45 protein-coding genes, 1 tRNA gene and 1 other RNA gene are annotated in these 57,671 nt (G+C 38.8%); 20 read left to right on the plus strand and 27 right to left on the minus strand.

Annotation, left to right across the window (positions count from 1 at the left end; translation table 11 throughout):
• Window positions 1-2 precede the first annotated feature (2 nt).
• The 16 genes from coaW to mazG form a co-directional block, all read right to left on the minus strand.
• Window positions 3-863: a type II pantothenate kinase gene (gene coaW / locus WKT13_RS10880; RefSeq protein WP_340323895.1), complete on the minus strand. Its 861-nt coding sequence runs from the start codon at window positions 861-863 to the stop codon at window positions 3-5.
• Window positions 864-906: 43 nt separating this feature from the next.
• Window positions 907-1,572 (minus strand): B3/B4 domain-containing protein, encoded by a 666-nt coding sequence (locus WKT13_RS10885; RefSeq protein WP_298617372.1) that lies wholly within the window; start codon window positions 1,570-1,572, stop codon window positions 907-909.
• Between the two features lie 22 nt (window positions 1,573-1,594).
• Complete coding sequence (gene ligA / locus WKT13_RS10890) at window positions 1,595-3,592, minus strand: NAD-dependent DNA ligase LigA (RefSeq protein ID WP_340323896.1); 1,998 nt, start codon at window positions 3,590-3,592, stop codon at window positions 1,595-1,597.
• Between the two features lie 4 nt (window positions 3,593-3,596).
• A complete protein-coding gene (locus tag WKT13_RS10895) occupies window positions 3,597-4,868 on the minus strand; it encodes a hemolysin family protein (RefSeq protein ID WP_298617376.1) in 1,272 nt (423 codons plus the stop codon).
• A gap of 29 nt (window positions 4,869-4,897) precedes the next feature.
• Window positions 4,898-5,923 carry an iron ABC transporter permease gene (locus WKT13_RS10900; protein WP_340323897.1) on the minus strand — a complete coding sequence of 342 codons (1,026 nt, stop codon included), beginning with the start codon at window positions 5,921-5,923 and terminating at the stop codon, window positions 4,898-4,900.
• Window positions 5,924-6,060: 137 nt separating this feature from the next.
• A complete protein-coding gene (gene dapA / locus WKT13_RS10905) occupies window positions 6,061-6,948 on the minus strand; it encodes a 4-hydroxy-tetrahydrodipicolinate synthase (protein WP_340323898.1) in 888 nt (295 codons plus the stop codon).
• A 682-nt stretch (window positions 6,949-7,630) separates the two neighbouring features.
• On the minus strand, window positions 7,631-8,548 hold the full coding sequence (locus tag WKT13_RS10910; RefSeq protein WP_340323899.1) for a DMT family transporter: 918 nt from the start codon (window positions 8,546-8,548) through the stop codon (window positions 7,631-7,633).
• Window positions 8,549-8,576: 28 nt separating this feature from the next.
• Window positions 8,577-9,311, minus strand: a complete 735-nt coding sequence (truA, locus tag WKT13_RS10915) for a tRNA pseudouridine(38-40) synthase TruA (RefSeq protein ID WP_340323900.1) — start codon at window positions 9,309-9,311, stop codon at window positions 8,577-8,579.
• Entirely contained in the window at window positions 9,308-9,748 is a 441-nt protein-coding gene (locus WKT13_RS10920) for a hypothetical protein (protein ID WP_298617387.1), read from the minus strand. Before WKT13_RS10920 ends, truA begins: the two co-directional genes overlap by 4 nt.
• 13 nt (window positions 9,749-9,761) lie before the next feature.
• Window positions 9,762-10,124 (minus strand): hypothetical protein, encoded by a 363-nt coding sequence (locus WKT13_RS10925; RefSeq protein ID WP_340323901.1) that lies wholly within the window; start codon window positions 10,122-10,124, stop codon window positions 9,762-9,764.
• 44 nt (window positions 10,125-10,168) lie between these two features.
• Complete coding sequence (locus WKT13_RS10930) at window positions 10,169-10,711, minus strand: RNA polymerase sigma factor (RefSeq protein ID WP_340323902.1); 543 nt, start codon at window positions 10,709-10,711, stop codon at window positions 10,169-10,171.
• Between the two features lies 1 nt (window position 10,712).
• The gene (locus WKT13_RS10935) at window positions 10,713-12,098 is read right to left on the minus strand and encodes a L,D-transpeptidase family protein (RefSeq protein ID WP_340323903.1); all 1,386 of its coding nucleotides are present in this window, start codon (window positions 12,096-12,098) and stop codon (window positions 10,713-10,715) included.
• Window positions 12,099-12,274: 176 nt separating this feature from the next.
• Window positions 12,275-12,583: a T9SS type A sorting domain-containing protein gene (locus WKT13_RS10940; protein ID WP_340323904.1), complete on the minus strand. Its 309-nt coding sequence runs from the start codon at window positions 12,581-12,583 to the stop codon at window positions 12,275-12,277.
• A gap of 94 nt (window positions 12,584-12,677) precedes the next feature.
• A complete protein-coding gene (locus WKT13_RS10945; RefSeq protein WP_340323905.1) occupies window positions 12,678-13,592 on the minus strand; it encodes a ribonuclease Z in 915 nt (304 codons plus the stop codon).
• A gap of 18 nt (window positions 13,593-13,610) precedes the next feature.
• Window positions 13,611-14,168, minus strand: coding sequence for a lipocalin family protein (locus WKT13_RS10950; protein WP_340323966.1), 558 nt, complete (start codon window positions 14,166-14,168; stop codon window positions 13,611-13,613).
• A 74-nt stretch (window positions 14,169-14,242) separates the two neighbouring features.
• The gene (gene mazG / locus WKT13_RS10955; RefSeq protein WP_340323906.1) at window positions 14,243-15,097 is read right to left on the minus strand and encodes a nucleoside triphosphate pyrophosphohydrolase; all 855 of its coding nucleotides are present in this window, start codon (window positions 15,095-15,097) and stop codon (window positions 14,243-14,245) included.
• A 92-nt stretch (window positions 15,098-15,189) separates the two neighbouring features.
• Here mazG and WKT13_RS10960 point away from each other — a divergent pair, with 92 nt between their 5' ends.
• Window positions 15,190-17,823: a valine--tRNA ligase gene (locus WKT13_RS10960; protein WP_340323907.1), complete on the plus strand. Its 2,634-nt coding sequence runs from the start codon at window positions 15,190-15,192 to the stop codon at window positions 17,821-17,823.
• 735 nt (window positions 17,824-18,558) lie between these two features.
• Here the strand turns inward: WKT13_RS10960 and WKT13_RS10965 are convergent.
• Window positions 18,559-19,854 (minus strand): DUF3078 domain-containing protein, encoded by a 1,296-nt coding sequence (locus tag WKT13_RS10965; protein WP_340323908.1) that lies wholly within the window; start codon window positions 19,852-19,854, stop codon window positions 18,559-18,561.
• A gap of 127 nt (window positions 19,855-19,981) precedes the next feature.
• Between WKT13_RS10965 and WKT13_RS10970 the strand changes: the two genes are divergently transcribed.
• The 4 genes from WKT13_RS10970 (at window position 19,982) to WKT13_RS10985 (ending at window position 27,475) form a co-directional block, all read left to right on the plus strand.
• Complete coding sequence (locus WKT13_RS10970) at window positions 19,982-21,589, plus strand: CTP synthase (RefSeq protein WP_298617408.1); 1,608 nt, start codon at window positions 19,982-19,984, stop codon at window positions 21,587-21,589.
• A 38-nt stretch (window positions 21,590-21,627) separates the two neighbouring features.
• Window positions 21,628-23,523: a membrane protein insertase YidC gene (gene yidC / locus WKT13_RS10975; RefSeq protein ID WP_340323909.1), complete on the plus strand. Its 1,896-nt coding sequence runs from the start codon at window positions 21,628-21,630 to the stop codon at window positions 23,521-23,523.
• A gap of 89 nt (window positions 23,524-23,612) precedes the next feature.
• On the plus strand, window positions 23,613-25,769 hold the full coding sequence (locus WKT13_RS10980) for a S9 family peptidase (RefSeq protein WP_340323910.1): 2,157 nt from the start codon (window positions 23,613-23,615) through the stop codon (window positions 25,767-25,769).
• A 47-nt stretch (window positions 25,770-25,816) separates the two neighbouring features.
• Window positions 25,817-27,475, plus strand: a complete 1,659-nt coding sequence (locus WKT13_RS10985; RefSeq protein WP_298617413.1) for an MFS transporter — start codon at window positions 25,817-25,819, stop codon at window positions 27,473-27,475.
• A gap of 757 nt (window positions 27,476-28,232) precedes the next feature.
• On the opposite strand, the gene WKT13_RS10990 is transcribed toward WKT13_RS10985, so the two are convergent.
• Complete coding sequence (locus WKT13_RS10990) at window positions 28,233-29,339, minus strand: hypothetical protein (protein ID WP_340323911.1); 1,107 nt, start codon at window positions 29,337-29,339, stop codon at window positions 28,233-28,235.
• Between the two features lie 706 nt (window positions 29,340-30,045).
• On the opposite strand from WKT13_RS10990, the gene WKT13_RS10995 reads away from it, so the two are divergent.
• Complete coding sequence (locus WKT13_RS10995; RefSeq protein WP_340323912.1) at window positions 30,046-31,233, plus strand: ATP-binding protein; 1,188 nt, start codon at window positions 30,046-30,048, stop codon at window positions 31,231-31,233.
• Between the two features lie 35 nt (window positions 31,234-31,268).
• Window positions 31,269-34,847: a pyruvate:ferredoxin (flavodoxin) oxidoreductase gene (gene nifJ / locus WKT13_RS11000; RefSeq protein WP_340323913.1), complete on the plus strand. Its 3,579-nt coding sequence runs from the start codon at window positions 31,269-31,271 to the stop codon at window positions 34,845-34,847.
• A 542-nt stretch (window positions 34,848-35,389) separates the two neighbouring features.
• Here the strand turns inward: nifJ and WKT13_RS11005 are convergent.
• Entirely contained in the window at window positions 35,390-35,698 is a 309-nt protein-coding gene (locus WKT13_RS11005; RefSeq protein ID WP_340323914.1) for a hypothetical protein, read from the minus strand.
• Between the two features lie 77 nt (window positions 35,699-35,775).
• Between WKT13_RS11005 and WKT13_RS11010 the strand changes: the two genes are divergently transcribed.
• Window positions 35,776-38,319 carry an endonuclease MutS2 gene (locus WKT13_RS11010; RefSeq protein WP_340323915.1) on the plus strand — a complete coding sequence of 848 codons (2,544 nt, stop codon included), beginning with the start codon at window positions 35,776-35,778 and terminating at the stop codon, window positions 38,317-38,319.
• Window positions 38,320-38,331: 12 nt separating this feature from the next.
• Here the strand turns inward: WKT13_RS11010 and WKT13_RS11015 are convergent, their stop codons facing one another.
• The 6 genes from WKT13_RS11015 to ffs form a co-directional block, all read right to left on the minus strand.
• Complete coding sequence (locus WKT13_RS11015) at window positions 38,332-39,090, minus strand: YaaA family protein (RefSeq protein ID WP_298617424.1); 759 nt, start codon at window positions 39,088-39,090, stop codon at window positions 38,332-38,334.
• Window positions 39,091-39,102: 12 nt separating this feature from the next.
• Window positions 39,103-40,584: a DHHW family protein gene (locus WKT13_RS11020; RefSeq protein WP_340323916.1), complete on the minus strand. Its 1,482-nt coding sequence runs from the start codon at window positions 40,582-40,584 to the stop codon at window positions 39,103-39,105.
• 81 nt (window positions 40,585-40,665) lie between these two features.
• Window positions 40,666-41,730: a DHHW family protein gene (locus tag WKT13_RS11025; RefSeq protein ID WP_340323917.1), complete on the minus strand. Its 1,065-nt coding sequence runs from the start codon at window positions 41,728-41,730 to the stop codon at window positions 40,666-40,668.
• Between the two features lie 26 nt (window positions 41,731-41,756).
• On the minus strand, window positions 41,757-43,142 hold the full coding sequence (locus WKT13_RS11030) for an MBOAT family O-acyltransferase (protein WP_340323918.1): 1,386 nt from the start codon (window positions 43,140-43,142) through the stop codon (window positions 41,757-41,759).
• Window positions 43,143-44,418: 1,276 nt separating this feature from the next.
• Window positions 44,419-44,492, minus strand: a tRNA-Thr gene (locus WKT13_RS11035).
• 1 nt (window position 44,493) lies between these two features.
• Window positions 44,494-44,592: signal recognition particle sRNA small type (gene ffs / locus WKT13_RS11040), an RNA gene on the minus strand.
• 288 nt (window positions 44,593-44,880) lie between these two features.
• Here ffs and WKT13_RS11045 point away from each other — a divergent pair.
• The 10 genes from WKT13_RS11045 (at window position 44,881) to WKT13_RS11090 (ending at window position 54,136) form a co-directional block, all read left to right on the plus strand.
• Window positions 44,881-45,420 (plus strand): DUF4199 domain-containing protein, encoded by a 540-nt coding sequence (locus WKT13_RS11045; RefSeq protein ID WP_340323919.1) that lies wholly within the window; start codon window positions 44,881-44,883, stop codon window positions 45,418-45,420.
• Between the two features lie 32 nt (window positions 45,421-45,452).
• Window positions 45,453-46,415 carry a glycosyltransferase family 2 protein gene (locus WKT13_RS11050; protein ID WP_340323920.1) on the plus strand — a complete coding sequence of 321 codons (963 nt, stop codon included), beginning with the start codon at window positions 45,453-45,455 and terminating at the stop codon, window positions 46,413-46,415.
• Window positions 46,403-46,909 carry a DUF6452 family protein gene (locus WKT13_RS11055; RefSeq protein ID WP_340323921.1) on the plus strand — a complete coding sequence of 169 codons (507 nt, stop codon included), beginning with the start codon at window positions 46,403-46,405 and terminating at the stop codon, window positions 46,907-46,909. The genes WKT13_RS11050 and WKT13_RS11055 overlap by 13 nt, the downstream gene beginning before the upstream one ends.
• Window positions 46,839-47,537: a DUF6048 family protein gene (locus WKT13_RS11060; RefSeq protein WP_340323922.1), complete on the plus strand. Its 699-nt coding sequence runs from the start codon at window positions 46,839-46,841 to the stop codon at window positions 47,535-47,537. The genes WKT13_RS11055 and WKT13_RS11060 overlap by 71 nt, the downstream gene beginning before the upstream one ends.
• 2 nt (window positions 47,538-47,539) lie before the next feature.
• Window positions 47,540-48,580 (plus strand): FAD:protein FMN transferase, encoded by a 1,041-nt coding sequence (locus tag WKT13_RS11065; protein ID WP_340323923.1) that lies wholly within the window; start codon window positions 47,540-47,542, stop codon window positions 48,578-48,580.
• Window positions 48,581-48,588: 8 nt separating this feature from the next.
• Window positions 48,589-49,263, plus strand: a complete 675-nt coding sequence (locus WKT13_RS11070; RefSeq protein ID WP_340323924.1) for a Crp/Fnr family transcriptional regulator — start codon at window positions 48,589-48,591, stop codon at window positions 49,261-49,263.
• A gap of 130 nt (window positions 49,264-49,393) precedes the next feature.
• Window positions 49,394-51,490, plus strand: coding sequence for a M3 family metallopeptidase (locus WKT13_RS11075; protein ID WP_340323925.1), 2,097 nt, complete (start codon window positions 49,394-49,396; stop codon window positions 51,488-51,490).
• Window positions 51,456-51,902 (plus strand): deoxycytidylate deaminase, encoded by a 447-nt coding sequence (locus WKT13_RS11080; protein ID WP_340323926.1) that lies wholly within the window; start codon window positions 51,456-51,458, stop codon window positions 51,900-51,902. The genes WKT13_RS11075 and WKT13_RS11080 overlap by 35 nt, the downstream gene beginning before the upstream one ends.
• Window positions 51,889-53,610 (plus strand): S41 family peptidase, encoded by a 1,722-nt coding sequence (locus WKT13_RS11085; protein ID WP_340323927.1) that lies wholly within the window; start codon window positions 51,889-51,891, stop codon window positions 53,608-53,610. Before WKT13_RS11080 ends, WKT13_RS11085 begins: the two co-directional genes overlap by 14 nt.
• A complete protein-coding gene (locus tag WKT13_RS11090; protein WP_340323928.1) occupies window positions 53,603-54,136 on the plus strand; it encodes a 5-formyltetrahydrofolate cyclo-ligase in 534 nt (177 codons plus the stop codon). Before WKT13_RS11085 ends, WKT13_RS11090 begins: the two co-directional genes overlap by 8 nt.
• 19 nt (window positions 54,137-54,155) lie before the next feature.
• Here the strand turns inward: WKT13_RS11090 and WKT13_RS11095 are convergent, their stop codons facing one another.
• Complete coding sequence (locus WKT13_RS11095; protein WP_298617452.1) at window positions 54,156-54,446, minus strand: DUF721 domain-containing protein; 291 nt, start codon at window positions 54,444-54,446, stop codon at window positions 54,156-54,158.
• The gene (recF, locus tag WKT13_RS11100; protein WP_340323929.1) at window positions 54,439-55,545 is read right to left on the minus strand and encodes a DNA replication/repair protein RecF; all 1,107 of its coding nucleotides are present in this window, start codon (window positions 55,543-55,545) and stop codon (window positions 54,439-54,441) included. The genes WKT13_RS11095 and recF overlap by 8 nt, the downstream gene beginning before the upstream one ends.
• Before the next feature lie 179 nt (window positions 55,546-55,724).
• Between recF and WKT13_RS11105 the strand changes: the two genes are divergently transcribed.
• Entirely contained in the window at window positions 55,725-56,426 is a 702-nt protein-coding gene (locus WKT13_RS11105; protein ID WP_298617455.1) for a tetratricopeptide repeat protein, read from the plus strand.
• Window positions 56,427-56,900, plus strand: coding sequence for a 6,7-dimethyl-8-ribityllumazine synthase (ribH, locus tag WKT13_RS11110; protein WP_298617457.1), 474 nt, complete (start codon window positions 56,427-56,429; stop codon window positions 56,898-56,900).
• The last annotated feature ends 771 nt before the right edge of the window (window positions 56,901-57,671 follow it).

The following is a 57,671-nucleotide window of genomic DNA, read 5'->3' on the forward strand; positions in this document are numbered from 1 at the left end:
GCCTATATATTTTTATACAAACTCAAATCAATATTTTTTTCGTCATTCATATAATTCAAAGCTGCACCTATTGCCGTACAAAATTCAGAATATTTTGGAATTCTAAAATTTACGCCATACAATTTTTCTGTAGCAGGAAATACTAATTTACATTGTGGCAGCAATGTAAGATTGCCTATCATAACAAATTCTTTTATTCCACTTCCCAAAGAAGATAATATTGATGCGCTACATATTGATTGTAGAACCATCCAGATTAGCCCAAGAGCAAGGTCCTCTCGCGAAGCATCACTTTTTGCATTACCAAACAAAGATGCTATAGCATTCATTGGTAACCCGGGTAAAGGATTCAGACTGATATCTCCAATTAAAACGTTAATATGTGACAAATCACCATGTTCAGCAAGTGCAGCAACCTGCTTGATATCATCTGTATTCAGCAATAATCTTGACAAGCCCTGTAATGTACCACCTCCAATGCCAATTCCTCCAACATGCACAATTTCTTCATGATCACATTTGACAATCGAAGTTCCTGTACCCATACTTACAACCATCATACGTTCCAAATCTGTCTCATAGCGTGCCCCCAAACCATTGGCAATAAACTCTTCCGACTTGCCTGTGGGTAATCCATAAACAGCCTTGTCTATATATGCAGCCCCAACTCCAGTAAGCATGACCTTCTCCACATCATCCAACTGTATCTTATTGTCATAAAGATATTTTCCAAAAGCTCCATAAAGGGATGTTATCGGATCTGTAGCCCTAATACGAATCGGAGACAAGACTAGTCCCTCTTCATTTATTCCAATTATCTTTGTTGTACTTATACCAACATCAATTCCAATTACTATTTTCATATCCTCTTTGCATATTTTTATATGTCAACGACATAATACAAATTCATCTATATATATAATAATTTGCATTACTTGCTTCACAATATTGTTCAAGCTGTCTAATTATTAAATCAGAAGTTTCCGATACGCTATTTTCATTCCCATCATAGCCGTTAACAAGAACCATCAGATGTTTGGTCTCAAGTCCAACTTTGGTTCTCTCATTATCACTTGTAGGTGTACCTACCCCACCTTTACTATCACGATATACTGGTAATCCTGCAATATTTATCATGCCACGACCAATTCCTTCATAAGGCTCACCATCATGTCCTATACCTAACACCAGAGTATCACCATAAAATTTGTCTGAATCAAATGCCCCTAAACTATAACCAGACATCATACTTGCCATATTTGTAAGATCAACAAGGGTGTCTCTCTGATACAAATTCTTGCCTTGAAGAACTCTACGCGCAAGAGCTTCTGCCGCGGGTCGATATCTTGAGGGGTCTTTTCCACATATTTTATAAACTTCACGAGTAGCAGCTATTGCAGGTACAGACTTGAGCGTTTCTGTCGTATAACGTCTTTTAATAATATGACACATTTCATCTATCTCTAGCCACAAAGCATTACTATAAGGTGTATTTTTGACAGTAGCTTCAATACAGGATCCGACAAAAACAGGACATATATTCTTTATTTCCTTCGATACAATTATCTTCATACACAACCTTATAATAAATTATTCATTCTAACATTTTAAGGAAAGTTTCCTCATCTATAATCCTGACTCCAAGCTTTTCCGCCTTCTGTAATTTTGCAGGTCCCATTTTATCACCAGCAAGAACAAAAGTAGTCTTGGCACTTATCGATGAAACATTTTTACCTCCATTCCTTTCAATTATCATCTTATACTCATCACGTGTATGAGTTGCAAAAACACCACTAATAACAATACTCATTCCATTAAGTTTGTCTGTCGTGTTTTCTTCCGAACTTTCCTCAATACTCATACGTAATCCGTAATGTTTCAGACGCTCTACAATCTTTCTATTTTCATGCGAAGCAAAATAATCGATAACACTACGTGCCATTACATCACCTATTCCGTCAACAGCCTTGAGTTCCTCCTCTGTAGCTCCCATTAGAGCATCCATATTCTTAAAATAGCGAGCCAGCAATTTAGCATTAGTTTCACCGACAAATCTAATACCTAAAGCGAAAACAACTCTTTCGAATGGAACAGACTTTGAAGCCTCTATGCCATTCACTATTTTTTTTGCAGAACGCTCACGATTACCATCTCCATTAATATCTTCTACGGTTATATCATATAAGTCGGCGAAATTTCTAATCAACCCTCTTCGATAATACTCATCCACAGTTTCCGGACCTATAGAATCAATATTCATTGCTTTACGTGCAATAAAATGTTCTATTCTCCCCTTTATCTGAGGTGGGCACCCTGAATCGTTTGGACAATAATAGGCCGCCTCTCCATTATACCTTATAAGTTCTGTGCCACATTCTGGACAATGTGTGATAAAAGTGGCCGGCAAGATATGTGCATCACGCTTATCATATGCAACACCAACAATTTTTGGGATTATCTCCCCACCCTTTTCCACATACACATAATCTCCTATATGCAGATCCATTTTTTTTATGAAGTCTTCATTATTCAATGTTGCACGTTTTACAGACGTTCCTGATATCTGCACCTCATCAAGACAAGCCACAGGAGTAATCTGCCCAGTACGCCCTACTTGGTATTTTATATCAGTAAGCTTTGTACAAGCACGTTCTGCTTTAAATTTATATGCTATCGCCCATCTTGGACTTTTCGCCGTATATCCCAACAAACGTTGTTGTCGTTGAGAATTAACCTTCAATACGATACCATCTGTTGCAACAGGCAGATTTTTGCGCTCTACATCCCAATATTTTATATAATCATATATTTCATCCAAAGAACTTACCTTACGCATGGCATCACTTATCTTAAATCCCCATTCCGCAGCTTTTTGCATATTCTCAAAATGACCATCACACGGAAGATTTTCTCCAAGTAAATAATAAAGATAACTATCAAGATGCCGACTTGCAACCAGTTTAGAACTTAAACTCTTCAATGTACCACTTGCAGCATTCCGAGGATTAGCAAACAAAGGTTCCTCTGCCAGTTCACGCTCTTTATTCAGATGATCAAATACATTCCATGGCATAAGAACCTCACCACGTATCTCAAATTCTCTCGGGTAATCTCCTGGTTGTAGTACAAGCGGAATACTACGTATCGTACGGACATTCGTTGTAACATCATCACCATGTACACCGTCACCACGGGTCACCCCCCTTATAAGCTTTCCGTCAATGTATATAAGAGATATAGATAAACCGTCAAACTTTATCTCACAACACACATTAAAATTCTCTCCATCTAATCCACGACAGACACTATCATACCATGACGCTACATCTTGTTCATTGTAAGTGTTCGACAACGACAGCATTGGATATTTGTGTTCAACCTGCTCAAAATTGCCATTCAAATCGCTTCCAACACGTTGCGTAGGTGAATTGGCATCATATAATTCTGGATGACGCTGTTCAAGCTTCTGGAGTTCATTCATTAGCGAATCAAACTCAAGATCTGTTATAATAGGATCGTTGTAAATATAATACCTAATATTATATTCATGCAACAATCGTCTTAATTCTTCTATACGTTCTTTCTCATCCATACAATTAATTCTTTTTAACTAGGAATTTATCTATACGAGCGCCATCCATATCTACTATCTCAAAACTGAACATTTTCCAGTCAAAATGCTCTCCACAGGTAGGAATATGTTCCAATGTGTTTATGCACAACCCGGCAACTGTTTTATAATCCTCATTCTCGTACAATTCCTCTTCATTGAAATATTTAAGAAAATCAAACATTGGACACTGTCCGTCAACAAGCCAGCCATCACCATTAGAGCGTGGAACAATCTGTTGTTCAAAATCATGTTCGCTCGGCATATTACCAACAAGACCTTCAAGGATATCTTTCAAAGTAACAATACCCACACACGAACCAAATTCGTCGCATACAAGTGCAAAACCAGTATGTTGTAATTTCATTAACTCCAATGCCTTATATACGTCCATATTTTCATATATAAACGTCGGCTCTGCAACAATAGTATCGAGATTGAAATCCGGTTTATCAAGAGTAAAAAAGAGATTTTTCAAAGAAACAACCCCCTTAACATGATCCAAATCCCCATCTGCTACAGGATATACGGCAAACATATCTTCTGCTATTATATCCTTCACCTGTTTGGCAGTCATAGTATTATTCAACCAAACCATATCATTTCTAGGCGTCATGATAGCATCCACTTCAAGGTCTCCTAATAAAAACACTCTTTGTACAATATCATGCTCTACAGGTTGTACCTCTCCATCTTCCGTACCCTCTTTTACTATAGATTTTATCTCCTCTTCCGTAACTTTAGACTCTTTATTCTTAAGCCCTAAAATATGAAAAAGAAATGCGGTACTTCCAGAAAGTAAGCACACAAAAGGTGATGCGATCCGTGAAAGCATATACATAGGACGTGCTACAAACTTTGCTACATTTTCTGCCATACAAAGCCCAACACGCTTAGGTAAGAGCTCTCCAAAAATCAATGTTAGATAAGTAACAAGAATGACGATCATTGTCTGAGCTACGGCAGGAGCATAACCGGGCGACATTCCCATCGATATAAACCAATCCTTAACTATCAGAGCAATTTGATTTCCTGAATATATACCAGTCAAAATGCCAATAAGGGTTATCCCTATCTGAATTGTAGAAAGAAATCTATCCGGTTGCTCAGCAAGCTTTAATGCTGTCTCTGCAGAACGGCTACCTTTTTTAGAATCAGCCCCTAGTTTTGACTTACGAGCTGATATCAGAGCGATCTCTGACATTGCAAAAATTCCGTTCAAAACAATCAATCCAATAATAATAAAAATTTCACTCATATATTATTTCACTTTATACGTATATGTTTTTAATGTAAATTGAACTTTGCTTTACGCATTATGACATATATTACAACTGGTGCTCCTATAAGGGGAGTTACAGCATTAATAGGTATTATCCCTTTATTCCCAGGTAGATTACACATAAAATTACAAGCAAGTGCTACCATGCTTCCCATCAACACAGTAGCAGGAAGAAGCAATCTATAATCATTAGTACGCATAAGCATGCGAGAAATATGCGGAACAGACAACCCAATAAAAGCTATCGGGCCGCAGAATGCCGTTGAAACAGCAACAAGTAATCCTGTAATGAACAATACGGCATTACGCAATCTTACTACATTGACACCAAGATTTTCTGCATATGCATCTCCAAGAAGAAACACATTAAGAGGTTTAATCAATAATGCGGATGCAACTACTGATAGTACGACTATTATAGAGAATAATGGTAAATATACAGATGATACACTACTGAAATTTCCCATTCCCCATACGACATACGACTTGACTCCTTCATCGGTAGCAAAAAAATTAAGCATGGTTATGGCAGACGATGCAATATAACCTATCATTATACCGATGATAATAAGTAGTATGCTATTTCTCACTTTTGTTGCTACGAACAGAATAAGAAAAGTCATGAACATAGCCCCCAAAAATGCGGCCGAGAATATTGCAACAAAACCAGCAAGACAGAATACAGAACTCATCATGCTTCCACCCCAAAGAAGCATAACAAGTGCAACACCTAATCCTGCCCCACTACTAATTCCGAAAACAGAAGGGTCTGCCAAAGGATTACGGAAAACCGTCTGAAGCAACAACCCGCTCAAAGAAAGAGATGCTCCACACAATACGGCAGTAATAGCCTGAGGTAGACGAGAATCAAGGACAATAAACCGCCAACTAGACTTCACAGTTTCTTGCCCCATTATTATCTTAAAAACTTCCTTTGACGGAATACTCACAGACCCAATAAAAAGGTTGAGAACAATAACAGCAATCACTCCGCCTACCAACAAAAGAATCAATAGACCGCCTGCTTTCATATCCGTTCAAGATAAAATTTTGAAAGGACAGGAACAACCACAATTGGAATATCATCTTTCATCTGTATGCATACATTAATTTCACATATATCGGCACTAATAATACCCAATCCGGACAAATATTATCCGTAAATGGTTCAGATTTTCAATACCTTCAGTATATTCGTTATCTTTTGTAATGTGGTAAGACGTGTCGGCACAAGTGGCAACCTGAGGATATTTTCAATAAATCCCATCTCATGAAGAAGTGCCTTTACTCCTGCAGGATTACCGTCTACGAAAAGCAAAGAATACAGTTCTGTAAAACTGTGATGTATCTTTCTAGCTGGCTCATATTCACCTTTAAACTCAAGCCTTATCATTCTCGAGAACTCCTTTGGTAAAGCATTGCCAATTACAGATATAGCACCAGCTGCTCCGCTTGCCACCATCGAAAAAGTGAGAGCATCATCGCCACTCAAAACATTAAAATCGGCAGGCTTATTTTTTATAATCTCATCTACCTGTTCAAGACTACCAGAGGCTTCTTTTATAGCGACTATATTTTTACTATCATTTGCAAGTCTTACTGTCGTTTCAGGTTTCAAATTCACTCCTGTACGTCCAGGAACATTATAAAGAACCACAGGCAACGGACTTGCCTCCGCAACAGCCATAAAATGGCGATAAAGGCCTTCCTGAGAAGGTTTATTATAATATGGACACACACTCAAAATCCCATCGATGCCAGTAAGATCCGTGGTATACAAATCTTCAACCACAGCCTTCGTATTATATCCGCCACATCCCATCAATATCGGAATGCGTTTACTGTTTATATCAACAATAAAATCCTTTATTTTTTGTTTTTCCTCCTTCGACAGGCAGGGGGCTTCACTGGTTGTTGCAAGAATGCAAAGAAAATCAGCTCCATTTTGAATCTGATATTCCACAAGTCTTTTCAACGAATTATAATCAACATCGCCATTTTCTGTAAAAGGTGTTATTAAGGCCACTCCTAAACCTCTGAAGATATTTCGTGCCATATTCTATATTTACTTTCAATTTACCTGCAAAGATACTATATAAAAACGAAACTTTGAAACCGTTTTAATAAAAAAATTATAATTGGTAACATATAGTACATTATGATTACATATCCACACAACAAAGTATGTACAGGTAGCATTATGTCAAACTTATCGGATAATATTAACAAAACAATATCTATACATAGACATATAAAATTATTTTTAACCACATAACCGAAATGTTAAAACATGCTTTATTCCTCTCTTACCAAGAGTCGATATACATTATCATAATTTCTATTCCTAATCAATTACAGATATTACAACAAAAACTATATAAAGGAAAAACTCATCAAAACATGTGATTCAACATTCTCATTTCATCATAAGGATTATATCGTTTCCTAAAAATAATATTTACATCTAATAAAACTGGCCATATAATAAAACAGAATGGCCTTTTTCTGAATGTCTAAAAGGCAATCTTAAAAATTCAAAGTGTAATATATATGTGATATTTTATATAACACAACCTGTCAGGTTATCATCTTCTTATCAGCAAAATAGATTTCAGCATTTCTCATAAAACGAATTATATAAAATAGACGCAGGTTCTATCTCATATAAATTCATTTATAATTGCTATATCTCAACTATGGATACAAAGCATTTCACGTATAACAAAACGTGTAAAGTATCAACGACTTCCTATATAGAGGAATATCATTCCCAATAATACTAAGAAAAGGTCGACAACCTTTCCCTTGAGATTTTTTTCGTGAAAAAACAAGGCACCAAAGAAAAAACTGACAATAACACTGCCACGTCTAATCATAGAAACAATGGATATCATTGAATCTGGCAGACTTAGTGAATAAAAATATATGAAATCTGCCGCACTCAAAAATATGCTTATAAAAATAATACTCCAGTGCCAGTGAAATGACGTAGTTCGATGACGTAACGGCCACCATATCAAAATAAGCATACATCCCATCATGACGCACTGATACAGGTTGTACCAACTCTGCACAAACATACGTGACAATCCTACACCGCCATTATCTGGCGATGCCATAAGATATTTGTCATAAAGACCACTCACCGCCCCAAACAATGCAGCAAGAACAAGAAAGAAAATCCATTTGTTATGTCCAAAATCAAGTCCCTCTTTCTTTCCACTTCGACTGAGCATAAAAAACGACACAATTGCAAGTATGACACCAATCCATTGATATACATTAAGGGATTCTCCAAATACTAATATCGCACCCAATAAAACCATTACCGGACGTGTCGCATTTATTGGACCAACAATTGTAAGCGGCAGATGCTTCATGGCAAAATACCCAAACAACCACGACAATAACACTATAACACTCTTCAGAACCACATATTTATGAAACTCCCAACCACATATTGGAACATAAAATGAACTCTCATCAAGCACCGAAGATGTCGCAGATATGACAATAAAAGGTAAAAACAATAGAGAGCATATCAATGTATTGAGAAACAGTACAGGAAGTACAGCATTACCAGACAAGGCTTTTTTCTTAAATACATCATAAAAGCCCAATAGCGTAGCTGAAACAAATGCCATTAAAAGCCACATATATACAAAACTTTAAATGCAAACATTGTCAATATTCTACATTTTCGAGAAACAAAGCATTACCAGGCATACTCTCTCCGGCAGCAGAACGATTACGACCAGCTACAATATCGTCAAACTCAGACAATGTGATCCTATTACGTCCGACATCAATCAAAGTACCCACCACAGCTCTCACCATATTTCTCAAAAAACGATTGGCAGAAATTCTGAAATGCCATCTGTACTCACCATCACGTATCCACTCAGCCTCATAAACTTTACATAAGGTTGTCTTAGCATCCGAATGACTCTTACAGAAAGCACCAAAATCCTCTACATCCAGCAAATGCCTTGCTGCCATATTCATTTTATTAAAATCCAAATCATAGTGCAACTCACAAGAATAATATCTGCAGAAAGGATCCTTGCAAGTATGTATATAGTAATGATATGTACGGGATTTCGCACTGAAACGCGCATGCATATCATCATCTACACGTTCTATCTTTGAAACAGAAATATCTGCTGGAAGTATCCGATTTAACTTGTATGAAAGATTTATACAATCAAACGACTTTTCTGTGTCAAAATGTGCTACCATCTGTCGTGCATGAACTCCAGAATCAGTCCTTCCTGCTCCAACAACAGATACAGTTTCACGCAATATCAATGACAATGCGTTCTGCAACATTTCCTGCACAGAACGTCCATTCGGCTGAATCTGCCAACCATGATACAACGTACCATCATAAGACAAATAAACAAAATATCTGTTCGTCATTTCTGCTTGCCCCGCTTATTAACAGCCTTTCTGAAAACCTTTCTATGGAACTTATCTTCAGAACGTATTATACGGAACACTTTTGATGCTGGTAGTATCTGCATGAACTTTTCATGATACTCCCTCTGGCATCTCTTCATCTCTATATCATTAGAATCATTGCGTCTTATAGCCTCTGCACAAGCTTTATCATCATTAAAATCAATATGACGCATAAACTTATTCTTGTCAAGAATATTCCTCTGCTTCCTCCGCATCTCACGATATACAGGAAAGAAACGAGCAGACTCCTCAGGTGAAAGGCATGCATCAGTAGTGATAAACTGCTCCAACTCCGTCTCAAAACGTTCCGGACTGAAACGTTGACGTTCCTGCGCATTTGCATAAAAACATGTCAGGCAAAGAAACGACAGTATTAATACAATTCTTGTTTTCAAAATATATTTGTTTTTAATTTTCTGATAATAATGCATATATATCATCATTGTCCATCATGCCATAGTCTGTCACATAATCAACAACATCATAATAGGCATCGTATGTGACAGAAGACTGAAGTCCATGATCTGTCTTCTTTTGAGTTTTATCCAAATATATTGCCACACTGAATAAAACTGCGCAGAAACATGCTGCAGCTGCAACATATCTTATTCGCCATACAGAAGGTTTATTCGGTTCATGCGCAATCTCTAATTCTCTATCTGGAAGTTTGTCCAATATTTGAGATGCAAAATCCTCAAAGTACCCATCCGGCACCTTAAATGGTCTTTTGTTTCCAAATTGCGTCTTTAAAAATTTATCTTCAGTGTTCATAGATATATCGTTTTGTAAATTTGACGTATATATATCCCGAAAGTTTAATCATGTGACTTAAAATATTCTGTTATTTTCTTCACAGCAATATGATAGCTTGCCTTCAACGCACCCTCTGTAGTATTAAGCATCTTACTCATTTCAGAGTATTTCATCTCATCATAATATCTCAGATTAAAAACAACCCGTTGTACTTCAGGTAATGTGGCAATAGCCTGTTGAAGCAATGCGACTGTTTCATCACCATCAAAATAATCATCTGCCATCAACCGGTTTGCAAGAGTATCATCTGTATCTGCCTCAAAAACAGCAGAAGACTTTTGTTTTCTTATAAAATCAAGCGATTCATTGATTGCAATACGATAAAGCCATGTTGAAATTTTTGCTTTATTCTGAAAATCATCCAGACTTTTCCAAGCTTTTATAAAAACATTCTGCAGAATATCATTAGCATCATCATGATTCAATACTATATGCCTTATCTTCCAATACAAAGACTCACTGTATTGATTCACAATATCGGAAAATATTTGTTTCAAATCATCCGATGTCCTGCATGATATGTCTGTTTTATTCGTTTGATCCATTTCACATAAAGCGCTTCAATTGCTCATATATCACTTGATCATATCCATATATATCACTATACTCTCTGACTTCATTGTTTTCTGCAGGGTATATCGTATAATATGTTATAAAAAGAGGAACAGTTGGCTCCACCTTCAAACTGTTGATATACAACTTCTTATTTACGGACGTGACGCTTTCCTTTTTTTTATCTTCGGAATCACCCTCATTATATCCATCTAGATGAACCGGAGCTGTCATTGAATAATTTATTTTTTTTATCACATCTTCATCCCTCTCTGACAACATGAAAACAGCCAGATCAAACGGCTTTTCCACCCGAATACATCCATGAGACGCTCTACGATCTATTCTGGCAAAAACTCCAGGACTGGAAGTATCATGAAGAAAAACAGAAAAATTATTATTGAATCTAAATATCACTCGTCCTAACGAATTTCCTGCTCCACCTTCTTGTATCACCCGATATTCATTAGACAAAAGCATATCCTTGGTTACTTCAGACAATTCAACACGTTCTCCCGATTTTCTTTCCATTACATAATAATTATTTCTAATGAAATAATCATCATCATGAATATGGCGTACAATATCCTTTCTTATTATACTTTTAGGGATAACCCATTTGGGATTAAAATCAAGTCTGTTTATTTTACTCGTCAATAGAGGCGTTTTTGTTGAAACCTTTCCATAAATGATTTTCATAGACATTCTGTCCTTTTCATTCACAGCTTCAAGCGTCTGTGAAGGAAGATTTATGAAAACATATTTTTCATAATTCTCAGGATAATCATCCAATCGCCATCTTGCCCGCTCTATATTACACAAATATTTTATCTTTAATTGCTTGTTACACTTACCAAGACGCAACAAAAGTGAGTTATATATATAATTTTGCGGACGTGAATCTGAAAGGAATATTCCAACACTATCATTCACTATCTTACGAAATGCTTCATTATAAAATGCTCGGTTGGGGTGACGCATAGGTATGTCATAAAGACATTTGTACCTAACATTAACCGTATCCGAATCATCTACATCCAATGTATTAAGAACCGTTGTCGGATTCACAAAACCAAAACGCTGTCCTGCGCAATATCGTATATACGCTTTTGTCAAGTAATACTCCAAACGGACAATTATAGAATTTATATTATCAGAATCATCAAATTCAAGATTCCTCAATATTTCAACATCATTCCGAATCTGTGAACAGTAAAATTTTTCCGGATCAAAGCCAATATGCCCGATATCACTTATATATCTCAACAAAGTATCAGCATTTGCACTTACACCATTACGGGTAATCCACAAAAAACTTCCTGAATTTTGATAATACTTTCTAACAAAAACATCCAACTCAGTTCTGTCTTTATCACTCATAACCAACCGGCGCATTTCTTTTCTCAACAAAGAATTATCAACAGAATATCTTTCTGAACTTATTTCTGAAAAATATTCTAACGACAAACCAGCATTATACTTTCTTTCATTACAAGAACATACAGAAAGTATCAATAAAAAAAGCGATATAATATATCCTATGAAACGCAAAATATTTACCTGATAGATATTTTACGTACTGTTTTTCCTACTTGTAAGATATAACAACCTTTCGGCAGATCAAGATCATACAGTTTATCAGCACTATCAATCTTCACTGTCTTAACACGCACTCCGGCTACATTATAAATAGAAAGAACACAACCATTTGCACCAGTAACACGAACAGTAGAACCATTAACAGTAATTGTCATTTCTGTAACAGAAGCATCAATGGTTGACAATTCTGCATCCGACATCGCAAAGACAGGTGTACCTACAACAAAAAGTGCCACAAAAAGTATGCTGAGTATATATTTTATCATATTGTTAAAGATTATTCAAACGCAAATATAATAATTTTCAATATAATACATAAAATAATGAGCGAATGCGGCCAAATCATTTATATTTATTTAACTATACATCAATTATCAACCCTTCATAACTCAAAATGCTATTGGAGAACACATTTTTCGCTTCTGCCAACAATTTTTTTTCATCATCATAACGCGCACTATAATGCCCAAGCACAAGTGTGCCAACTCCTGCGTCCGCAGCCACTCGAGCAGCCTGAGCAGCAGTACTATGACAATACATCTGCGCCATAGTTTCATCTTCGCTTAAATATGTCGATTCATGATACAGAACACTAATATCTTTCAAAGATTCATAAAGCGAAGGTATATATCTTGTATCACTGCAATATGCATAACTGCGTACTGGGCCAGAAGGTCTTGTCAATCTTGTGTAAGGAACAACATTACCTTCTTCATCTATCCAGTCAGTCCCATTCTTTATATTATTGAACTGCGAAACAGGTACTTTATAAAAATCCGCCATGTCACGCAAGATATGAGGTAATGTAGGTTTCTCTCGGAATATAAAACCACAACATGGAACACGATGCGACAGAGGAACAGTTTCAATCGTCAGGCTTCTGTCTTCATATATTATTTTTTGCACTGTCGTATCGATATCGTGGAAAACAACATCGTACTCAAATCCATTACAGAAAAAATCCATCTGCATCTCCATTATTTTCCTAAAAGCGGATGGTGCATATACGTGAAGCGGAGCAGTACGCCCCAACATTCCGAAAGTGGAAATCATCCCAATCAGTCCAAAACAATGATCACCATGAGCATGCGATATAAACACAGCATTTATTCTGGTAAACTTGATTTTTGAACGGCGCAATTGTGTTTGAGTTCCTTCACCACAATCTACCATGAAATACTTACCACGTATCTCTATGACCTGTGAAGACGGATTATGCTTAAGTGTGGGCAAGGCGCTTCCACAACCAAGAATATGTACCCTGAATGACTCCATATCTTATCAGAAAACGTTTTATTGCTGCCTTTTATATACAAATATTCCATCATTATTCTCAAGATACAAAGAATCTGCACCTAGAGAATTTATATCAAAAGTGTCTTTGTTCAACAGTAAATGTCCGTTGAATATCTTCCATGATGTCCAAGATTTTGTCTCTGCCTTTACATTTGACTTTACAGTACCCCCTTCTTCTATTTCAAAATTTTTATCAATGCTCACCCATTTACCAAGCAACGTCGTAACATTGATAACCTTTGACGCCACTCTCTCGCCATTGACAAAAGTACCAACAACAGCCATTCTGTCACCAGCCATAAGCCCACCCTGAACATCTGCCTGCATATCATATTCGTCGAGAAGAGCGAACTCTAATGTGTCCCCAACATCTGTTATCAACTGCAACGTATGCATAGCTGTTCCTTCTCCACATACACCATAAACAGTTGTATCAGGTTCAACACTGTTTTTTTCTTCAACATTCAGAGATGTATTTTGTGCTTTTTTATCCAGACATCCAACCATCATGCCTGACAAAAGTATTGCAATAATTATAAAGCAAGAATGTTTCATATCTGTCATAGTAATGTTGTATTTATTATACTGTTATTCATCAAAAAACATAACATACCTCTGATTACAACGGCTCATTCGCGTTCTAAAGCCTTTGCCTTGTTCCACAATTCATCCATCTCACCAAGGGTCATATCCTTGATAGACTTTCCTTGCAAATGGCTCTGTTCTTCTATATAATTGAAACGACGGATAAACTTCTGGTTTGTATAATCCAATGCTGTATCCGGATTGAGTTTGTAGAGTCTACCGGCATTTATGATACTAAACAGAAAGTCACCATACTCCCTCAAGCTGCGTTCCTTATTCTCGTTCTTAAGTTCGTTCTTCAGCTCATCCAGTTCCTCTTCTACTTTGCCCCACACATCCTGTTTATCTTCCCAGTCGAAACCGACATTGCGTGCTTTCTCCTGTATGCGGTAAGCCTTAATAAGTGAAGGAAGTGCATCCGGCACACCAGCCAATACACGCTTGTTGCCATCTTTTTCCTTAAGTTTTATCTGTTCCCAATTCTCTACAACCTCAGCCGAAGTCGTAGCATGTTTCAATTCTGCATCTTCTCCACTTTCCCCATAAGGCAGAGGCTTTGGATCAAGAGCACCAACTTGGGATTTATGATAAACATGCGGATGTCTGAAAATCAACTTATCCGTAAGCATGTTACACACATCTGCAATATCAAAACGATTTTGTTCAGAACCTATTTTGGCATAAAAACATACATGCAACAACACATCACCCAACTCCTTGCATATATTCTGACCATCATCTTTCAACAGAGCGTCACACAGTTCGTAAACCTCCTCTATTGTATTTGGGCGCAGGCTTTCGTTTGTCTGTTTCCTGTCCCACGGGCACTTTTCCCGAAGCGTATCCAACACATCAAGAAAACGCCCGAAAGCCTGCAGTTTTTCTTCTTTTGAATGCATAAATCTATTATTAGTTATGCAAATATACTACATTTCAATGTATTTTTACTAATTTTGCAACGTTTTTATGTAGAAAACTAAATAAATAATATATGGAATTGGCAAGTAAATATGATCCACAATCAGTGGAATCAAAATGGTATCAATATTGGCTGGACAACAAAATGTTCAGCAGTAAGCCGGACGGCAGAAAACCATACACCGTAGTTATTCCCCCACCTAATGTAACTGGTGTACTCCATATGGGCCACATGCTCAACAATACCATTCAGGATATACTCGTGCGCCGTGCACGAATGGATGGCAAGAACGCATGTTGGGTACCCGGTACCGACCATGCGTCGATTGCCACTGAAGCCAAGGTCGTAAACAAACTTGCCCAGGAAGGCATAAGCAAGAAAGACATAACACGTGATGAGTTCCTCAAGCATGCATGGGACTGGACACATGAGCACGGAGGAATCATTCTTAAACAATTACGCAAACTCGGCGCAAGCTGCGACTGGGACCGTACGGCCTTCACTATGGACGAGACACGCTCAAAAGGTGTTATAAAAGTGTTCTGCGACCTTTACAAAAAAGGATTAATATATCGCGGAGTGCGCATGGTGAACTGGGACCCGAAGGCACAGACCGCACTTTCTGACGAGGAAGTTATATACAAAGAGGAGCATTCTAAACTCTACTATCTGCGTTACATGGTTGTAGAAGACCCCGGCAAATACGCCGTTGTAGCAACCACACGTCCTGAAACCATTATGGGTGATACTGCGATGTGTATCAACCCGAACGATCCGAAAAACCAGTGGCTGCGCGGAAAACACGTTATCGTACCACTCGTAGGTAGACAGATTCCAGTGATAGAGGATGACTATGTTGATATAGAATTCGGAACAGGATGTCTGAAAGTAACTCCGGCACACGACATAAACGACCACGCCCTTGGTCTGAAACACAATCTCGAGACAATCGACATATTCAATGACAACGGCACAATAAGCGAAGCCGCAGGACTGTATGTCGGCATGGACAGAATGGACGTAAGAGTGAAAATTGAACAAGACTTGAAGGACGCCGGTCTCATGGAGAAAGTGGAAGACTACACCAACAAAGTAGGATTCTCCGAACGAACAAACGTACCTATCGAGCCTAAACTTTCAACGCAGTGGTTCCTGAAGATGCAGCACTTTGCCGACATCGCACTGCCACCTGTCATGAACGACGAAATAAAGTTCTATCCTGCAAAATACAAAAACACTTATCGCCACTGGCTTGAAAACATAAAGGACTGGTGTATCAGCCGTCAACTGTGGTGGGGACACCGCATTCCAGCATACTATTTCATGACATCAGAAGGCAAACGCGACTTCGTGGTGGCCGAGACAAAAGAGGAGGCACTGCAAATGGCGCTGTCAAAAAATGCCACACTCACTGTTGACTCACTCGAACAAGACAGCGACTGTCTCGACACATGGTTCTCAAGCTGGCTGTGGCCGATTTCTGTATTTGACGGAGTTGAACATCCCGACAACGAGGAAATAAAATATTATTATCCGACGAGCGACCTCGTGACAGGTCCTGACATCATTTTCTTCTGGGTTGCCAGAATGATCATGGCCGGATATGAGTATCGTAAGACCATGCCGTTCCGCAATGTTTATTTCACAGGTATAGTACGCGATAAATTGGGACGTAAAATGTCGAAAAGCCTCGGCAACTCCCCAGACCCACTGATGCTAATCGATAAATACGGTGCAGATGGTGTGCGTATGGGTATGATGCTCTCTGCACCAGCCGGAAACGATATTCTGTTTGACGAAAGCCTCTGCGAGCAGGGACGAAACTTCAACAACAAGATATGGAATGCATTCCGACTTGTTAAAGGATGGCAAACAACCGACACTGAACAACCGGGAATAAATGCGGCAGCTGTAGAATGGTTTGGAGCTAAACTCAGACAGACAAATGCCGAACTGAACGATCTGTTCCAGAAATACCGCATATCCGAAGCGCTCATGGCTGTTTATCGCCTTTTCTGGGACGAATTCTCCAGTTGGTATCTTGAGATGGTGAAACCGGCATACGGCCAACCAATAGACTCAGCTACATACGAAGCAACCCTTAAGTTCTTCGAAACATTACTGAAGATGCTCCATCCCTTCATGCCGTTCATCACAGAAGAACTGTGGCAGCACATATACGACAGAAAAGAAGGCGAATCCATCATGCGTGACAGATTGGAAGTAGCAGAACCTACTGACGCTGATGCAAACCTCTCTATAGGTATGGAAAGTGCGAGACAGATTGTAAGCAACATACGCACAGTGCGCAACCAGAAGAATATACCGCTGAAAGAAGAACTTGAACTTCACTGCATAGGCGCCAACAATTACGGAAAGTATGCATGCATCATCAACAAAATGGCAAACCTCAAAGACATAAAAGTAGTAAGTGCCAAGGATGCCTCGGCAGCATCGTTCATGGTGGGCACCGACGAATTTGCCATACCACTTGGCGACATGATAGATGTAAGCGCAGAGATAGAAAGACTCGAGGCTCAGCTGAAACATCTCGAAGGATTCCTCAACGGCATAAACAAGAAACTGTCAAATGAGAAGTTTGTAGCCAATGCCCCAGAGGCTGTTGTAGCTATGGAACGCAAGAAAAAGAACGACAGTGAAGAAAAAATTGCGGCAATAAAGGAATCTCTTAAAGCGTTGAAATAAATTATTAATACATATAAGTATGTGCGTTTGCTCAAATGCAAACGCACATATTTTTATGCTCTATACATATATCCATTAGATGTTCATATACACCGGAATCTTTTCATAAAAGCCGTTCCTTCTTTACACTGTAATGATATTTAATGGGCTGCTGCCACGAAAGAAGCACGACAAAACACAGATATAAATTCTTATTGTATTTCATTCTTTGAGCACTACAATTTCGGATATAATATTAAATCCATGATTGACAGACTTACTACCCGTGACGCGCATTTTTACGCAAATTTCCATTAATATTTATTTATCTTTACACCAACGTGTTTAACATTTCATTTTATCATTCCAGAGTAATAATCAACCGCAGATATATCCCGAAAAAACTATTTTGAGCGAATCACTAAAACAATGACAGGCTATACGTTTTACAAAATAGCCTTTATCGCATTTTGAAAAAGGCAATTTGACAGTATGATATGAACCATATAAGCAGCTAAGAAGGCCAATATAAGAGCCTAATACGGTACCTTTCGGATACTATGAAACGTACACCATACAAACAACTGTGTATCAACACATCACAGCACAATCATATTTATGCAATATTTTGCACAAATATGCAATCCACTCAACTCAATGTAAAATTTTAAATATTATCTTCAACTAAGATTTAACATCTACATCCTGGTTTTCTTTTTTTATATTATCACGAGTTTAACATGCGCTAACATAAAATCAGAAAGAATATACAAAACCAAGGCTAAGATTTTCCTTGAATCTCCAATATCCATGATCTTCATCGGGCCACCTGCCATCATCAAAATGCGGATATGCATAAAATTGACCGGAAAGATATTTATTAATACGGAAATTTATCCAGTTTTCAAATTCCATAATACTATTATCGTACGATGTATAACCACGGATACGACTCCGCCAGCTTATTCCATCTACCACATTCAACGTAAAGTTTATTGTAATCTCTGAACCATAAGTAATCTTGAAATGTTTATCGGCTTCTATACCATAACGGGATGACAGGTTTTTTCTGTCGCTATATCTCATGTTACATGCTAAAAGTCCAAAATGTGTAGAGCCTGTAAGTTTCCCTTTAAACCAGTTGAAATTGTAATCCATACCAATGGATGGAGAAACAACTAATGGAGAAAGAAAATCTGTGTTAACAAAATTGGAGTTTGCATCAAATCCCCTCAACATCTGCGTTTCAGCCGAGACCTGAAAAGCATAGGACCAATTCTTTATTGCCTGAATACTGATATTTCCGGTATATCGAATTTTGTCTTCACTTGTCTTAAACGTGTGCACCGTATCCTCAGAAACGTGTCTTAGAGCCAATCGAAATTCAAATGTATTATTCCATCTAAATCCCTTTTTATTATCATAATTTGCCCATAGAGTAACATATCCTTTTATTGAAGAATGGCTTTTATCATTACCATCAAGCCAGTTTTTTGTTGTATGATTATATTCAACATATAATTCTGTCTTTCCGGTAAGTTTCCAAAAATTAGGTTTCTTTACAATAATATCCACAGGTGCAACATCCGATTCTGTAACAGTCGGTGACACTTTGTCCACAATGTCAGCATCAGGGGTTACTGCAGAGCTTATTGGTGTACGTATAGTTCCTGCCTGATCAAGCTGTTTCTGTGACCCGAGAACAAGATCGGGACGATGCATATACACAGCAAGAAGAGACTTATCCGGCTCATCAAGAATTGTATCCGAACTTATATCAAATTGTTTCTTGGCTATATTATAATAAAATGTAAGCGGAGTGAAAAGACGATAATATCGTGCATCAAGTTCTTTTTCAATATTCAAGGAATCATTAAGACGCTGTAACGAATCAAGTTTAGATTTGTATATCTTCAGTGAGTCTGTGTAATTCTTAACGTACGTTGCAACAGAGTCACGCGGTTGCATCTTGACAGCAACCACTTGTATCTGCGCACTCGCACCAAATACAAACAAACAGAACAACAATAACAGTATATATCTAATATTCATATCCGAATTCCGTTTACCGCACAAAGGTAAGAATAAATATTTAAAGTTGTTTGTCTAATTCGCATTTTTGTGCTAACTTTGCGCCTTGTATTACTTATGTGTTTTAACTAATTATATTCTTTTTATCGTGGCTGAAACAAAATACATATTTGTCACAGGCGGCGTAGTTTCATCGCTTGGCAAAGGCATCATTTCGTCATCAATAGGTAAACTCTTGCAGGCAAGAGGATACAACATCACAATCCAGAAGTTTGACCCCTACATCAACATCGATCCGGGCACTCTCAATCCATACGAGCACGGCGAATGTTATGTTACTGTTGACGGTACCGAGACTGACCTTGACCTCGGACATTACGAAAGATTCACCGATATACAGACAACCAGAGCAAACTCGCTGACAACCGGCCGAATCTATAAAGCCGTGATAGACAAAGAGCGCCGCGGCGACTTTCTAGGAAAAACAATCCAGGTGATTCCTCATATCACTGACGAAATAAAACGCAACGTAAAACAACTTGGTCGTAAACATGGCTACGATTTCGTGATTACTGAAATTGGAGGAACTGTAGGCGATATAGAGTCCACACCATTTCTTGAGGCCATAAGACAGTTGAAATGGGAACTCGGCAACAGAGCTTTATGCGTACACCTGACATATATTCCATACCTAAAAGCTGCTCAGGAAATAAAAACAAAGCCAACCCAGCATTCGGTAAAGGAACTGCAGAGCATAGGAATACAGCCGGATATCCTTGTATTACGTACAGAAAAGCACCTTAGCGAAAACATCCTGCACAAAGTTTCGGCATTCTGCAATGTCGGCCAGGATTGTGTTATTCAGAGCGAGGACCAGCCCAGCATTTACGAAGTTCCATTAGAAATGCAGAAACAAGGCCTCGATACAGCTATACTTCGCAAAATGGGAGAACCAATCGGTGAGACTCCGACACTCGGACCGTGGCGTAAATTCTTGGAAAGAAGAACAAATGCTACAAGCGAAGTGAAAATAGGACTTGTTGGAAAATATGATCTTCAGGATGCATACAAGAGCATAAGAGAAAGCCTTTCACAGGCAGGAACTTACAACGATCATAAAGTTGTGCTGACGTTCATCAATTCAGAAAAGATTACAGAAGAGAATGTTGCAGAAAAGCTTGCCGGACAGGATGGTATCATGATCTGTCCAGGATTCGGGCAGCGTGGTATTGAAGGTAAAATCATCGCATGCCACTATACACGCACACACGATATTCCGACATTCGGCATATGTCTCGGAATGCAGATGATGGTAATAGAATTTGCACGCAACGTCCTCGGATACAAGGACGCAAACAGCCGTGAGATGGACGAAATGACTGAACATAATGTAATTGACATAATGGAGGAGCAGAAAAATATCACAAACATGGGTGGTACAATGCGCCTCGGTGCATACGAATGTGTTCTTAGACAAGGTTCCCGTGTTTTCGATATTTACAAAAAAGAACACATACAAGAACGCCATCGCCATCGCTACGAGTTCAATAATAAATATCAGAAAGAATACGAGAAGGCTGGCATGCAATGCGTAGGACGGAATCCAGAAAGCGACCTCGTAGAGATTGTCGAAATACCAGGACTTAAATGGTTTGTCGGAACACAGTTCCATCCTGAGTATCAAAGCACCGTGCTCAAGCCACACCCTCTGTTCATGTCGTTTGTAAAAGCAGCAATAGATAATAAAAACAAATAAGCGACAGGTCTTTAATTCAAAACATAATATATAGAAAAGTGGATAAAAATACTATTATAGGCTTTGTCTTAATAGCAGCCGTACTGATAGGATACGGCGTGTGGTCACAACCCTCAGCTGAGGAAAGAGCGGCTATGGCACGTCAGGATTCTATCAATAACGTCGTAAAACAAAAGGCTGAGCTTGCCCAAAAGAAGGCACAGGAAAAGAAAATTGCAGAAGAAAATGCAAGAGCTCAGGACACAACTGCATTGTTTTATTCAGCTCTGAGGGGAAAAGAAGAAAAGATAAAACTTCAGAACAAAAGTATTGAAGTGACGTTAAACACAAAAGGTGGAACACCGGAGAAAGCTGTTGTGAAGAATTTCTCCGACTATAAAAACAACCCGAACGTTACTCTATTCGACAAAAAAGATCAGAGCCTTAAATTCATTCTCCTGGCAAAGGAAATGAACATCAATACAGCAGATCTGTACTTCACGCCATCAAATGTAACTGATTCAACCGTTACGATGACAGCAATAGCTGGTAATGGTAAGGACATAACAATCAAATACACCCTCGGCAAAGACTATCTGCTTCACATGGAATTTCTTGCAAATGGCATGGAAGGTCTTTTCTCACCCAATTATAGTATGATGGACGTAAATTGGAGTGACAAATGCCGCCAGCAAGAAAAAGGCTTTACATTTGAGAACCAGCACACAAGTCTTACCTATCATGACGTTGAAGGTGGAACTGATGAATTGAGCAGTACCGGAGAAGAGATTGGCAAGACCATTGAGGAAAAGATCGACTGGGTTGCATTCAAAAACCAGTTCTTCTCTGCGGTCATGATTGCAAAAAACGACTTCTCGGACAATTCGGTAATGACAAGTATACCGCAGCAGAAGGGCTCAGGATACTTGAAACAATATGAAGCAAAAATGAAGACATTCTTCGATCCTACCGGACAGAAAGCTTCTGAGTTCGACTTTTATTTCGGCCCTAATGATTTCCGTCTTCTTCAGCGCATAGAAAAAGAAGTTGGCTACGACAAGGATTTGGAACTACAAAGACTTGTTTACCTCGGATGGCCTATCATACGAATAATCAATCGGTGGTTCACAATTTACGTATTCGACTTCCTCACCAGCATGAACATCAATATGGGAATTGTTCTTATTCTCATAACATTGTTGCTCAAGGTAATAACCTATCCTTTGGTAAAGAAAAGCTACATGAGTTCAGCCAAAATGAGAGTATTGAAGCCGAAACTCGAAGAAGCTACAAAACAATTCAACAAGCCGGAAGACCAGATGCAGAAGCAACAGGCAATGATGGCTGAATACGCAAAATACGGCGTAAGCCCTCTTTCTGGATGTCTGCCAATGCTTATACAACTTCCTATTTGGATTGCTATGTTTAACTTTGTGCCAAACGCCATACAGTTGCGTGGTGAAAGTTTCTTATGGATAAAGGATTTATCTACATACGATCCAATCCTTGAATGGAACACCAACATCTGGATGATAGGCGATCATTTGTCACTGACATGTATTCTGTTCTGTGTATCAAACATTCTTTACTCAATAATGACAATGCGTCAGCAGAAGGATCAGATGGTCGGACAACAGGCAGAACAGATGAAGATGATGCAATGGATGACATATCTTATGCCAGTGTTCTTCTTCTTCATGTTCAACGACTATTCATCAGGTCTTAATTTCTATTATTTCACCAGTTTGTTCTGCAGTGCACTGATAATGTGGACACTCCGTAAGACAACAAATGATGAAAAGTTACTTGCAATACTTGAAGCTCGCTATAAGGAAAACAAAGACAATCCAAAGAAACTAAGCGGATTGGCAGCACGTCTTCAGGCAATGCAGGAACAACAGATAGAACTGCAACGCAAGCGTGAAGAACTTGAACGCAGACGGAACAGACAATAAACTATTTTAAAAGATATTCAGGCAGATTATGTAAAGAAGGATTTATCGTCCTGATTCAACATAATCTGCTTTTATTAAATACAAATAACATGAACGGATTTGCAACAATAGCCATTTCAGCATTAATGACATGCAGCGGAATACAGGCACAAACAATGATTGACAAAAGTGATATAAAATTAGAAAATGACCTGATGACCCCAGAAGCACTTTGGGCAATGGGACGAATCGGAGGCGCTGAAGCCTCACCGGATGGAAAAACAATCGTTTATCAGGTAGGATATTACAGTGTTAAGGAAAACAAAAGTCGTCAAGTAATCTATACCATAAGCAGGGATGGTAAAAATCAGAAGAAGCTCACACCAACAGGAAAAAGTCAAAGCGATGCCACTTGGATAGCCAACGGCAAACGTATAGCATTCCTACAAGATGGCCAGGTATGGTCAATGGCAATAGATGGAAGTGATTGCAAGCAGCTCACAAAATCATCTATTGATATTGAAGGATACAAATTCTCACCAGATGAGAAAAGTGTAATACTTATCAAATCGATAGCTTACAACGGAAGCATCAAGAAAAATCCAGATGATCTGCCACTGGCAACAGGAAGACTTGTCACAGACCTGAATTACCGACACTGGGATCATTATGTTGAATCAATTCCGCATCCATTCCTAGCAAAAGTGAACATAGATGGAATTGACGAAGGCACCGACATTATGGAAGGCGAGCCATACGAATGCCCGTTAGCACCTTTTGGAGGCGTAGAACAGCTCAACTGGAGTCCTGACTCAAAAACTATTGCTTATACATGCCGCAAAAAAGAAGGCCTAGCATACGCAATTTCTACTGACTCGGATATATATCTTTATGACATAAACACTGGTAAGACAACCAATATATGCAAGCCTGAAAATTATTGTCCAATAGACGTCGACCCTACAAAATCTATGAAAAATCAGGCAATAAACAAACAAAACGGCGACTACAACCTCGGTTATGATGTAAACCCGACATTTTCTCCAGATGGGAAATATATAGCATGGCAAAGTATGGCACGCGACGGCTATGAGAGTGACCGTAACCGCCTATGTATCTACAACATTGCTGATAAAACAAAAAAATACGTCACCGAATCCTTTGATTCTAACGTTGACAGTTATTGCTGGACCACAGACTCGAAGAAACTATATTTCACAGGATGTTGGCATGCATGTATAAATCTATATCAGACGGACCTTGACGGTAAAGTAATGCAGCTGACAGATGACATAGCCGATTTCGGTTCGATATCTCTTGCCAACGATGGCAATACACTTCTTGCCACACGGCACAGCATGTCACAGGCTGACGAGATATACATTATCAATCCAGGCAAAAACATAAAGAAAACAAACATAATACAGCTGACATACGAAAACAAACACATATATGATCAGTTGCAAATGGGTGAAGTAAGAAAACAATGGATAAAAACCACTGACGGTAAAGACATGCTATGCTGGATTATTCTGCCACCTCACTTCGATGAAACAAATAAATACCCTACTCTGCTCTATTGCGAAGGTGGTCCACAAAGTCCGGTAAGCCAGTTCTGGAGTTACAGATGGAACTTCCAGATAATGGCCGCACACGGCTATGTAATCATAGCTCCCAACCGACGCGGTCTGCCAGGATTCGGTTCTGAGTGGAATGAAAAGATAAGCGGAGACTGGACCGGTCAGTGCATGAAAGACTATCTAAGTGCTATCGACTACGCAACAACCAATTTTTCATATGTTGACAAAAATCGTCTTGGCGCAGTAGGTGCCAGCTTCGGAGGATTCAGTGTGTACTATCTCGCAGGCCATCACGACAAGCGTTTTAAATGTTTCATTGCACATGACGGTGCATTCAACCTTGAGTCAATGTATACAGACACAGAAGAAGCATGGTTCTCAAATTGGGAATACGAGGATGCATACTGGAACAAAGATCTCAGCGAAAATGCAAAGCGCACATATGAAAACAGTCCCCACCGATTTGTTGATAAATGGGATACCCCAATACTGTGCATACATGGCGAGAAAGACTACCGTATAAATGCCAACCAGGGCTTCGGGGCATTCAACGCAGCACGTATGAAAGGTATTCCTGCAGAACTACTTATTTTCCCAGACGAGAATCACTGGGTACTAAAGCCACAGAACGGAATACTGTGGCAGCGCACATTTTTCAACTGGCTTGACCGTTGGCTGAAGAAATAAAAATAAGAAAACAACAAATGTAAACAATAAAAATAAAATAACAAAAAATGACTGAAACAATTAAGAAAACTCTGAGAGACTCAGCAGCCGCACGATGGACGGTACTGTTGTTCTTGGCTTTTGCCATGTTCTGTTCATACATTTTCATGGACATTCTCTCGCCTATCAAAGACCTTATGCAGTCAACACGCGGCTGGGACTCAACCGCGTTCGGCACCATGCAAGGTTCAGAAACATTCCTAAACGTATTCGTATTCTTTCTAATCTTCGCAGGAATCATTCTTGACAAGATGGGAGTACGCTTCACTGCAGTACTTTCCGGATTTGTAATGCTTGTAGGTGCGACCATCAACTGGTACGCCGTAACCGAACAATTCATGGGCAGCAATCTCGAGACATGGTTCAACAACAATCTTAACTACATCCCCGGATTCGACGAACTCGGCATTTCTCCTTTTTATGAAGGCATGCCGGCATCAGCAAAATTTGCTGCTATCGGATTCATGATTTTCGGTTGCGGTGTCGAAATGGCAGGAATCACAGTTTCTCGTGGAATCGTAAAATGGTTCAAAGGTCGTGAGATGGCCCTTGCCATGGGTTCTGAAATGGCTCTTGCACGTCTAGGTGTAGCCACATGTATGATATTCTCTCCTGTATTTGCTAAGCTGGGAGGTGACATAGACGTTTCACGTTCAGTTGCCTTTGGAGTGGTTCTGCTGCTCATCGCCCTCATCATGTTTATTGTATACTTCTTTATGGATAAGAAGCTCGACGCACAGACTGGAGAGGCAGAAGAAAAAGACGATCCTTTCAAAATAAGTGATCTTGGAAAAATACTTTCAAGTGGAGGTTTCTGGCTTGTAGCACTGCTCTGCGTACTTTACTATTCAGCCATATTCCCATTCCAAAAGTATGCAGTAAACATGTTGCAGTGCAACCTTACATTCACTAAACTTTCTCCAGATTCGTTTTGGGCCACCAATACAGTAACTATAATACAATATTGCATCATGCTCGTTGTAGCAGCCGCCGCATTTGCAAGCAACTTTGCAAAAAAGAAGTCACTCAGAGCAATATATCTCATAACTGCAGTCATAGCACTTGTCGTATTCTGCTACATGGGCTATATGCGTCAAAGCGCCGAAACAGTATTTGCAGTATTCCCGCTTCTCGCAGTTGGTATCACTCCTATTCTTGGCAACTACGTAGACCATAAGGGAAAGGCTGCAAGTATGCTTGTAATGGGCTCTGTGCTCCTCATCATCTGCCACCTCACATTTGCATTCATTCTTCCGGCATTTAAAGGCAACACCTCCGGTGGTATAATCATAGCATACCTCACAATACTTGTTCTCGGCGCAAGCTTCTCGCTCGTTCCAGCTTCACTTTGGCCGAGTGTCCCCAAACTGGTAGACGCAAAAATCATAGGTAGTGCATATGCACTGATATTCTGGATACAGAACATCGGATTGTGGCTGTTCCCACTCCTCATCGGAAAAGTACTTGACAAAACCAATCCACAACTGGTAGAAGACTTGAAGAATGGAGTAATAACACCCGAACAGGCCGCTGTGTCATACGACTACACAGCACCTCTTGTTATGCTTGCATGCCTTGGTGTAGCAGCTCTCATACTCGGTTTCGTACTCAAAGCAGTAGACAAGAAGAAGGGACTCGGACTTGAAGAACCAAACATCAAAGACTGATTCCAAAGCATCTTGTATAAAAAATAAATACCCAAGATGCTATAGACATAGCATATATCAAACAACAAATACGCCGCTGACAATAAAACTGCCAGCGGTGTATTTTTATTATATCAGTAGACTCACATACTGTGTTAAACTCATATATTCAATTACATCTAATACAAACAAGATATACATCTGATTAAATTTTAAATTAAATAGAATAAAGAATTTAACATTTTACATTCCTATTTAAGGAAAGAAATTATCATGTTTCGAATATCTACAAGCATAAAAATTTAATTACTACACACAAAAAGCCCGTAATACAAGACGATAAAGCCGTTTTCAAGCTACAAAAAACGGAATTTTACTGAACAATATAGCCATTATCATCTTGCAATAAAGCGCATATCACAATGCAAAACGGGCTGTTCGGCAAAATCAACTTATAACCATCAAAATCTCAATTTCTATAAACCGTTGATAATCATACAGAATTATTTTATTTAAAATTTCATCTCAGCTTCCATCAGATGAAGCTTATCCATAAAAAATCAAATATTTATATGGTATAAAAATAACAACAGATACAATTTTAGCTTATTAACATAACAACTAAATCCAATGCGAATGTTAATTCTGCTGGAGATAAAATGTCATCGCATAATAGTATCACTGCCATAAACGAAAAACAGACGTAAGACTTATACAGCCAACCGTCTGTTACTCTACCGCAAATATGCATTATTCATAATAATCAAGTTCGCTATATTTACACAGCAAGACTTGTATTAAGCAAATTCTCATTTGTACAAACAACGCGCAATCTGTATTTGCCACTATAAAATATACGCATCAACTTCTGAGCCTCATGTTCACCAGGAGATATACTAAGGGCAACATGTCCCATCGTACGTCGCAAATTCAGCTCAACACACGGATGCACCTTAAATCCAGTTCCACTGTTGTCAGCCACAACCATCATGTCTACTCCAAAAGGTCCTTTATAATATTCACCAGCCACACAGTCCATGCGTTCTGACACCAAAACGGCAAGACGGTCTATCATCTCAACACTTACATAACGTCCTATCATTCTGCGTTTTTCCTTCTCCGTTGCAAGTATATTACCTGTATATGAACCATTTACGGTACGGAACAAGGATAAGCCACAATACTCGGACCGTCCCCTATCATTAACACAAAACTCCATACCAAAATCCATTACTTTATTATAAAACGGTTCAACCATTATACCCCCTTGGCGAGAAATCACATTACGACACCATCCTGAAAGAGGCATTTCAGCCTGCCCGTTAACATATCTCACTCCCCGTCCACTACTACTCCAAGGTGCCTTGAGGACACTACGACCATTACAAGCAAGTTCGTCATTCATTTCCTCCATCGTAGTACAATAACGACTTTTTCCCACAAATGACTCGTCTGCATCACAAAACCATGGTAGCAATTTTTCAGATGCAAACCTACGGTTGCTCATACTGCGTATACGTTCAATTGTAACAGCGTCTGGAATATATCGCAACAAATCTGGAGCTGCACTTACAAGTTGTCTTTTGAGAACGTCGTCCCATCCCCACGGCTCTATTGAGAAATTGGGTATCTCGTCATAACGAATATTCCGAAGATCTGCAGAAGTAACAAATATCACATCTGACGAGTACTTCCTGACATGTCTCACCGACTCAAGCGCAGCCTCTATATCATCCACTAGTACAAAATCACCATCTTCAGCCCAAAGCGCCGCAATGAATCCAAGATCGCGCCGTAGCTCACGCGCTGCATGAGGTGACGTGAACATTCCATTACCATAGGCCATTACCGTATCGTGTTCGGGATTAAAAATATGTAATCTCATAAATTAATACAATGCTTATAATAATAAAAATGATACCAATACATTATCCAAATCATCCTAACAGACAATCTACATGCAAATAGTGTTTCAGCCTGAAAGTCATCCTGAAAAGACGTGAAATATATATCCTTGTCCGCCCAGCCCACTACATCATGTCGGATACCATTATCAGCTACAAAGTTAATGCATTTTTTTATGGCAGAAAAATACAGCATCGATAATCGACAAATTCCGTGTAAATTTATACATATAACATAAATAAACATCTATAAACCAATTCGTAAAAGTTTATAATAGAGATATTCATTCGAATGTTGAACTGCTATAAACGTCAAAAATAAATAACAAAATAAGAAAACCATTGGAATCTGTTAGAAAAGAAACAATTACCATAATGTCTTACAAGACTAACGGTAATGCGCAAATATTTCAATATGTGCAACTTACAGACATGTATATACAAACTGTCCAATACAGAAAAGACAAATAATAAATAATAAGTAAAATTTGATATAATTTGTAATATTGAGTTTGCAAATTATAGAAATTAATATTACCTTTGCAAAGATAATGCGAACGATACGGGGGATATCAATGTGATGGACAAAAAGCCACATTTTCACACGTCCGTAAACATTGATGTAGCTTCGCCTATTCAAAATACAGACATTATCTGACAATATGAAAAAACAATAAAAACTGCTAAATGGAAGCATTCTTCAAAACACACGCATATCTCATCGAACATACCAACGCTCCAGTACGCCGTTCACTTATGGACGAGATTAACTGGAACGATCGTATGATAGGCATCAAGGGAACGCGTGGTGTTGGAAAGACAACATTCCTGCTACAGTATGCAAAGGAGAACTTTGACACTAAAGACCGTCAGTGTCTGTACGTCAATATGAACAACTTCTATTTCCAAAGTCGTGGAATATCCGATTTTGCAGGAGATTTCTATCGCGGGGGGGGAAGAGTTCTACTGATAGATCAGGTATTCAAACAGCCTGACTGGAGTCATGAACTGCGCAAATGTTATGACAACTATCCCGGATTAAAAATTGTATTCACCGGCTCAAGCGTGATGAGACTGAAGGAAGAGAACCCAGAACTCAACGGCATTGTTAAAAGTTACAATCTACGAGGTTTCTCTTTTAGAGAGTTCATAAATCTAATGACAGGCCTTAACCTGCCGACATACACCCTAGAAGACATTATCAACAATCACGAACAGATTGGAAAATCGATTCTCTCACAAGTAAGTCCGATGAAATTCTTTCCGGACTATATACACCACGGTTTCTATCCATTCTTTCTAGAACACCGCAACTACTCGGAAAATTTGCTCAAAACAATGAACATGATGACCGAAGTTGATATTCTGCTGATCAAACAAATAGAACTGAAATACCTCACAAAGATTAAAAAATTGTTCTATCTGTTGGCTATGGAAGGACCGAAATCGCCAAATATAAGCAATTTGGCAAACGAAATAGAAACAAGTCGTGCAACAGTTATGAACTATATCAAATATCTGGCTGATGCAAGACTAATAAATATAATATATCCTCCGGGAGGCATGTTTCCACAAAAACCGGCAAAAGTTATGATCTACAACACAAACCTCATGCATGCCATATATCCTATAAAAACAGAAATGCAGGATCTGATGGAAACATTCTTTGTAAACTCATTATGGAAAAGCCATAAAGTGAACCAAAGTAGCAAGGAGCAGGTATATCACATAGACGACAACCAGAAATTCAGAGTATGCGACGCATCAAACGACAGCAGAATACGTTATAAGTCGAATATAATCTACGCAAGATATAACACAGAAATTGGAAAAGAAAACCAGATACCATTATGGCTGTTTGGTTTCCTGTACTAATTAAATATACATTAACATTTTATCTATAAAACAAAATGGCTAAAGAGAAAAAGTTTATCACATGTGATGGAAACGAAGCTGCTGCTCACGTGAGCTATATGTTCAGTGAAGTAGCTGCCATCTATCCCATCACTCCGTCGTCACCCATGGCAGAACATGTGGACGAATGGGCCGCAAGAGGCCGTAAGAACCTCTGGGGACAAACAGTAAGCGTACAGGAAATGCAGTCTGAAGGTGGTGCCGCAGGTGCTGTGCACGGATCATTGCAGGCCGGTGCACTCACAACCACATTCACTGCTTCGCAGGGATTGCTGCTCATGATTCCCAATATGTACAAAATTGCCGGTGAAATGTTGCCATGTGTGTTCAATGTTTCCGCACGTACATTGGCTTCACACTCACTGTGTATCTTCGGCGATCATCAGGATGTAATGGCTTGTCGTCAGACAGGATTTGCAATGTTCTGCTCTGGTTCTGTACAAGAAGTTATGGATTTGTCTGCCGTTCCTCATCTGGCAACACTCAAAACAGACATTCCATTCATCAACTTCTTCGACGGTTTCCGTACATCACATGAATATCATAAGATCGAAGTTATTGATCAGGACGAAATCGCAAAACTTGTTGATCCAGAAGACATCAAGCGTTTCCGCGATCGCGCACTTTCTCCAGAACGTCCGGTGACACGTGGTACCGCAGAAAACCCGGAAACATTCTTCACACACCGTGAAGCTTGCAATAAAGCTTACGATAATGTTCCGGAAGTAGTAGAACACTATCTTGGCGAGATAAGCAAGATTACAGGACGTGAATATCACCTCTTCTCTTATTATGGAGACAAAGAGGCCGACCGAGTAATCATTCTCATGGGCTCTGCAACAGAGGCCGCACGCGAAGCAATAGATTATTTGAATAAGAATGGAGAAAAGGTAGGTATGGTGAGCGTTCACCTCTATCGTCCGTTCAGCGTGAAACACCTGCTTGCTGCTGTACCTAAGACAGCTAAAAAGATTGCCGTACTCGATCGTACCAAAGAACCTGGCGCAGAAGGCGAACCACTCTATCTTGATGTAAAGAGCGCATTCTATGATGTTGAAGATCGTCCGGTTATCGTTGGCGGACGCTACGGTCTCGGTTCCAGCGACACAACACCGGCTAAGATAATCTCGGTATTCAATAACTTGAAACTGGATACACCAAAGAATCACTTCACTGTCGGTATCGTTGATGACGTTACATTTACCTCTCTGCCAGAAGTAGAAGAAATACCAATGGGTGGTGACGGAATGTTCGAAGCCAAGTTCTACGGTTTGGGAGCTGATGGTACTGTAGGTGCAAATAAGAACTCTGTGAAAATCATCGGTGATAACACAGATAAACACTGTCAGGCTTACTTCTCTTATGACTCAAAGAAGTCTGGTGGATTCACATGTTCTCACCTGCGTTTCGGTGATACTCCGATACATTCTACATATCTGGTGAACACACCTAACTTTGTAGCTTGCCATGTTCAGGCCTATCTCCACATGTACGATGTTACACGCGGACTCCGCAAGAATGGTACATTCCTTCTGAATACCATCTTTGACGGAGATGAACTCGTAAACTTCATCCCCAATAAAGTAAAGAGATATTTCGCACAGAACAATATCACTGTTTACTACATCAATGCAACCAAGATTGCCCAGGAAATAGGACTTGGCAACAGAACAAACACTATTCTTCAGAGTGCATTCTTCCGCATTACAGAGGTTATTCCAATCGATCTTGCTGTAGAGCAAATGAAGAAATTCATTGTTAAATCATACGGAAAGAAGGGTCAGGATATTGTTGATAAGAACTATGCTGCCGTTGATCGTGGTAACGAATACAAACAGTTGACTGTTGATGCTGCATGGGCAGACCTTGCAGATGATGACGTTAAGGAGAACGATGCTCCAGCATTCATCAAAGAATTGGTACAGCCGATCAATGCACAGGCAGGTGACCTGCTTAAGGTTTCAGATTTTGTCAAACACGACACTGTTGATGGTACATGGGCCACAGGCACAGCAGCATACGAGAAGCGTGGTGTTGAGGCTTTCGTTCCGGCATGGAATCCAGACAACTGTATCCAGTGTAACAAATGTGCATTCGTTTGTCCACATGCAGCAATACGTCCATTCGTACTCACTGACGATGAACTGAAAGGCATTGATATCCCGACAATAACAATGAAAGCACCAAAAGCTATGGCAGGCATGCATTTCGCAATAGAACCATCTGTTCTTGACTGTCTTGGCTGTGGCAACTGTGCTGATGTATGTCCTGGAAATCCGAAACTTGGAAAAGCACTCACAATGGTTCCATTCAATCCAGATGCAGAAGATATGAAGAAAGCAGCTGCCGACTGGAACTATCTCGTAAAGAATGTAACATCTAAGCAGGATTTGGTTGACATCAAGTCTAACGTCAAGAACTCCCAGTTCGCACAACCATTATTCGAGTTCTCCGGTGCTTGCTCAGGATGTGGTGAGACACCTTATGTCAAACTCGTATCCCAGCTCTTTGGAGACCGTGAAATGATAGCCAACGCGACAGGATGTTCTTCTATATATTCAGCATCTATTCCTTCTACACCTTATTGTACAAATGCTAAAGGTCAGGGTCCTGCATTCGACAACTCATTGTTCGAGGATTTCTGTGAATTCGGAATGGGTATGGTACTTGGAAACAAGAAAATGAAAGAGCGCGTCTCTATGTTGTTCAAAGACGTTATCGCTCAGGAAAACGTACCTGCAGAATTCAAAGCTCTTGCAGAAGAATGGATTGAAAAGAAAGAGAATGCAGATGAGACAAAACGTCTTGCAGAACTTATCAAGCCATATATTGCACAAGGTGTTGAAGCTGGTTGCCCGATTTGCAAAGAACTGAAAACACTTGAGCACTATCTCGTAAAACGCAGCCAGTGGATCATTGGTGGTGACGGTGCATCTTATGATATCGGTTACGGCGGCCTCGATCACGTAATTGCAAGCGGTGAAGATGTGAACCTGCTCGTACTTGACACTGAGGTTTATTCTAACACAGGCGGTCAGTCATCCAAGGCAACTCCTCTTGGCGCAATCGCACAATTTGCCGCACAAGGAAAACGTATACGCAAAAAAGATCTTGGTATGATTGCAACATCTTACGGTTATGTATACGTTGCACAAGTTGCAATGGGTGCTGATAATGCACAGTGTATCAAAGCAATACGTGAAGCAGAAGCTTATCCAGGTCCATCACTTGTAATTGCATATGCTCCTTGTATCAACCACGGACTTAAGATCAAAGGTGGTATGGGACGTTCACAGGCAGAAGAAGGCCGTGCTGTTGAATGTGGTTACTGGCATCTCTGGCGTTATAACCCACAGCTTGCAGAAGAAGGAAAGAATCCGTTCTCACTCGATTCTAAAGAACCGGACTGGAGCAAGTTCCGCGACTTCCTTCTTGGAGAGGTTCGCTATCTATCTGTACAAAAAGCATATCCAAATGAGGCAGACGAACTCTTCAGTGAAGCTGAGCGTATGGCGAAACTCCGCTACCAGAGCTATGTTCGCAAGACAAAGGAAGACTGGTCTGAAAAGATCTGATTTCTCCTTTATAACAAAAAAACGTCCGATAAATTATCGGACGTTTTTTGTTATTATCCTGTCATCACCTTTATATATACATTACATATATATCCCTGTAGATATTAAGTGCGGATTGACTGCGATAAAAAACTGATACATCAAATCCGCTTCAACAATGTTGCCTTCAGCTGAAAGTGAAGCCGAAGGAGTATGTTACAGATTTTAAGTATCCTGCACTTTTCCAGTCTGAGTTTTCTGTTCTACCCCCAAACAAGCGAGTATTTGCGCACGACCTTTCCGTCGGGCACGAATATGCGGAAAATGAGAGGTTCGTACAAACGGCTGTATACCAACAACTTGAATCTAGGTCGTATTTTTTCATCATACGAAATACACAGTTCCAGCATGCGATATGCCCCGTTTCATGTTCCGATATGCGCAATATCACACCCTGATACAAGCGTAAACAGAGGCTGAAACGGGCATAACCGGAACGCCAGAACAACCGACCGACACTCCACAACGGGGTATACAGCAAGACCGTAAGGGCGGAACAGTCTTTAGTCCTGCCTGATGTAACATTCCCTCACACCTCTTTCGCGATTTCCGTTTGTCAAAAAAAAGTCAAGAAAAACTGTAAGTACGCCACATGAGTTTTCTTTAAAAACACCGATATGAGGCACTGGCAAAAGCACATGAAACATGCGTTCTTCTTGCGGTGAGGATTTTCGGTTGCGCAGCATAATTTTATTGTTATCCGAACATACACTCCGTAACTGTTCACGTCCTCCCGCTTTATCCGGAATATTTCTTTCATCCAGTGATGTTTCATGAACAGAACCAATCCACACAGCATTTCTACAGTTCATATAAGGACTTATAATCCATACAACAAAAACAAACGACTTTATTTTGTATTATATATAACTTGCACTAACTTTGCAGTATGATTTACCCTAAGACATTTGAAAATAAGATAGGATTTAATGAGATAAGAAATCTCTTACGTGAACGTTGTCTGAGCTCTCTTGGAAAAGAAAAGATTGATGGTTTGAACTTCTCAACTAATGCAACGATAATAAATGAATGGCTGCAACAAGTAAAAGAATTCCGTCGCCTGCAGGAGGAAGCAGATGACTTTCCAATGCAATACTTCTTTGACGTTAGAGAATCTGTTGCCCGTTTACGCCTTGAAGGAACCCACCTCAACGAAGATGAGCTATTTGACCTCAGACGTTCGTTGGAAACAATATGTAATATTGTAAACTATCTCAACCGTACTGATGATAACAGCACAGATGAAGAGAAAACATATCCATATCCTGCGCTACACAGACTCACAACTGATGTAATAACATTTCCACAACTAATACGACGCATAGATAATATACTTGATAAATTTGGCAAGATAAAAGACAGTGCATCTACAGAATTACAAAATATACGTCGGGAGCTCTCACGAACAGAAGGTGGAATATCAAAAACATTAAATAGTATACTCCGTACCGCACAAAGTGATGGCCTTGTCGAGAAAGACGTAACACCAACATTACGTGACGGAAGGCTTGTAATACCTGTAACACAAGGACTAAAACGTAAAATAAAAGGTATTATCCATGACGAATCAGCATCTGGTAAAACGGTCTATATAGAGCCTGCAGAAGTTGTTGAGGCAAACAATCGTATAAGAGAGCTGGAATCTGAAGAACGCCGTGAGATAATACGCATACTCACGGATTTTGCAAAAGATGTACGGCCACACGTAAGACCAATACTTGATTCATACAAATTTCTTGCAACAATTGATATGATTCGTGCAAAAGCTGAATTTGCACGAATCATAAACGGATTCGAACCAACCGTTAAAGCCGAGCCACAAATCGACTGGATACAAGCCGTACATCCATTATTAAAAATGTCGCTTGAGAAACAAGAAAAACAAGTTGTTCCATTAGACATTACAATAACAAACGATAAACGAATTATAATAATATCCGGACCAAATGCCGGAGGTAAATCTGTATGCCTAAAAACAGCAGGTCTACTGCAATATATGCTACAATGTGGACTTTCCATTCCTGTTGGCGAACGCTCACACACAGGAATATTCAAAAACATTCTGATAGATATTGGTGACGAACAAAGCATAGAAGACGATTTAAGTACATATTCTAGCCATCTGACAAATATGAAGAACATGATGAGGTTTGCAGATGACAAAACCTTAATTCTAATCGATGAATTCGGTACCGGTACAGAACCACAAATTGGAGGCGCCATTGCAGAAGCTGTGCTTAAACAATTCTGCAATAAAAAAGCATATGGAATAATAACAACACATTATCAGAATCTAAAACATTTCGCAAAAGAGCATGAAGGCGTAGTGAATGGTGCTATGCTTTACGACAGACAACAAATGAAACCGCTCTTCCAATTGTCGATAGGCAATCCCGGCAGTTCTTTTGCAATAGAAATAGCTAGAAAAATCGGCCTTCCCGAAGAAGTTATACATGATGCAAGTGAAATTGTTGGAAGTGATTACATTCAAAGCGACAAGTATCTGCAGGATATAGTGCGTGACAAACGATACTGGGAAAATAAACGTCAGACAATACATCAGCGTGAGAAAGAACTTGACAAATTGACAGAACGTTATGAAACAGACATAACAGAAATTGAGAAAAGCCGAAAGCAAATATTGAAAAAAGCTAAAGAAGAAGCAGAAGAATTACTCAGACAAAGCAATAAAAACATAGAAAATACAATACGTGAGATAAAAGAGTGTCAAGCAGAAAAAGAAGAAACACGACGCATCAGAGAAGAACTAAATTCATTTAAAAAGGAGATAAGTTCTATTGACATACAGAAAAATGATGAATTAATTGCAAAAAAAATAAAACAAATACAAGAAAGAAAAGAACGTCATAAAAAGCATAAGCTGGAGAAAAACGATAAAGAAGCACAAGCAGCAAAGAAATTGCGTGATGCTATAAAACGTAAAGATGTTGACGAAGAAAGTAGTAAAATATTCAAAAATGGTGATACTGTAAGAATAAAAGGGTTTACTTCTATCGGAACAATTGAATCAACAGACAACAAAACCGCAACAATAATATTCGGGGACATGCGTACTAAAATGCCGGTCGACAGAATTGAACACACGTCCAAACCAGAAAATAAAAATAATAAGACAATACTTACAATCAGCAAAGAAACAAGAGATACTATAGATAATAGAAAACTGAACTTCCATCAGGATCTCGATGTCAGAGGTATGCGTGGTGACGAAGCATTAAATGCCGTGACCTATTTCATTGATGATGCCATACTTGTTGGTATGTCACGTGTCAGAATATTACATGGAAAAGGCAACGGTATCCTACGACAACTAATACGCCAATATCTTGCAACAGTACCTAACGTGTCAAGCTATCACGATGAGCACGTCCAATTTGGAGGGGCTGGTATAACCGTTGTGGATATAATGTAATTCTGTATATTTTCATTCAAGAACAAACACCGGTGATGTCAGTGTGCTCTTTTGCGGCAAATAATTAAACCCTTCATATGTAAATCCACGTAGAGCACCTACATCACAAATACGGTTCTTGATGACAAAACCAGTCATCTCTCCACGACACATCTTTGAATATATCACTACAGTTTTAAGCTTTCCACATTTACAGACAAGAAACTCCGGTCGAACAACTGTTATCTCACGTTTCACTTTACGCCAGTCAAAAAGTTTATGCATTTCATTACTTGCAAGATCAAGTAATACACCGTCATCATTCTTAACAGATTCTATAAACATGTCTGTTAATATTGGTTTCCAATAATCAAACATTGAACATCCGTTATTCGACAAAACAATATCTCCTTCCAAACGATAACATTTTATCATATCAAGAGGTCTGAGCAATCCGTAAAGAAAAGATGTTATCCATAAATGACTTCCTGCATACTTAAAATCATCCAGCGTAAAATTCTCTGTGTGTATATGTTTATAAACCACCCCATTATATGCCAAAATAGCCTGCAACTCATTACATGGTTCAGCAAAACGCATATAACGAAGTCTGTTTTCAGATGCAATTCCAGCATTACATTTCAACATCTCTCTCAGTTCATCTTCCCCATAAGCGGTCATCTGCATTGCATTTGCAAACGCCTCATCATGGAAAAGCGGTAATGTCTTTTCTCTCAGTATATAACTGCATTCCAGCCTCATCTCTTTAGCCGAACCGATCATTATCTGCATATTTGTCAAATATTAAATTACACTCAGAGTATCATCTTCCTGTTTATGTACATCATTAACCACCTTTTTCTTATGCACCAATGTCGTGTCTTTACCCAAAGATATTCGTTTTTCATTCTGCCTGATCGTATCCGTTGCAGTACTGTCTACAACTGCTTTGAAGACACTATGATCACTTTGCTCAAGAAATCTAAGATAAGAACGATATATACTGCTCGAATAAGCCTTGAATATGTTATTTGCAAACAAAATATCTGTTATATTGTTTGCTGCCACATATTTCTTCATATTCTTCGTAAAATATCTTGAATCTATGACATGTATCTCCTCAAACGAGAAAAAGAGAAATCCCGGTAAAGCGTTTCCGAAACTATCCTTCAATATAATAAGTCTGCGACCATTATGAACAGAAGTCCGTACCACAGTTATTTTGGTATCTCCACCCATAAAGGTACAGTAAGCACCACCATTTCCATCACGATATCGAAAGAAGAATCTACTCTTGAACGGTTTACCCTCTCCTATCACACGATAGTTCTTGTCAATGGTATAGTTTATATATGTCGTTGTATATTTCACACCCTTTGGTTCATAATACACAAAGTCTTCTGGAGCATTCTTTATTGATATATCCTTTGAATATCCGTACATGCTTCCAACATATCCACGAACAACCTTACGGTCATAATGTGACAAATCTTTGAAAGGCACTCCGGCAATCTGTGCAAAGCGACCAGCTGCATAATATGCTCCAAGTGGTGCCCAATGATGGTCTGTACGAAGAAATATATCTTCTGAAACGTGCTTTCCCAAAACATTATATATATCCACAGGTTTCACACCATCAGTCAGATGGGCAAAAATATTGTTTATAACCGGCCGCTGGGCTGTCGTCACTTTTCTTGCGCGCGGTGGACAATAATATTCCACAGCCGTAGGTATAACCATACAATATACATTCACCTTGTCACCGAACACCTCCTTATATTTATTCGCAGCATTGGCATAACCTACGCCACCCTTTGCCGTACCTCCGAAAGCCATAAGTGCCCTTGTCTTATCACCCGTGCCAACAATTATTATTCCAGCATTAGCAATCTTGGCATTCTCATTGTCAGTCGTCCCGTTTACAAACTCCTCCTCTTCAGGTGTAGCTGTCATATCCGAGCCTATAGTCTTAAGTTCTACGGTGGAAGCCGGTTCTGATGCATGAAACTTTATATTATCATCTGAAATAACAAGAGACTGAGCATCTTTAACCTGCATGCTTGCCATCATGAAAACGTCTCTGAACGGTTCGCTGTCACTGAACCAAGAAGACACAGCCTTGGTATAGGCACCACTTTTGAGTTTTTCCATGGAAAATTCCGGAAAAACAGCCAGTTCACGCTTTTCAAGTTCCGAATACCTGCTCCGCGGAAAAGTCGCAAAAACAACTGTAAGCGATCCAAACACCAATGCTATGACAAATATATAAATCTTTGAGAATTTCATATACCAATATTTATAATAACATCTGAAGTCTCAACTATAAACCCACATTTTAACACTATATATAATATATAATCACTCAGATCACATTATTCTTAAATACGCATTACTTGTCGACTCTAAGCTTGCATGAAAAATATTGTTGGCGAACAACATATCACTTATGTTGTTTCTGCGGGCATATTCCACCACACTTTTGCTGAAATAACGAAAGTCAAGAATATGTATTTCCTCAAAAGAATAGAACAGATAACCAGGCAAAGCATTACCATAGCTGTCTTTCATTATCAGCAAACGGCGCCCATTCTTTGTCGATGTTCTTACCTTCACCGTGCGCGAATCACCTCCCATGAAAGTACAATAAGCACTGGGACTGCCATCATTATAGTGCAGAAAAAAAACATCATCTACAGGCAAACTTTCACCTGTCACCCGACGATTACGACCTAACTTATATTTGATATAAGTCGCTTTATAATCTACATCACGCGGAACATAATACGTAAAATCTTCCGGCGCATTCTTCACGGCCATATCTTTTGAGAATGTATACATTGTTCCTACATAATTTCTCACTACCACACTGTCATAAGAAGACAAATCACGGAACGGCAGACCGGCTTTATCTGCAAAGCAGCCTGCAGCATAATATGCTCCAAGAGGAGCCCAATGATGATCAGTGCGCGAATATATGTTCTCCGATTTATGAGTAGCCAACACATCATATATGTCAACTCTGGTTACAGAGTCCGATAAGTGTGAAAAGATTGCGTCTATAGCACTCTTCTCGTCGTGCGTCCAACTGCGTATGCTATCAGGACAATAATACTCCACTGCTGTAGGAATGACCATACAATATACGTTCACACTACTTCCAAAAGCCTTTTTGTATCTGTTTATCGCATCGGCATATTTCTCTCCGTTGTCGTGTCCACCTCCATAAGGCTCGAATGCCCGCACATCCTTTCCGCTCCCCAAAACAATAATACCAGAACGCGTCTTGCGGGCCAGTGAAGAGGATGAAGCAGAAGACTTGGCCCTTGTGGATACGTCATTGACATCCGAATCATAAGCGATATGTGCTCCTGCGAATGCTGGTGTCACAACAGTCAGCATCATTATATATATTTCTGCAAAAATACGTCTCATATATTCATTATTTCATTAACCTATTTTCAGAACCTTGTATAAATAAATGCATTATTAGTTGCTCCCACCAGCAGGGCTACACTTAGCATAAGCATCACCAGCGAGATGCAGACGCGCACACATAGCACCGCACCACCATGCAAAACTGAGCTTCGTCCGAGCATGCTTGCAAGCAAAGCTGAGGCCGTGCCGCGTAACGGCATGCAGAATATTATTGCCATAACCCACAGCCAGAAATTATCAGTAATAGCTGCCTGAGATACAAAATCTGTCAATGCAGCAGATTGACCGATAAATGCATTGAAAAATATCAGCATGGAGTCAAAATTGTCGAAATAGAATATACCCCAGCCGATAATTACAAGCAACAAACTGTAAACATGCAGAACAACACGGGGAATCCTGTCATGAACACGCAGCAATGTATATTTCTCCAACATAACTATCACGCCGAAATACAATCCCCATAATATGAAATTCCAGCTTGCCCCATGCCACATACCAGTGAGAAACCACACGACAAGAATATTTAAGGCCTGATGACGACGATTACCACCCATCGGGATATATACATAATCACGGAAAAAACTACCAAGTGATATGTGCCACCTTCGCCAGAAATCGGTTATAGAAGTACAGCAATAAGGATGGCGGAAGTTTTCATTGAAATGGAATCCAAGACAGCGTCCCATTCCGATTGCCATATCGGAATATCCAGAGAAATCGAAATAAATCTGAAGAGTGAATGCGATTATTCCAACCCATGCACCGGCAGTTGAAAGCGAATCAAGACCGTCAACAAGAAACTGTCCTGAAATCTCCGACAATTGGTTCGCAATAATCACCTTCTTGCCAAGTCCTATCAGAAAACGGTATGTTCCATCGGCAATATCGCGTGAGGTCACATGACGATCATGTATTTCCTCTGCGACGGTCTGGTAACGCACAATTGGTCCGGCAATGAGTTGGGGGAACATCGATATATAAAGCAATAGATCTGAGAAGCGACGCTGTGCCGGCGACACTCTGCGATATACATCCATCAGATATGAGATGGACTGGAAAGTATAGAAACTGATACCGATAGGCAATGCTATACGCGGAACAGGCACATTGATTCCACAATCATTAAGTGTCTGTGCAAAAAAAACCAGATACTTGAACGTACATATCACCAATATATTGAAAATCAATCCTCCAACAAGCGCTGCACGTCTATGATTCCGGCTCTTGCCTATAATCAAACCAAAACGGAAATTAAAAAACACGCTGACAAGCATGAGAAACACATATAACGGTTCGCCCCAGGCATAGAATATCAGCGAAAAACATACAAGCACGAAATTCTTGGCTTTATTCTGTCCTTTCCCGAAAACTCCAACCGAGTTGCGGTCAGCCAATGCCGCTGCCATATACAGCAGCATGAAAGCCGGAATAAAGACAAAAAGAAAAAACAGATCAGAAAAAACCATTCCTCTTTATTACAGGTAAATCCTTAACATTAAACTTAAAACAATATCATTCACAATGAGTTTGCAAAGTTACACTAATATTATGAAATAAATTCATAATAACACAAAAATAAAACGTATACTATAACACCCGATTCCGCATATATAAACATAAAAAATGAATATACTGAGTGATTAGTGACTTCTTACGAATAGAGTATATATCTCACAATATTGATTATTTCACAAACACACAGTTTCAACCGAGTCACACACAATCCGTTGGACTAACAGTCCTTTTATACAAAAACAGATCACAGGCAATTTTCTCCCCCAAAAACAACAAGCTCAGCACATTCATGATGCCTGTTTTGCATCACCGGACGTCATCTGCAACAGTTTGAAAAGACAGTCACACATTGGCAGAAAAGTTTTATCGCGCAACTAACATTCCATGACGGGCCCACTTTCTGATTTTCAGTATTTAATTATTTTTACGTCTGAGTTTTCAGTTCTCCCCAAAAATAAGCGAATATTTGCACGCAGACACTCCTTCGGACGCCAATACGCGAAAAATAAAATATCTATATAAAATACTATAAATCAGCAACTTATACACAGCAGTCATTTTCCCGTCATGTAAAAAGCACCGTTTGAGTACTTGATATGGTACGTATTAGGACCTAAAACGTACCATATCACACCCTAATACGGGCGTAAGTAGAGGCTCAAACGGACTTGATCGGAATGTCATGCGCACCATCCGACATTCCACAACAGGGTATATCACAAGACGGTACTGTCTGAACAGGCCTTTCTCATGTAGGATTTAACATTCCCTTATATCTCTTTTGCTATTTTCTTTTGTCAAAAAAAGTCAAAAAAATCTGTAACTTCCTCATCAGAGTTTTCTTAAAAAATGCTGACGCGAGACGTTTGGAAAGACGCGAAAAACACGCGTTAGTCTTAAGACGGATAATTTATCCGTTGTGGCTACTCGGATTTATCATCACGAAAAACAATGCCGGTCACTACAGCATTGTCATAAAGTTTTTCTCGATTCTACAGTATTTCATACATAAACATAATTTATATTAAGTCCTATTAAGTCCCAAACACGCATAAATATACGTTTCTGCAATCCATCAGCCAAGCATATACCAAATATCCCGGTCGCCAGATATAAAAAGAGAAGGACGCAACAAGATCTTGCGTCCTTCTCAATCTCATCTTTTTGAGCCTCTTGTCGGATTCGAACCAACGACCCCGAGATTACAAATCACGTGCTCTGGCCAACTGAGCTAAAGAGGCGGGTGGGCAAGCTACTTACATCGCGCCGCTACAACCAACTACCTTTGCTACGTTCCCGTCCTGGAGGATTCGAAGGGAGCTGGCCGTGCAAGACTTACCCGTATTGTGGGTGCAAAGGTAATAATAAAGTTTAAAAAACAATAAATCTAAGAGCGATACATATTTTTTTTAACTTATTTTTTGATTTTAGAAACAATACTAAAACTTCTCACCGTATTGAAATAATACATTTCATATAATCAATAATACATTCTCTAAGAGTATATGTTTGATCACTACATGCGTATCCTCTGAATTAAAGAAAGTGAATTTATATATATCACACGTACTTAATCCGAAAATTTTGTGTAAGTTTGCACATTATTTTATAAAACCATTTATTCATTTGATGATTAAATTAGAAAACTTCATTCAATTAAAGGCGTTCGCGCGTCAGGATGGCGCACTGCTGTCAATATTATGGATAGCAAGTTTTGCAGCCACCATATACAGCCCACAAACTCCCATTGGGAACATCCTTGCCTTGGCAACACCATTCTTCATCGGATGGCGGCTCATAAAATTCCGCAACTATGCTTTGAATGGTACCATCTCGTTCAGACGTGGATTCGCCTACTCTATTTACACCGTATTTTACGCTTCTGCCATTTTTGCAATAATGCAATATCTGTATTTCAGGTTTCTAGACAACAATATGTTCATGACCATGATTACAGAAACAATGGAGCATATCATGCCCATATATGCAGAGAACGGATTCCCCGTTGAGGAAATAAACAATGAACTGAGAATGATGGCAGAATTGTCTCCAATACAATGGGCATTTATGTTTATGATACAAAACATATTCATTGGATTCATCATTGGATTTCCTATAGCAGCCGTATGCACAAGACGTCCTGTAAGAAAAATAAAAATCAATAACTGAAAAATTCAACGAAATTTTATATAAATAAGAATATGGATATCTCCGTAATAGTCCCCTTATACAACGAAGAAGAATCATTGCCAGAACTTTACAGCTGGATAGCACGTGTAATGAAAGCCAACAACTACAGCTATGAAGTAATTTTTGTCAACGATGGTTCTACAGACAACTCTTGGAAAGTGATAGAAGAGTTAAGCAACAAGGCCGAGGAAGTGAAAGGCATAAAATTCCGCAGAAACTACGGAAAGAGTCCGGCCTTGTACTGCGGCTTCAAAGAAGCCAAAGGAAACGTAGTGATAACCATGGATGCAGATCTTCAAGATTCTCCAGATGAAATACCGGAATTATATAAGATGATAACAGAAGATGGCTATGATCTTGTTTCCGGATATAAACAGAAACGTTACGATCCGCTGTCAAAGACTATACCGACCAAATTATTTAATGCCACAGCAAGAAAGATAAGCGGAATACACAATTTGCACGACTTCAACTGCGGATTGAAAGCCTACCGTAGCGATGTAGTAAAAAACATAGAGGTTTACGGAGAAATGCACCGCTATATACCATATATTGCCAAGAATGCCGGATTCGACAAGATCGGCGAAAAAGTGGTACACCATCAGGCACGCAAATATGGAAAATCAAAATTCGGCCTTAACAGATTCTTCAATGGTTATCTTGACCTTATCACACTATGGTTTCTCAACAACTTCGGCAAGAAGCCAATGCATGTATTCGGATTTCTCGGTACCATCGTGTTCCTCATAGGCCTGATTTCAGCAATGATAATCGGAGCGGAGAAATTATGGTGTCTGTCTAACGGCGTGCCACAGCGCCTTGTAACAGAGTCACCCTATTTCTACATATCACTTACAATGATGATGATAGGAACACAACTGTTCCTGGCAGGCTTCATAGGCGATCTCGTAAGCCGCACATCACAGACACGAAATGACTACCAAATAGAAAAGATGCTGAGATGCGGAAATTGATAATATTTTTTGCGGTAATATCAGCCATAGCTGCATGCTCTTCAATTGATTGTCCGCTCAACAATAAAGTCTACGCAAAATATAAATTTGTCGGAGGTTCGGCACAAGAAGGCACAACACTCACCGTCACCACTCCTTTATCACAGGCAGAGGGTGATGATTCTGTGCTTATAAATAAGATGGAATACGCAGACAGCATCTCACTACCGATGAGTTACACGCGGACAGAAGATTCATTCTTTTTCAGCTTCGAAAACAGCGATGGCAACGCCATTACCGACACAATAAAGGTGACCAAAAATAATATGCCTCATTTTGAATCCGTCGACTGCAATCCAGCTTTCTTTCACACCATCACGAATGTGACTTACACAAAACATGCAATCGACTCAATAAAAATAAATAAAAACACTGTAACATACAATGCAGCAGAAGCACATTTCATCATATATCTTAAAGGTGGCGATAGTTCTGAGCCTTCTGATGATCAATAACATACAGATATCAGCTCAACAAAAAGGCAAACAAATTGCTGAAACACCATCCGACACAATACCACTATTCCGCGGTGTGGCACTGTCTGCCGACCTTGCAGGAATAGCTCAAATGGCTTTCAGTGATTATGGACAATATGAAGCTGCTTTGCGTATCAATCTCAAAGACAAATATTTCCCCATAATTGAGCTGGGATATGGTAAAGCTGATGCAGAGAATGTCATATCAAAACTGTCATACAAAACAAGTGCACCGTATGGGAGAATTGGTATTGACTTCAATCTGATGAAAAACAAGCATGACATATACAGAATATATGGGGGGGTCAGATATGCGTATACTTCCTTTAAGTTTGATGTTGAGGGGCATGATATAACAGATCCTGTATGGGGAGACCATGTTGAATATTCTGCAAAGGACGTCAAGGCAAACTACCACTGGTTAGAAGCCGTGTTTGGACTGGATGCGAAAATATGGGGCCCCATAAGACTTGGGTGGAGTTTCAGGTACAAACGACGTCTGATTCATGACGACGGCAATATAGGTAACACTTGGTATGTTCCAGGTTATGGCAAACAAGGCGGTACAAGATTAGGCGGTACATTTAATGTTGCATTTGAATTATAAACATGGATAACAGAAAATACAACAAAAGAAACATAGGTCAGTTGCTGTTTCTCATATTTCTCATAATAGGAACCATTCTGATTATACGAAAACAGCAGAACACACCATATCAACATGACAGCGGAATGATTTTCGGCACCATGTACAATGTCACATATCAGAGTGACAGAAATCTTGGTGAAGGTATACTTGCCACAATGAAAGAAGTGGATTCCTCACTCTCGATGTTTAATCAAAACTCAACAATATCCAAAATAAACCGTAACGAGCATGTCGAACCGGACAGGATGTTTATTGACGTGTTCAAACTGGCACAAGACGTTGCAAAACAGACAGACGGTTCATTTGACATAACTGTCGCCCCACTTGTAAATGCTTGGGGTTTCGGATTCAAAAAAGGTAAAATGCCGACACAACAGCAAATTGATAGTCTGTTGACTATAACAGGCTATCAGAAAGTGAAATATATAAAAAAAGACGGCAAAGGAACAATTGTAAAAAACGATCCGAGAATAATGCTAGACTGTAGTGCAATTGCCAAAGGCTATGGTTCTGATGCAGTAGCACGATATCTGGAATCACAAGGAGTGAAAAACTATATGGTGGAAATAGGTGGCGAAGTAGTGACAAAGGGAATTAATAGCCAACAGCATCCATGGAGAATAGGAATAAGCAAACCTGTAGATGATACACTCAATGTGAATCAGGATATACAAACCATACTCAATGTAAAAGATATGGCAATGGCAACAAGTGGAAACTATAGAAATTTCTATTATAAGAATGGAAAAAAATACGCTCACACGATTGATCCCAAAACCGGACGCCCTGTACAACACAGTCTGCTCTCAGCAACCGTATTAGCTCCGAACTGCGCTACAGCAGATGCCTATGCCACTGCATTTATGGTTATGGGCATAGACAAAGCAAAGCATATTTTGCATAACAATCCAGAAATTATGGCATACTTTATTTTTTCTGACGATAAGGGGGCCACAAAAGTATGGTATTCTGAAGCAATGAAAGAAAAACTGACAAACTGAAGATCCGTATGGTGAACGAACCAGATATGTATACACGGCTTCTGAAACAGCCGCTGTTTCAAGGAATGAGCAAAACTGATATTGACAGTATCATTGCCCATACAAAGTTCGGATTTCACAAATACATGGACGGAGAAACTATAGTTAAAGAAGGCAGTGTGTGCAACAGACTTATATTTCTGACAAACGGGAAAGTAAAAGCAAAAAGATTTTCAGACGACCACGGTTATGCCTTCTCAGAAGAAATTACAGCCCCAGACATACTGCAACCCGAACATATATTCGGACTTAACCAACGTTACACATACACATTTACATCCTCTGGAGCATGCAATCTTATAACACTCGACAAAGATGAAATTCTAAGATTGTCTGACGAATTCATGATATTCAGGCTTAATCTTCTTAACATCATAACTACACAAACACAAAAGATAACACATAAATGGTGGCTGGCAAAACCGACAGATCTCAGACGGCGTATCATACGTTTTTTTGAGTCTCACTGTAGGAAACCTGCTGGGACAAAAACTATATATATCAAGATGGAGCGTCTGGCAGAGGAATTAAACGATAACAGACTTAACATCTCACGTGAGCTTAACAAAATGCAAGCGGAAGGACTTCTACAACTAAGGAGAACCATCATACATATTCCATCATTAGAAAGATTGATAATGTGACAATAAACCACATGTGTAATATAAGTTAAAAATAATTTCATTACAAAAACGTATATGATATTTTTGCTATTTTTGCAATAGATATAATGAATATTATATCAGGTAAATACAATAAATAGTATCAATAAGTATGTGTGAAAATAAAATAGAACAAAATAATCACAAGAATCCATTCTTTGAAAACTATAACACCCCGCACGAGACAGTCCCCTTCAATCAGATTGCAATATCTGACTATGAAGAAGCCTTTATGGAAGGAATCAGAAGGGACAATGAAGAGATTGAAAAAATAATAAATGACAACTCGGAACCAACTTTTGAAAACACTATAATACGCACAGACAACGAGAAAGGAGAACATTATTATGATTTGCTAAATCGTGTGTCTAATGTATTTTCATGCATGCTCAGTGCTGAGACAAATGAAGAACTTGACGCATTGGCCCAGAAAATGAGTCCAATTCTGACCAAACACGCCAATGACGTAAAACTCAATAAAAAACTTTTCGAACGCATAAAATATGTTTATGAACATCATCGCGAACTCACACCGGAAGAGCAGATGCTCCTGGATAACTGTTACGACGGTTTTGCATGTAGCGGTGCATTACTTGATGAAAAGGGAAAGGAACAACTAAGAAGGCTTACAGAAGAGGCAGGAATGCTGTCCCTACAGTTTTCACAAAATTTGTTGAAAGAAAACAAGGCTTTTACACTTAATTTAACTGACGAAAAACAACTTGACGGACTGCCAGAAACATCAAGGAATGCAGCAGCACAGACTGCTAAAGAACAAGGAAAAGATGGATGGGTTTTCACACTTGACGCTCCGAGCTATTCACCATTCATGACTTACTCAACTCAAAGAGAACTGAGAAAAAGAATGTACATGGAGAAAAACACTCTTGGAATACATGAAAACAGCGAAAACAACCTTGAAATATGCAAACGTCTCATAAATTTGAGACGTGAAATCGCCCAATTGCTAGGTTATGATACTTTTGCCGATTATGTAATGAGGCATAGAATGGCCGGTAAAACGGCTAACGTATACAAGCTTCTTGACGACTTGATAGAAGCATACAAACCAACAGCTCAAAAAGAAGTGGACGAAATAAATATACTTGCCAAGAAGATCGAAGGAGATGACTTTCAGATGGAACCATGGGATTTCAGTTTTTATTCCCATAAGCTGCAGATGGAAAGATATAATCTTGACTCGGAAATGCTGCGTCCATACTTTGAACTACCCAAAGTCATAAACGGCATATTTAATCTGGCTACACAATTATACGGAATCACATTCAAGGAAAATAAAGAAATTCCTGTATACCACCAAGATGTCAAGGCCTATGAGGTTTTCGACAAAGACAATTCATATCTGGCTGTACTTTATGCAGATTTTTTCCCAAGAAAAGGAAAACAAGGAGGTGCATGGATGACGGAATTCCAAGGACAGTGGATTGACAAAAAAGGGGTAAATGTAAGACCACATGTAAGTTTGGTTATGAATCTAACAAAACCCACAGAAGAAAAACCTGCACTCCTTACACTTGGTGAAGTAGAAACTTTTCTCCACGAATTCGGTCACGCACTTCATGGTATTTTTGCAAATACGAGATTCGAAAGCCTTAGTGGAACAAACGTATGGTGGGATTTTGTAGAACTTCCGTCTCAATTTATGGAAAATTTTGCTGTAGAAAAAGATTTCTTGCGCATATTTGCTTTCCATTATGAAACAGGAGAACCTATTCCAGACGAGTTGATAGAACGAATACACAGAAGTCGGAATTTCCTTGCTGCCTACGGATGCCTCAGACAGGTAAGTTTTGGATTATTGGACATGGCCTATTACACTCAAAAGAAGGCTTTCAATGAAGACATAATAACATTTGAGAAAAAAGCTTGGGAAAAAGCGATCATATCCAAACAACAGCCGAACACCTGTATGACAACCCAATTCTCTCATATTATGTCCGGAGGATATGCAGCTGGATATTACAGTTACAAGTGGGCAGAAGTGCTTGATGCGGATGCATTCAACATGTTCAAAGAAAATGGAATATTCAATAAGGATACGGCTCAAAGATTCCGAGATTGCATCCTTTCTAAAGGAGGTACAGAACATCCCATGACTCTTTATAAGAAATTTAGAGGCCAAGAACCAACAATAGACGCATTATTAAAACGTAATGGAATCAAAAGACAGCAAACAAAGAAATCTTGATATCAGATATCTGCGCATGGCAAGAATATGGGCAGAAAACAGTTATTGTCAAAGACGGAAAGTAGGTGCACTCGTTGTGAAAAATAAAATGATCATCAGCGATGGATATAACGGTACACCCAGTGGATTTGAAAACCAATGTGAAGACGAAAATAATGTAACAAAATCCTACGTACTGCATGCAGAAGCAAACGCCATAACAAAACTTGCACGAAGCAGTAACAACAGCGATAACGCTACATTATACGTTACTGCCGCGCCATGTATTGAATGCTCAAAATTAATTATCCAAGCTGGAATAAAAAGAGTCGTCTATGGTGAGAAATACAGATTGGAAGACGGCATCAATCTTTTAAAAAAAGCAAATATTGAAGTGATTTATCTAAACCCCGACGAGAATGAATATAAATAAATCAAACCGTTTTATACCGCTTATGATGGCTTTGTGCGTTGTAATCGGTATTATTATAGGAACGTTCTATGCAAATCATTTTTCAGGAAACCGCCTGAATATTATAAATTCGGGGAGTAACAGACTTACAAATCTGCTACACATCATTGATGATAAATATGTAGATAAAGTAAATCTTGACTCACTCGCAGAAGCTGCAATCCCCAAAATACTTGCTGAACTAGATCCACACTCAGTGTATATCAGTGCAAAAGATGTACAGGCTGCGAACGATGACTTAAAAGGTTCATTCTCTGGTGTAGGAATAGAATTTACAATACGTGAAGACACAATAAGAGTACAGAATGTTATAAGTAACGGACCTGCAGAAAGAGCAGGAATAATTGCCGGAGACAAAATTGTAAGTGTCGACGGTAAACCATTTGTGGGGAAGATTGTCACTAATCAGGAAGCACAATACAGACTGAAAGGACCAAAGGGAACAAAAGTAAAAATTGGTGTTATCAGATACAAACAGAAAAATATAAAATATTTCACTGTCACACGTGGCGAAATTCCACAAAAAAGTATTAGCGCTACATATATGCTTGATGATAAAACCGGATATATAAGAATCAAGAATTTTGGGGAAACTACATATCCAGAATTGCTTATATCATTGGCTCAATTATCTCAAAATGGATTCCAAAGTCTTGTCATTGACTTAAGAGATAACACCGGAGGCTATATGAATCCTGCAGTACAAATGGCAAATGAGTTCTTATCTAAGAACAAACTCATTGTATATACCCAAGGAAGAAAATCACCAAGACAAGAGTACAGATCTGATGGACGAGGAAACTATCAAAACCTACCTCTTGTTGTGCTGATAAATGAAGGCTCAGCGTCTGCATCCGAAATTTTTGCAGGTGCGATGCAGGATAATGATCGCGCAACAATCATCGGGCGGCGTTCTTTTGGAAAAGGTCTCGTACAATTACCAATGGAATTCCCTGATGGAAGTATGATACGTCTTACAGTTGCACGATACTACACCCCTTCTGGACGTTGTATACAAAAGCCATACACAGCAGGTGACGATAAAAACTATGAACAAGACATTATCGCCCGTTATCAGCACGGAGAGTTCTTCTCGCAAGACAGCATAAAACATACAGGACCTGCGTATTATACAAGTTTAGGAAGAACTGTATATGGTGGCGGTGGTATTACACCTGACATATTTATTGCAGAAGATACAATCGGGGTTACCTCTTATTATAAAGAAGCAAGCATAAGTGGACTCATACTCCAATTTGCTTTCAACTATACTGATAATAATAGACAAAAACTGAATAATTACAAAGAGATGTCTGAATTAGCTGACTATCTTGTAAGCCAGAATACAGTAGAAAAATTTGCGATATATGCAGAGAAGCACGGCTTAAAGCGCCGAAATATAATGATTAGAAAATCGCATAAACTATTAGAAAGATACATCAATAGTCGTATTATCTACAATATGTTAGATGAAGCTGCATGGACAGAATATATCAATCTTGATGATCCTGCAATAGAAAGTGCTCTAAGAGTTTTTGAAAACAATGCAGCATTTCCGAAAAAAACAGAAAAAGGAAATAAAAAGAATAAAAAAATAGCCTATAATACAAGATTATCCATACACGACCACCTAAGAAAACAAGGTAATATAAAGATATTACATGCGTGAAAAGAGTCAAATCAGAAATGAAATAAAAATACGCAAGCGACAATTCACAGAATCTCAGTTAAAAGAATTGTCGCTTGCTATTATAAACAAACTATTAAAACACCCCAAAATAAAAAATGCAAGAACAATACTGATGTATTATTCTCTGCCTGATGAAGTATATACCCACACGGCAATAATGCAACTTGCAAATGAAGGTAAAGAAATATTACTTCCAGCGGTTATAAATAATTTCGAAATGGTATTACGCAAATACACCCCGAATGAAGATATGCAAGATGGAGCATTCAACATAAAGGAGCCTATGGGTGAAGAATATACAAAAATGGATAAGATAGATGTCGCTGTTATCCCTGCAATTGCATATGATAGCACAAAAAATAGAATCGGACGTGGTAAAGGATATTATGACAGATTCTTAAAGAAAAATCCAAAGATTTATAAAATTGGAATATGCTTTGATTTTCAAAAATTCGTGCAATTACCTACTGATCCAAACGACATCCCGGTAGATGAAGTTATTTAATAATAAATTATATAAATATTCAATATATCCTCACATCCACAATCACTTGACATTTAACCTCCTGATTAAGCCTTTTTACGAGTTGAGCTCTCATCATTGACAAATCATGACGCAAAGCCGGATTCAAGATCTTTACAAAAAGAGTTTGGTTCTTTATAAATTTTTCTGCAGTATATTGTTCTACAACATGTCCCGCAACAACACCCCATGCATCAATAAGACGTTTTTGCAATAACGGTGTTTCCAGTCCTTCTTTACGCAAATATACGTTTATAAGGTCTGAAATTGACATAACATCTTTTTTAAACATCCATCTTCTCCTTTATTTCACCATTATCAACCATAAATAATTTATAACTGAATGAACCTTTATCCAGTATTCTATCCAAATGATCCCGATTAGTATCAGTTATAAAAATCTGACCATAACTCTTACCCGAAACCAAACCAATGATACGTTCCACTCTATCGGCATCCAATTTATCGAATATATCATCCAGTAAAAGAAGTGGAGTTGTATTTGAGACAGTCTTACGCAAAAAATCAAATTGTGACAACTTCAAGGCCAATACAAAAGTCTTGTTCTGCCCCTGGCTGCCTTCGCGCTTCATCTGATAATCTCCAAGCATCATGTTCAAATCATCACGATGTACACCATGCAAAGAATAACCTAAGATACAATCTTTAGCACGGCTGTTACGAATTACATCAAGCAATGGACCACTTTGCGCATGAGATACATAATTTAATGAGACATTTTCCTTGTTTCCGGATATACTATTATATACAGATTGAAAAACGGGAACAAACTCTTTTATAAAATTATTTCTTTTATTATATATTTGTCCTCCATGACGTGCCATCTCATTTTCCCAAATATCAAGAAGCGTCTCATCCGGGTTTTCTGTTTTAAGTAAAGAGTTACGCTGCGTAAGAGCCTTATTATATGCGGCCAATGCCTCAATATAACTTCGATCATATTGAGATATTACAACATCCATAAAACGCCTACGCTCCTCACTTCCGCCATCTATCAATGAAGTATCATTTGGGGAAATAAATATAAGAGGTATAAGTCCTATATGTTGAGAAAATTTTTTATATTCTTTTTTGTCACGCTTGAAATGTTTCTTGGTACCCCGCTTCATTCCACAATAAATGCTCATAGCATCCCCTTTGTCATCATGATACAGTCCTTCTAAAACAAAGAAATCCTCACCATGTTTTATTATCTGTGAATCTATTGGATTAAAAGAGCTCCTGCAGAATGAAAGGTAATATATAGCATCTAATAAATTTGTCTTCCCTTCCCCATTATTTCCAATGAAACAATTTATTTTGGGTGACATCAACAATGTTGCCTCCCGAATATTCTTAAAATTAATAATTGAAATTTTATTTAATATCATCAGAAATACAAAATCTTCTTTAATGCAAAGATAAATCATTTATCAATCAAAAAAGAAAAAAGTAGAAAATAAATTTCAATATATGAGATTAATTCCGTAATTTTGCGACGCATTTTATATGCGTGTAAGACACTTTATTCTATTAATTTATACCGAAACAACAAAAACAATAAAATAGAATGGCAAACAAAAAAGAATCAGGAGCTCTTGATATGAAAGAGACTCTCAACAATTCAGAAGCTTTCTTTAATAAAAACAAGAAAGCAATTCTTATCGTATTGTCCGCAGTCATTATTATAATCGCGGGTTTCTTCATTTATAATGCTTATTATGCCGGCCCAAGGGAAGACAAAGCTAGTACAGCACTTGCAAAAGGTCAAGAGTACTTCAACATGGAGCAATTTGACAAAGCACTCAATGGAGACGGTGCCGGATATAATGGCTTCACAAAAATCATAAGCGATTACAGCGGAACAGACGCTGCAAATCTTGCCAATCTTTACGCGGGCCTTTCTTGTGCAAATCTTAATAAATGGAGCGATGCTGTAAAATATCTTGAAGCATATTCACCTTCAAATGATGCTATGGTAAGCCCTGCAGCCGTAGCCGCTTTAGGAAACGCTTACGCTCAAACAGGAAACATTGATAAGGCCATAAGTAAACTCAAAGAAGCTGCAGATATGGCAGACAGCAAATCTGAAACAAAAGCCAATATGAGCATTTCTCCTACATTCCTAATTCAAGCAGGAGAATTACTTGAAAGCCAAGGTAAAAAAGCAGATGCACTGAAAATATATCAGGACATAAAAACAAAATATGTTAATGCTCCTGTAGTCCAGAATTCTGAAATTGACAAATATATAGAACGCGTTTCTGAATAAATGGCGACAGCACTACATAACCTCTCTAGTTACGATAAAGAATCAATACCAGACGCAAGCAATATGTGTTTTGGTATCGTTGTAGCTGAGTGGAATCCAGAAATTACAAATGCCCTTCTTGAAGGTGCGGTAACCACACTCGAGAAACATGGCGCACTTCCAGAAAACATACATGTCAAAAAAGTCCCTGGAAGTTTTGAATTAATCTATGGCGCACACCAAATGGTTCTTCATGGATATGATGCAGTAATTATCTTAGGAAGTGTTATCAGAGGTGAAACTCCACACTTCGATTATATCTGTCAAGGAGTAACATATGGAATCGCACGACTGAATACTACAAGTGAGATACCGATCATCTACGGCTTGTTAACAACTAATGATTTGCAGCAAGCAAAAGATAGAAGTGGAGGAAAACTTGGAAACAAAGGTGATGAATGCGCTATAGACGCAATAAAAATGGCAAAATTTTAACAACACATTTATTTACATAATAAGACACCGATATGTGACTTTCATATCGGTGTTTTTATTTTTACAGATACCTGACTGTATTAATATTGTATTATTCCAAGCCCAGTAAACATTCTGTGGGGGAAATAAAAACAGCGGCTTCAATCCAAAATAAGCGTTGTTTTCTTATGTAGAAATGAGAGCAACAAGGGCCACTTACAGATTTTCAACATTCTGTGATATTTCATCTGAGTTTTCTATCCTACCCTCAAAAATTAAGAGAGATTTTGCGGTCAGTCTTTCCTTAGGACGCAAATACACGAAAAACAAGAACCTTATGCAATATATTGAAGATCAAAGCTTGCGTTTAATAATGATTTTTTCATCTTGTAATAAGCGCCGTTTTAGCGTGCGATATTACCCATTTCAGGGCCTCAAATGCACAATATTACATGCTAAAATAGGCGTAGTCAGAGGCTGAAACAGGCATTATTAGAACGCAATGAGCACAATCCAACACTTCATAGCAGAATATACTACAAGGCCGTTTGACAGGAAAAGGCCTCAGAAGCGCCACATTTAACATTTTCTGACATTTCTTTTATGATTTTCTTTTATCAAAAAAGTCAAGAAAATCTGTAAGTCCATCATCCCGAGTTTTCTTCAAACATACCGACATAAGACATATAAAAGAGACGGTAAGTAAGCGTCAGTCTTGTATGGATGATATAGGTTACGTCAATGTGAATTTATTATCACGTGAGAAAAGGCCTTTCGCGGTTTATGCCATCT

Origin of the sequence: Prevotella sp. HCN-7019 (assembly GCF_037890215.1) — a bacterium.
Lineage (GTDB): Bacteria > Bacteroidota > Bacteroidia > Bacteroidales > Bacteroidaceae > Prevotella.

What these genes read in the sequence shown, in the direction of transcription:
- coaW (WP_340323895.1), bottom strand. Translation starts at nt 863, where the DNA reads ATGAAAATAGTAATTGGAATTGATGTTGGTATAAGTACAACAAAGATA.
- WKT13_RS10885 (WP_298617372.1), bottom strand. Translation starts at nt 1,572, where the DNA reads ATGAAGATAATTGTATCGAAGGAAATAAAGAATATATGTCCTGTTTTT.
- ligA (WP_340323896.1), bottom strand. Translation starts at nt 3,592, where the DNA reads ATGGATGAGAAAGAACGTATAGAAGAATTAAGACGATTGTTGCATGAA.
- WKT13_RS10895 (WP_298617376.1), bottom strand. Translation starts at nt 4,868, where the DNA reads ATGAGTGAAATTTTTATTATTATTGGATTGATTGTTTTGAACGGAATT.
- WKT13_RS10900 (WP_340323897.1), bottom strand. Translation starts at nt 5,923, where the DNA reads ATGAAAGCAGGCGGTCTATTGATTCTTTTGTTGGTAGGCGGAGTGATT.
- dapA (WP_340323898.1), bottom strand. Translation starts at nt 6,948, where the DNA reads ATGGCACGAAATATCTTCAGAGGTTTAGGAGTGGCCTTAATAACACCT.
- WKT13_RS10910 (WP_340323899.1), bottom strand. Translation starts at nt 8,548, where the DNA reads ATGTGGCTTTTAATGGCATTTGTTTCAGCTACGCTATTGGGCTTTTAT.
- truA (WP_340323900.1), bottom strand. Translation starts at nt 9,311, where the DNA reads ATGACGAACAGATATTTTGTTTATTTGTCTTATGATGGTACGTTGTAT.
- WKT13_RS10925 (WP_340323901.1), bottom strand. Translation starts at nt 10,124, where the DNA reads ATGAACACTGAAGATAAATTTTTAAAGACGCAATTTGGAAACAAAAGA.
- WKT13_RS10930 (WP_340323902.1), bottom strand. Translation starts at nt 10,711, where the DNA reads ATGGATCAAACGAATAAAACAGACATATCATGCAGGACATCGGATGAT.
- WKT13_RS10935 (WP_340323903.1), bottom strand. Translation starts at nt 12,098, where the DNA reads ATGAGTGATAAAGACAGAACTGAGTTGGATGTTTTTGTTAGAAAGTAT.
- WKT13_RS10940 (WP_340323904.1), bottom strand. Translation starts at nt 12,583, where the DNA reads ATGATAAAATATATACTCAGCATACTTTTTGTGGCACTTTTTGTTGTA.
- WKT13_RS10945 (WP_340323905.1), bottom strand. Translation starts at nt 13,592, where the DNA reads ATGGAGTCATTCAGGGTACATATTCTTGGTTGTGGAAGCGCCTTGCCC.
- WKT13_RS10950 (WP_340323966.1), bottom strand. Translation starts at nt 14,168, where the DNA reads ATGAAACATTCTTGCTTTATAATTATTGCAATACTTTTGTCAGGCATG.
- mazG (WP_340323906.1), bottom strand. Translation starts at nt 15,097, where the DNA reads ATGCATTCAAAAGAAGAAAAACTGCAGGCTTTCGGGCGTTTTCTTGAT.
- WKT13_RS10960 (WP_340323907.1), top strand. Translation starts at nt 15,190, where the DNA reads ATGGAATTGGCAAGTAAATATGATCCACAATCAGTGGAATCAAAATGG.
- WKT13_RS10965 (WP_340323908.1), bottom strand. Translation starts at nt 19,854, where the DNA reads ATGAATATTAGATATATACTGTTATTGTTGTTCTGTTTGTTTGTATTT.
- WKT13_RS10980 (WP_340323910.1), top strand. Translation starts at nt 23,613, where the DNA reads ATGAACGGATTTGCAACAATAGCCATTTCAGCATTAATGACATGCAGC.
- WKT13_RS10985 (WP_298617413.1), top strand. Translation starts at nt 25,817, where the DNA reads ATGACTGAAACAATTAAGAAAACTCTGAGAGACTCAGCAGCCGCACGA.
- WKT13_RS10990 (WP_340323911.1), bottom strand. Translation starts at nt 29,339, where the DNA reads ATGAGATTACATATTTTTAATCCCGAACACGATACGGTAATGGCCTAT.
- WKT13_RS10995 (WP_340323912.1), top strand. Translation starts at nt 30,046, where the DNA reads ATGGAAGCATTCTTCAAAACACACGCATATCTCATCGAACATACCAAC.
- nifJ (WP_340323913.1), top strand. Translation starts at nt 31,269, where the DNA reads ATGGCTAAAGAGAAAAAGTTTATCACATGTGATGGAAACGAAGCTGCT.
- WKT13_RS11005 (WP_340323914.1), bottom strand. Translation starts at nt 35,698, where the DNA reads ATGAACTGTAGAAATGCTGTGTGGATTGGTTCTGTTCATGAAACATCA.
- WKT13_RS11010 (WP_340323915.1), top strand. Translation starts at nt 35,776, where the DNA reads ATGATTTACCCTAAGACATTTGAAAATAAGATAGGATTTAATGAGATA.
- WKT13_RS11015 (WP_298617424.1), bottom strand. Translation starts at nt 39,090, where the DNA reads ATGCAGATAATGATCGGTTCGGCTAAAGAGATGAGGCTGGAATGCAGT.
- WKT13_RS11020 (WP_340323916.1), bottom strand. Translation starts at nt 40,584, where the DNA reads ATGAAATTCTCAAAGATTTATATATTTGTCATAGCATTGGTGTTTGGA.
- WKT13_RS11025 (WP_340323917.1), bottom strand. Translation starts at nt 41,730, where the DNA reads ATGAGACGTATTTTTGCAGAAATATATATAATGATGCTGACTGTTGTG.
- WKT13_RS11030 (WP_340323918.1), bottom strand. Translation starts at nt 43,142, where the DNA reads ATGGCAGCGGCATTGGCTGACCGCAACTCGGTTGGAGTTTTCGGGAAA.
- WKT13_RS11045 (WP_340323919.1), top strand. Translation starts at nt 44,881, where the DNA reads ATGATTAAATTAGAAAACTTCATTCAATTAAAGGCGTTCGCGCGTCAG.
- WKT13_RS11050 (WP_340323920.1), top strand. Translation starts at nt 45,453, where the DNA reads ATGGATATCTCCGTAATAGTCCCCTTATACAACGAAGAAGAATCATTG.
- WKT13_RS11055 (WP_340323921.1), top strand. Translation starts at nt 46,403, where the DNA reads ATGCGGAAATTGATAATATTTTTTGCGGTAATATCAGCCATAGCTGCA.
- WKT13_RS11060 (WP_340323922.1), top strand. Translation starts at nt 46,839, where the DNA reads ATGCAGCAGAAGCACATTTCATCATATATCTTAAAGGTGGCGATAGTT.
- WKT13_RS11065 (WP_340323923.1), top strand. Translation starts at nt 47,540, where the DNA reads ATGGATAACAGAAAATACAACAAAAGAAACATAGGTCAGTTGCTGTTT.
- WKT13_RS11070 (WP_340323924.1), top strand. Translation starts at nt 48,589, where the DNA reads ATGGTGAACGAACCAGATATGTATACACGGCTTCTGAAACAGCCGCTG.
- WKT13_RS11075 (WP_340323925.1), top strand. Translation starts at nt 49,394, where the DNA reads ATGTGTGAAAATAAAATAGAACAAAATAATCACAAGAATCCATTCTTT.
- WKT13_RS11080 (WP_340323926.1), top strand. Translation starts at nt 51,456, where the DNA reads ATGGAATCAAAAGACAGCAAACAAAGAAATCTTGATATCAGATATCTG.
- WKT13_RS11085 (WP_340323927.1), top strand. Translation starts at nt 51,889, where the DNA reads ATGAATATAAATAAATCAAACCGTTTTATACCGCTTATGATGGCTTTG.
- WKT13_RS11090 (WP_340323928.1), top strand. Translation starts at nt 53,603, where the DNA reads ATGCGTGAAAAGAGTCAAATCAGAAATGAAATAAAAATACGCAAGCGA.
- WKT13_RS11095 (WP_298617452.1), bottom strand. Translation starts at nt 54,446, where the DNA reads ATGTTTAAAAAAGATGTTATGTCAATTTCAGACCTTATAAACGTATAT.
- recF (WP_340323929.1), bottom strand. Translation starts at nt 55,545, where the DNA reads ATGATATTAAATAAAATTTCAATTATTAATTTTAAGAATATTCGGGAG.
- WKT13_RS11105 (WP_298617455.1), top strand. Translation starts at nt 55,725, where the DNA reads ATGGCAAACAAAAAAGAATCAGGAGCTCTTGATATGAAAGAGACTCTC.
- ribH (WP_298617457.1), top strand. Translation starts at nt 56,427, where the DNA reads ATGGCGACAGCACTACATAACCTCTCTAGTTACGATAAAGAATCAATA.